This window comes from Rothia sp. HMSC069D01, assembly GCF_001810135.1.
GTDB lineage: Bacteria > Actinomycetota > Actinomycetes > Actinomycetales > Micrococcaceae > Rothia.
The window spans coordinates 171,197-228,867 of sequence record NZ_KV800076.1; the positions used below are offsets into that span (position 1 = coordinate 171,197).

Here is a 57,671-nt window from a genome sequence, read left to right on the forward strand (position 1 = left end):
GTGGCTATTAACCAGAGCGCGCCCAGCAGCGCCCAGAAGAAGGCAGAGGCTCTGCCGTATGACATCAGTGTTTTTGAGATGTTCAGCGTTGGTGTGGGCCCTTCGAGTTCGCATACGGTGGGGCCGATGCGCGCTTCGAACCGTTTTGTGGCGGAGCTGATTGATGAGGGTCTGCTGGACCGTGTGACGGGTGTGCATGTTGATTTGTATGGTTCGTTGGCGGCTACGGGTGCTGGTCACGGTACGATGAGTGCTGCGTTGAAGGGCCTGTGTGGTTTTGTTCCGGAGACTATCAATATCGCTGATTCTGAGGCGATGATTGAGCGCAATAGCGTGGATGGTACTTTGCCGCTTGCTGGTTACCCGTCCTCTGCGTACGGTGTGACTGCGCCCGGTGGTGAGGAGCAGAAGGTGTACGGCCCGGTGGTGAATTACCGTGAGCTGGATATGACTCTGCGTCCGTTGACGGTTCTTCCGCGCCATACGAACGGTATGAAGATTGCGGCGTTTGCCGGTGAGCAGCTGCTGTTGGAGCGTACCTACTATTCCATTGGTGGCGGTTTCATTGTTGAGGGTGATGAGGAGGCGACCGGTGGCGCGTCGCTGATGAACCCTCCGTATCCTTTTGGTTCGGCGGCTGAGCTGCTGGAGATGGCGAATGAGGCTGGGTTGTCGATTGCGCAGTTGAAGATGGCGAATGAGTGTTCGCTGCGTTCTGAGCAGGAGGTCCGCGATGGCATCTTGCATATCTACCGCGTGATGAAGGAGTGCATCGGTTCTTCGTTGGCACGTGTGGGTTATTTGCCGGGCCCGCTGAAGGTGCGTTGCCGTGCGGGCGCGTGGCATCGCGATTTGATGGTGGAGGATCCTTCGAAGTCTCCTGAGTTCGCTATTGACTGGGTGAATCTGATTGCTTTGGCGGTCAATGAGGAGAACGCTTTTGGTGGTCGCGTGGTGACTGCCCCGACGAATGGTGCTGCGGGTATTATTCCGGCGGTGTTGCATTATGCGATGAACTACACGCAGGGTATTCGCCATTGCGGTCAGGCTGCTCGTGATCAGGCGGTTGTTGATTTCTTCTTGGCGTCTTCTGCTGTGGGTGTGCTGTATAAGAAGCGCGCGTCGATTTCTGGTGCTGAGGTTGGTTGCCAGGGTGAGGTGGGTAGTGCTTCCTCAATGGCTGCAGCCGGTTTGGCACAGGTGATGGGTGGTACTCCTGAGCAGGTTGAGAATGCTGCTGAGATTGCGATGGAGCACAACCTGGGTCTGACCTGTGACCCGGTGGGTGGTTTGGTACAGATTCCGTGTATTGAGCGTAATGCGATGGCGGCGTCGAATGCTGTGACGGCTGCTCGTATGGCGTTGCGTGGTGATGGTACGCACCGTGTGTCGTTGGATCAGGTGATTGAGACGATGCGTCAGACCGGTTTGGATATGTCTCACCGTTATAAGGAGACGTCTATGGGTGGTTTGGCTGTGAATGTGGTGGAATGCTAGGTGCAGGCTGTGGCAGGTTTGCACTCCTGATGAGGGTGTGGTAGACAGAAGGGATTTCTTCCTGTATCGTTAGTATTTACGCTTTCCCTAACCTTTGTGCCTTCATATAGCGGTGGGCACGGGCTGAAGGTGACGTTTTTCCGTCCGACTCTATAGCTTCGAGCACCGTTCTATTCGGGGGCTGAGGTTGTCGTGTCGCCGGTAATGTCGCCGGGAGGCTGATTGCTAACAGACATGTCTGTGGAAGGATCCCCATTTTGGTCGCTTCGAGCACCTCTAACCATGACGCCGCTAACGGCGCAGAGAACGTCTCGCGCCGAATTTCATTCGCGAAGATTAACGAACCGCTGAAGGTTCCCAACCTGCTTGCTATCCAGACTGATAGCTTCGACCGCCTCGTGGGTAACGAGCGCTGGGCGGAGCGTCTGGAAAAGGCGCAGGCTGCTGGTGACACTTCTGTCCCCGCTCAGTCCGGTCTGGCTGAGATTTTTGAAGAAATCTCCCCGATCCGTGACTTCCAGGAGACTATGCAGCTCTCCTTCTCTGAGCCTGAGTTTGCTGACCCCAAGTACTCTGTTGAGGAGTGCAAGGACCGCGACGCAACCTACTCGGCTCCGCTGTACATTAAGGCTGAATTCATGAACCTCGCTACCGGCGAGGTCAAGCAGCAGACCCTGTTCATGGGTGACTTCCCCCTGATGACCGAGGCCGGTACCTTCGTTATTAACGGTACTGAGCGTGTGGTCGTTTCTCAGCTGGTGCGTTCCCCCGGTGCTTACTTCGAGAAGGCTCCGGACCGTACCTCCGATAAGGACATTTACTCTGCCCGCGTGATTCCTTCCCGCGGCGCATGGTTCGAGCTTGAGATTGATAAGCGCGACCAGGTTGGCGTGCGTCTGGACCGCAAGCGTAAGCAGTCCGTGACTGTTCTGCTGAAGGCTCTGGGCTGGACCGAGTCCAAGATTCTGGCTGAGTTCGGTCAGTACGACTCCATCCGCGCAACCCTGGAGAAGGACTCCGTCAAGGACCGCGACGAGGCTCTGCTGGACATCTACCGCAAGCTGCGTCCGGGCGAACCCCCGACGGTTGAAGCTGCCCAGGCTCTGCTGGACAACATGTACTTCACCCCGCGCCGCTACGACCTGGCGAAGGTTGGCCGTTACAAGCTGAACCGTAAGCTCGGTGTGGACGTTCCCATGGATTCCCCCGAGGCTTCCGTTCTGAGCCAGGACGACATCGCTCAGATGATTCGTTACCTCTGCGCTCTGCACGCAGGCGAGACCAGCATCCCCGGCGTCCGTGACGGCGAGGAGATCTCCCTCAAGATTGATATCGACGACATCGACCACTTCGGTAACCGTCGTATCCGCACCGTGGGCGAGCTGATTGAGAACCAGATCCGTACCGGTCTGTCCCGTATGGAGCGCGTGGTTCGCGAGCGCATGACCACCCAGGACGTGGACGCTATCACCCCGCAGTCCCTGGTGAACATTCGCCCCGTCGTGGCGGCTATCAAGGAGTTCTTCGGTACTTCTCAGCTGTCGCAGTTCATGGACCAGAACAACCCGCTGGCAGGTCTGACCCACAAGCGTCGTCTGTCCGCACTGGGCCCGGGCGGTCTGTCCCGTGACCGTGCAGGCATGGAAGTTCGAGACGTCCACCCCTCGCACTACGGTCGTATGTGCCCCATTGAAACCCCTGAAGGCCCGAACATTGGTCTGATTGGTTCGCTGGCAACCTACGGTCGTATCAACTCCTTCGGTTTCATTGAGACCCCCTACCGCGTGGTGACTGACGGCCGCGTGACCGATGAGGTCCGCTACCTGACCGCTGACGACGAGAAGTCTGTTGTTATCGCACAGGCAAACGCACCGCTGAACGCTGACCGCACCTTCGCTGAGAACGAAGTTCTCTGCCGTGCGGGCGATGGTTCTGGCGAAGCTGTTCTGGTTGCTCCCGGCGCCGTTCAGTACATGGACGTCTCCCCGCGCCAGATGGTGTCTGTTGCTACCGCTCTGATTCCTTACCTGGAGCACGACGACGCTAACCGAGCACTGATGGGTGCTAACATGCAGCGTCAGGCTGTGCCCCTGCTGGAGTCTGAGGCTCCCGTGGTTGGTACCGGTATGGAGAAGTACGCAGCACTGGACTCCGGTGACTCCGTGCTCGCGAAGAAGCCCGGTGTGGTTTCCTCCGTGGACGCTAAGACCGTTATCGTCCGTAACGACGACGGCTCTGTCTCCACCTACCCGATCATGAAGTTCTCCCGCTCGAACCCGGGTAACTGCTACAACCAGCGCGTTGTGGTGAAGGAAGGCCAGCGCGTCGAGTACCGCGACGTTATTGCTGATGGCCCCTCCACCGACGGCGGCGAGCTGGCACTGGGTAAGAACCTGCTCGTGGCGTACATGCCGTGGGAAGGCCTGAACTACGAGGATGCGATCATCCTCTCCCAGCGCATGGTTTCTGAGGACGTGCTGACTTCGATTCACATTGAGGAGCACGAGATTGACGCCCGCGACACCAAGCTGGGCCCCGAGGAGATTACCCGCGACATTCCGAACGTGTCCGAGGATGTTCTCTCGGCTCTGGACGAGCGCGGCATCATCCACATCGGTGCTGAGGTTGAGGCTGGCGACATCCTCGTCGGTAAGGTTACCCCCAAGGGCGAGACCGAGCTGACCCCCGAGGAGCGCCTGCTGCGCGCAATCTTCGGTGAGAAGTCTCGCGAGGTTCGCGACACCTCCCTGAAGGTTCCTCACGGCGAGTCCGGTACCGTCATCGGTATCCGTATCTTCGACCGCGAGAACAACGATGAGGACGATCTGCCCCCGGGCGTGAACCAGCTGGTCCGCGTGTACGTGGCTCAGAAGCGTAAGATTACCGACGGCGACAAGCTCGCAGGCCGCCACGGTAACAAGGGTGTTATTTCCAAGATCCTGCCGATCGAGGATATGCCCTTCCTGGAAGACGGTACCCCCGTGGACGTTATCCTGAACCCGCTGGGTGTGCCCGGTCGTATGAACATTGGTCAGGTTCTGGAAGTCCACACCGGTTGGCTGGCTAAGCAGGGTTGGAAGATTGAGGGCGAGCCCGAATGGCTCAAGCACATGCCGAACTTCCCGAAGGAATCCGGCCCGACCCGCCTGGCAACCCCGGTGTTCGACGGTGCCCACGAGGACGAACTGTTCGACCTCATGGATCACTCGAACCCGAACCGCGATGGCGACCGTCTGATCAACCGTTCCGGTAAGGCACGTCTGATTGACGGCCGTTCCGGTGAGCCGTTCCCGGACCCGATTTCGGTTGGTTACCAGTACATCCTGAAGCTGCACCACCTGGTGGATGACAAGATTCACGCTCGTTCCACCGGTCCGTACTCGATGATTACCCAGCAGCCCCTGGGTGGTAAGGCGCAGTTCGGTGGTCAGCGCTTCGGTGAGATGGAAGTGTGGGCGCTGGAGGCATACGGCGCCGCATACACCCTGCAGGAAATCCTGACCGTCAAGTCCGATGACGTGGCGGGCCGTGTGAAGGTTTACGAGGCTATCGTGAAGGGCGAGAACATCCCTGAGCCGGGTATCCCCGAATCCTTCAAGGTTCTTATCAAGGAAATGCAGTCTCTGTGCCTGAACGTCGAGGTGCTCTCCACCGACGGCAAGATTATTGAGATGAGCGACTCGGAGGAAGAAGGCTTCCGGGCAGCAGAAGATATGGGCGTGAGCCTGACCCACGACGAGCCTAGCTCCGTCGACGAGGCATAAGCACCGCCTCCTTCTAGGGTGGGGAACCCCGCATGCGCTCGCGTGCGTTGTGGGGTTCCCGCCCGCTAACCCAAGTCTTCAGAAACTTACAGAAAGAGATTAGGACCGATATGTCCAACGAATCTTCGCTTGGTTTGATGCGAATTGGCCTCGCCACCGCCGACGACATCCGTCGTTGGTCCTTTGGTGAGGTTAAGAAGCCCGAGACCATCAACTACCGTACCCTGAAGCCCGAGAAGGACGGCCTCTTCGACGAGCGTATCTTCGGCCCCACCAAGGACTGGGAGTGCTACTGCGGTAAGTACAAGCGCGTGCGCTTCAAGGGCATTGTGTGTGAGCGCTGTGGTGTTGAGGTGACCCGCTCTAAGGTACGTCGTGAGCGTATGGGTCACATTGAGCTGGCTGCTCCTGTTACCCACATTTGGTACTTCAAGGGTGTTCCTTCCCGCCTGGGTTACCTGCTGGATCTGGCTCCGAAGGACCTGGAGAAGGTCATTTACTTCGCTGCGTACATGATCACTAAGGTTGACGAGGAAGCTCGTCACGAGGATCTGCCGATGCTGCAGGCTGCTCACGACCGTGAGAAGCAGGAGCTTGAGGCTGCTCTGAACGCTGACGTGAACGCTATCAGCCGTGAGGTTGAGGCGGAGCTGGCTCGTATTGAGGCTGAGGGCGGCAAGGCTGCTGAGAAGCGTAAGCTGCGCGATAACGCTGAGCGTCAGCTCGCGTCGGTGCGTAAGCGCTACGAGCGTGAGGCTGAGCACCTGGATCGTGTGTGGGATCGCTTCAAGAACCTGAAGGTCGCTGACCTTGAGGGCGATGAGGCTCTGTACCGTTCCATGATTGATAAGTACGGCCTGTACTTTGAGGGCGCTATGGGCGCAGAGGCTATTAAGAAGCGTCTGGAGTCCTTCGACCTGGAGGCTGAGTCTGAGGCTCTGAAGGAGATTATTCAGACCGGTAAGGGTCAGAAGAAGACCCGCGCTCTGAAGCGTCTGAAGGTTGTTAACGCCTTCCTGACCACTAACAACTCCCCGCTGGGTATGGTCCTGGATGTTGTTCCGGTTATTCCGCCGGAACTGCGCCCGATGGTTCAGCTGGATGGTGGCCGTTTCGCGACCTCCGACCTGAACGACCTGTACCGTCGTGTGATCAACCGTAACAACCGTTTGAAGCGTCTGCTGGAGCTGGGTGCTCCCGAGATTATCGTGAACAACGAGAAGCGTATGCTGCAGGAAGCTGTGGACTCGCTCTTCGATAACGGTCGTCGCGGTCGCCCGGTGACCGGCCCCGGTAACCGCCCCCTGAAGTCTCTGTCTGACATGCTGAAGGGTAAGCAGGGTCGTTTCCGTCAGAACCTGCTCGGTAAGCGTGTTGACTACTCGGGTCGTTCCGTGATTGTGGTTGGTCCTCAGCTGCAGATGCACCAGTGTGGTCTGCCCAAGCAGATGGCGCTGGAGCTGTTCAAGCCCTTCGTTATGAAGCGTCTGGTGGAGCTGAGCCACGCTCAGAACATTAAGAGCGCTAAGCGTATGGTTGAGCGTTTCCGCCCGCAGGTTTGGGACGTGCTGGAAGAGGTTATTGCTGAGCACCCGGTTCTGCTGAACCGTGCACCTACTCTGCATCGCCTCGGTATTCAGGCGTTTGAGCCGAAGCTGGTTGAGGGTAAGGCTATTCAGCTGCACCCGCTGGTTTGCTCCGCGTTCAACGCTGACTTCGATGGTGACCAGATGGCAGTTCATCTGCCGCTGTCTCCTGAGGCTCAGGCTGAGGCTCGTATCCTCATGCTGTCCTCGAACAACATCCTGAAGCCGTCGGATGGCCGCCCTGTGGCTGTTCCTTCGCAGGATATGATTATTGGTCTGTACCACCTGACTACTCCTCGCGATGGTCAGAAGAACGAGGGTCATGCATTCTCCTCGGTGTCTGAGGCTCTGATGGCGATGGATCGTCATGAGATTGAGCTGTACACCAAGGTGAAGATTCGCCTTGATGGTGACCAGTTTGTTGCTCCCGAGGATTGGGAAGCACCGGAGGGTTACCAGCCCGGCGATTCTGTGCTGCTGGACTGCACTGTTGGTCAGGTTCTGTTCAACCAGGCTCTGCCGAAGGATTACCCCTGGTTCTCTGGCGTGGCAGATAAGAAGGGTCTGGGTAGCCTGATTAATGATCTGGCTGAGCGTTACCCGATGGATGTTGTGGCTCGTGCCCTGGATAACCTGAAGAACTCCGGTTTCTACTGGGCTTCTCGTTCGGGCGTGACCGTGGCTGTTTCCGATATTGCTACTCCTTCTGAGAAGCCGGCAATTATGGAGCGCTACGAGAAGCAGGCTGCTGCAATTGAGGACGACTTCGAGATTGGTACCATCGATGACGAAGAGCGTCGTCAGGAGCTGATTAAGGTTTGGACCGAGGCTACCGACGTGGTTGCAGAGGCTATGCGTGAGAACTTGAGCTCTCACGGTGGTCTGAACACCATTTACCGTATGGTGACCTCCGGTGCACGTGGTAACTGGATGCAGGTCCGTCAGATTGCGGGTATCCGTGGTCTGGTGTCGAACCCGAAGGGTGAGATTATGCCTCGCCCGATTAAGTCCTCGTACCGTGAGGGCCTGTCGGTTCTGGAGTACTTCATCGCGACCCACGGTGCACGTAAGGGTCTGGCTGATACCGCGCTGCGTACCGCTAACTCGGGTTACCTGACTCGTCGTCTGGTGGACGTTTCGCAGGACGTTATCGTTCGCGAGCACGACTGTGGCACTCGCCGCGGTTTGGTTCTGCCTCTGATTGATGAGGATGGCGGTCTGCACCAGGATGTTGAGACTTCAATTCACGGTCGTACCCTTGCGGTTGACGTGAAGGATGAGGCTGGCAACGTTCTGGCTGCTGCTGGCTCCGATGTCTCTGATGAGCTCATCGAGAAGCTCTTCAAGGCAGGCGTGAAGGATGTTCGCGTCCGTTCGGTTCTGACCTGTGAGTCCGCTATTGGTGTGTGTGCACTGTGCTACGGTCGTTCGATGGCTTCGAACGTGCTGGTGGACATTGGTGAGGCTGTTGGTATTATTGCGGCTCAGTCGATTGGTGAGCCCGGTACCCAGCTGACCATGCGTACCTTCCACACCGGTGGTGTGGCTTCGGCTGACGATATTACTCAGGGTCTGCCCCGTATTCAGGAGCTGTTCGAGGCTCGTACCCCCAAGGGTGTTGCCCCGATTTCTGAGGTGTCTGGTCGCGTGACCATTGAGGATACCGAGAAGTCCTACAAGATTGTGGTGACCCCGGACGATGGTTCCGAGCCCCAGTCCTACACTGTTCTGCGTCGTGCAGCTTCTAAGCTGCAGAACGGCGATCACGTTCAGGTTGGCGATCAGCTGGCTACCGGTTCTGTTGATCCGAAGGAGGTTCTGCGTATTCGTGGTCCTCGTGAGGCTCAGAAGCACCTGGTGAGCGAGGTTCAGGGCGTGTACAAGTCGCAGGGTGTGGAAATCCACGACAAGCACGTTGAGGTTATTGTTCGCCAGATGCTACGTCGCGTGACCGTGATTGAGTCCGGTGATACCGATCTGCTGCCTGGTGAGCTGGTTGATAACATTGCTTTCCAGACTGCTAACCGCAAGGCACTGGTTGAGGGCAAGAAGCCCGCAGCTGGCCGTCCGGAAATGATGGGTATTACCAAGGCTTCGCTGGCTACCGAGTCCTGGCTGTCGGCGGCCTCCTTCCAGGAGACCACCCGTGTCCTGACTCAGGCTGCTATGGAGGCGAAGACTGACCCGCTGCTCGGCCTGAAGGAGAACGTGATCATCGGTAAGCTGGTTCCCGCCGGTACCGGTCTGGCACGTTACAACGATATTGAGGTTGAGCCCAGCCCCCAGGCTACTGCTGAGCGTATGCAGGCTCTGGACACTTTCGGTGGTTACCAGAGCGCGTTCCAGATGGATAACGAGGTGTACACTTACGGCAACGGCGGCTTTATGGCTGTTTCGCTGGATGAGTACGGTCGTGGTCTGGACTAAGGCTTCTGCCATGAGGGGCAGGTTGGGGGTTTAGGCTCCCGGCCTGGTCCTTGATAAAGAACGCGGATACTCGAGTTTGTCTCGGGTATCCGCGTTCTGTGTTTAACGAATAGGTGGGGGAGGGTGGCATTCTTTTAAGCGGTACTTTAATATTCTTTATCCTTCAGGGGAAGGTTGTATATTTTTTGCCTAGTGGACGAATCTATTTATAAAAAATCATTAGAGTGCATTATTTTTTCAAACTGGGAAAATTTCTTGACTGGGCAAGAAATTAGATGGCGGTCAAATATTCTAAATCTCCCTAGAAACCGCACTAGGACTGCAATATATAGAATATTCACTCGTTTTTCTTTGGGGTATACATGGAATAAATGTTCTTTATTTGAACAGTGCTAATTCAACTGGAAAGCCTTTTGACTAGGTTCTATTCTTGAAGGCATGCATATCACTCCAATCACTTCCGGACGGGTGACTACTGGTGGCACCCAACTGTCTTCCGGAACGGCACAGCCTCACGAATCTGAACAGAATCCCTCCTCGACTGCTGGGGAGCAAAAGCGCTCCTCTGTTTTTTCGCGCTTTAAGGCGCCTGTGCATTCTCTTGCTCGTATTGGTGCAGCGTGCCTTATTGCGGCATCCGCAATTCTTCCCGCTGGCCAGATTGCGACGGCAGCTCCTGCCTCTCAGCGCTCCATTGCTACCCCCTACCTGGTTGGTGCAGGTGCGGCGGATATTACCGGTGAGCCCGGTGAGGTCGGCTTCATGGGTTACGGTGAGACCTCTCAGAAGGGTAGCGGTGTGCATACTCGCCAGTACGCACGCGCTTTCATTGCTGTGGATCGAGCCTCGGGTAAGCGCAACCTCATTGTTGTACTCGATACGTTGACCAGTTGGCAGTCTTTGCGTGATGAGCTGGTGAAGCGTATCCGCGCTGAGTTTGGTTCTGTGTACGATGAATCGAACATTATGATTACTGCAACCCACACTCACGCAACTCCTGGCGGTATCACGCACCAGAGCCTGTACAACATTACAACTCTGGGTTTCCATCAGGACACGTTTAATGCACAGGTAGATGGGTCACTGAAGGCGATTCGCCAGGCGACGAAGGACCTTGCGCCCGGTAACCTGACGATTTCTTCTTCAAAGCTGACTGGTGTCGGTGTTAACCGTTCTCGCGAGGCGTTCAACCTGGACTCTCCTGAGATTCGCTCTAAGCTGCCCGGCGGTACCGATCCGACCAATATGACTCTGCGTCTGGAGCGCAACGGTAAGACTCGTGCGGTGTTGAACTGGTATGCGATTCATCCGACGTCTTTGACCTCGAAGAATACTCTGATTTCGAGTGATAACAAGGGTTATGCGGAGTATCTGCTGGAGACTCAGGATCATGGTGTTGATCGCAATGTTCCCGGTAGCGGTGATGGTTTCGTTGCGGCGTTTGCAAATGCTAATGCTGGTGATGTTTCCCCGAATACTTGGTTGAGGCCTGGTCAGGGTCCCACTAATGACCAGTTCAAGAATGTGAAGATTCAGGGTGAGAAGCAGGCTAATGCTGTGCGTTCTCAGCTCAAGAGCGCGGGTACTCCGGTGGGTAAGGGTCTGGATTCGCGTATTTCGTACTTCAATTTCTCGGGTATGAACGTGGATGCCAAGTACACCGGTAGCGGCCATAATGAGCGCACCTGCCAGGGCTTCCTGGGTACTTCGTTTGGTGCCGGCTCCACTGAGGATGGCGGCGGTGGCTGGGATGCCTATAAGGAAGGCTCTGGTCGCCCCTCTATTCTGGGTACTTTGGTGTTCACTCCGAGCGCCGCGCAGGCGCGTTGCCAGCAGCCGAAGGGTATTCTCTTCTCTGCAAAAAATGGAACGATCATTCAGGAAAAGTATCCGGTGCAGATTATGCGCTTCGGTGACTACTACCTGCTGGGTATGCCCGGTGAGTTCACCGGTGCGGTAGGTGTGCAATACCGCCAGGATGCTGCCAAGCTTTTCGGTGTTCCCGAATCGCATATTATTCTGCAGGGCTACACCAACGCCTACGACCACTACGTGACGACTCCTGAGGAGTATGACTCTCAGCAGTATGAAGGTGGTGCGACCCTCTTCGGTCGTTACACCTCCAGTGCGTTCCGTCAGACCATTAATGTTGTTGGAACTTCGCTGAAGAACGGCACTCCGCTGGGTATTGGCGACCGTCCGAATGATCGTCGCCCGGTAGCCAGCCTGCAGGGTAAGGTCGTCTACGATACCCCCATGTTTGGTATGCGTTACGGCCAGGTCACTCAGCAGCCTCAGGACGCTATTGCCGGCCGCGAAGAGGTAACGGCTCGTTTTGCTGGTGCTCACCCCAATAACAACATGCATCACGATGGTAGCTACTTCGTGATTGAGCGTCGTGTGGGTAATACCTGGAGGTACTACACCGGGGATAACAACCCGGATACTTTCTTTGAATGGAAGCGCATTGGTGTTTCGGCGTCTCAGGTGACGGTTCGCTGGAAGGTGCCGGCTAATACTCCTAAGGGGCAGTACCGCATCCGCTACTACGGCAATGCTAAGAAGAATTCGAAGACTATCACCCCGTTTGAGGGTCAGACTCGAGTCTTCCAGGTGGCGTAGTCTCTTCCAGGTGGCCTAGCCCAGTAGCTACTGTGGCAGACCAATAACTGAATATTCTCTTGCGGGATTGCGGGAGGCGGGTGCAGCTATGCGTTCGCCTCCCGTATCTGTTGATGCCGCCAAGAATCGTCGAGAGGGTTCTTGTCGGTCTTCTGCTTTAAGTTTTTAAATTGCGGCAAGGAGGCAAAAGAAACAGAGGAGGCCGAGGAAGCAGTGAGGGAGCGGTAAATCCCAAAGATGTAATTAAGTGAGGTAAATCATCAGTTTTTACCCTTAGATGGGGGCTTAAAAGCAAAGAATCCCTGCTCTGGCGCTAGATTAAGCGGGATTTAACCTGTATAGTCTTATCCGAAGTACTTGAGCTCGGTGCACAAGGATCCACCCCCGGTGGGTTTGCGCGGGATTATCCCGAGGGCACGGGCATGATGAATCAATGGCAGTATGGATACCGTCCTTTGGCGTTGCTTTTTGCTGACGCCTAAATGCCATTTTTAAGCGTGCCCAAAAACTTTTTCACCTCTGACGGTGAGGAATTTTAGCCCTGAGAACTCGCCGAGATGTCGAGGAACCTATAGAAACCAACCGGATATGCATCCGAGCGTTTCTGATAACCGAGAGCACCCATCCAACGTGATGGGGGCCAGTAAGTTTATACGGGATTTTCTAACGAAGAACCCGATCAAGCAACGGAGAAAACGTGCCTACTATTCAGCAGCTGGTCCGCAAGGGCCGGACTCCCAAGGTCGTTAAGACCAAGGCGCCCGCACTGAAGGGCAACCCCATGAAGCGTGGCGTGTGCACCCGTGTGTACACCACCACCCCGAAGAAGCCGAACTCGGCACTGCGTAAGGTCGCTCGTGTCAAGCTCAACGGCGGCGTCGAGGTTACCGCATACATCCCCGGTGAGGGTCACAACCTGCAGGAGCACTCGATTGTGCTCGTTCGCGGTGGTCGTGTGAAGGACCTCCCCGGTGTTCGCTACAAGATCGTTCGTGGCGCTCTGGATACCCAGGGTGTTAAGGGTCGCGGCCAGGCTCGCTCCCGCTACGGCGCTAAGAAGGAGAAGAAGTAATGCCTCGTAAGGGTCCCGCTCCCAAGCGTCCCCTCGTAAACGATCCTGTTTACGGTTCTGCTCTGGTCACTCAGCTGATCAACAAGGTTCTGCTGGATGGCAAGAAGTCCGTCGCAGAGCGCATCGTCTACGGTGCCCTCGAGGGCGTCGAGAAGAAGACCGGTTCTGACCCGGTCGCAACCCTGAAGAAGGCAATGGACAACATCAAGCCTTCTCTCGAGGTTCGCTCCCGCCGCGTTGGCGGTGCAACCTACCAGGTTCCGGTTGAGGTTCGCCCCGGCCGTTCCACCGCTCTGGCTCTCCGCTGGCTCGTTGGCTTCTCCAAGCAGCGCCGCGAGAAGACCATGACTGAGCGTCTGATGAACGAGATCCTGGATGCATCCAATGGTCTCGGTGCCGCTGTGAAGCGTCGCGAGGACACTCACAAGATGGCCGAGTCCAACAAGGCCTTCGCACACTACCGCTGGTAATTCTCCGTTTAGAGCCTGCCGAGTCGATTCGAGTCGGCAGGCTTTCGGAGTATCTCATTTAGGGAGAATAACGTGGCACTTGACGTGTTCACCGACCTTAACAAGGTCCGCAACATCGGTATTATGGCGCACATCGACGCCGGTAAGACCACCACCACTGAGCGCATTCTGTTCTACACCGGTATTAACCACAAGATCGGTGAGACCCACGACGGCGCTTCCACCATGGACTGGATGGCTCAGGAGCAGGAGCGAGGTATTACCATTACCTCCGCAGCAACCACCTGCTTCTGGAAGGACAACCAGATCAACATCATCGACACCCCCGGTCACGTTGACTTCACCGTTGAGGTTGAGCGCTCCCTGCGCGTCCTCGATGGCGCAGTTGCTGTGTTCGACGGCAAGGAAGGTGTTGAGCCCCAGTCTGAGACCGTTTGGCGTCAGGCTGACAAGTACGACGTCCCCCGTATCTGCTTCGTCAACAAGATGGACAAGATGGGTGCGGACTTCTACTTCACCGTTCAGACCATCATCGACCGCCTGGGCGCTCGCCCGCTGGTTGTTCAGCTCCCCATCGGTGCTGAGAGCGACTTCATCGGTGTCGTTGACCTGCTCGAAATGAAGGCATACGTATGGCCCGGCGACGCCAAGGGTGACGTGTCCATGGGTGCCTCCTACGAGGTTCAGGACATTCCTGCTGACCTGGTTGAGAAGGCTGAGCAGTACCGCGCTGAGCTGGTTGAGGCTGTTGCTGAGGCCAACGAAGAGCTCATGGAGAAGTACCTCGAAGAGGGCGAGCTGACCATCCCCGAGATCAAGTCGGGTATCCGTCAGCTGGTTATCTCCGGCGAGGCATTCCCCGTTCTCTGTGGTTCTGCATTCAAGAACCGCGGTGTTCAGCCCATGCTGGACGCTGTGATCGAGTACCTGCCCTCCCCGCTGGACGTTCCGGACGTTGTCGGCTCCAACCCCTCCAACGAGGAAGAGAAGCTGACCCGTAAGGCATCCGCAGACGAGCCCTTCGCAGCACTGGCGTTCAAGGTTGCAGCTCACCCGTTCTACGGTCAGCTGACCTACACCCGTGTGTACTCCGGTACCGCAGCTCAGGGCCAGCAGGTTCTGAACTCCACCAAGGGTAAGAAGGAGCGTATCGGTAAGCTCTTCCAGATGCACTCCAACAAGGAGAACCCTGTTGAGGAGATTACCGCAGGTCACATTTACGCAGCAATCGGTCTGAAGGACACCACCACTGGTGACACCCTGTGCGACCCCGCACACCCGATTGTCCTCGAGTCGATGACCTTCCCCGATCCCGTGATCTTCGTGGCTATTGAGCCCAAGACCAAGGGTGACCAGGAGAAGATGTCCACCGCTATCCAGAAGCTTTCCGCTGAGGACCCCACCTTCACCGTTTCGCTGAACGAAGAAACCGGTCAGACCGAAATTGGTGGTATGGGTGAGCTGCACCTGGACATCATCGTTGACCGTATGAAGCGTGAGTTCAAGGTTGAGGCTAACGTTGGTAAGCCTCAGGTTGCTTACCGCGAGACCATCAAGAAGGCAGTCGAGAAGGTCGACTACACCCACAAGAAGCAGACCGGTGGTTCCGGTCAGTTCGCAAAGGTGCAGGTCTCCTTCGAGCCCCTGCCCCTGGATGGCGAAGAGCTGTACCTGTTCGAGGACAAGGTCACCGGTGGCCGCGTTCCTCGCGAGTACATCCCCTCGGTCGACGCTGGTATCCAGGACGCTATGAAGTTCGGTGTCCTCGCTGGCTACCCGATGGTGGGTGTGAAGGCAACCCTGATCGATGGCGCATACCACGACGTCGACTCCTCCGAAATGGCGTTCAAGATCGCTGGTTCGATGGTCTTCAAGGAAGGCGCTAAGCGCGCTAACCCGGTCCTGCTCGAGCCGCTGATGGACGTTGAGGTTCGTACCCCCGAGGAGTACATGGGCGACGTTATCGGCGACCTGAACTCCCGCCGTGGCCAGGTTCGTTCCATGGAGGACGCATCCGGCGTTAAGATCATCAAGGCTATCGTGCCCCTGACCGAAATGTTCGGTTACATTGGCGACCTGCGTGGTAAGACCCAGGGTCGTGCAGTGTTCTCGATGGCATTCGACAGCTACGGCGAGGTTCCCAAGAACGTCGCTGACGAGATCATCCAGAAGAGCCGCGGCGAGTAATTTCCGCGTCTCACCCGTGGGCCACGGGCCAAAAACTTGTGGCCCACGCCAAAATTTTCAATTAAATCCATTATTGAGAGCATGAACAGTTTCATCTCTGCGGCGTAATCCGCTATTGTAGACGCTAGACCGTTTTATAACGGGATGCGCCGGAGCGAAGATCCGCGTGCATGTTTTCAATCGTTCTAGGAGGAACACTCTTGGCTAAGGCTAAGTTCGAGCGCTCCAAGCCTCACGTTAACGTCGGTACCATTGGTCACGTTGACCACGGTAAGACCACCCTGACCGCAGCAATCTCCAAGGTTCTGGCTGACAAGTACCCGGACCTGAACGAGAAGCGCGACTTCGGTATGATCGACTCCGCTCCCGAGGAGCGCCAGCGCGGTATTACCATTAACATTGCTCACATCGAGTACCAGACCGAGAAGCGCCACTACGCACACGTTGACGCTCCCGGCCACGCTGACTACGTCAAGAACATGATTACCGGTGCGGCTCAGATGGACGGCGCAATCCTCGTGGTTGCAGCTACCGACGGCCCCATGGCACAGACCCGCGAGCACGTTCTGCTCGCTCGCCAGGTTGGCGTCCCCACCCTGCTGGTTGCACTGAACAAGGCAGACATGGTTGACGACGAAGAGCTCCTCGACCTCGTCGAGATGGAGGTCCGTGACCTCCTCTCCTCGCAGGAGTTCGACGGCGACAACGCTCCCGTTGTTCGCGTTTCCGCACTGAAGGCTCTCGAAGGCGACCCCGAGTGGGTTGCTAAGGTCGAGGAGCTCATGGACGCAGTCGACACCTACATTCCGGACCCCGTGCGTGAGAAGGACAAGCCCTTCCTCATGCCCATCGAGGACGTCTTCACCATCACCGGTCGTGGCACCGTTGTTACCGGTCGTGCAGAGCGCGGTACCCTGAAGATCAACTCCGAGGTCGAGATCGTCGGTATCCGCCCGATTCAGAAGACCACCGTTACCGGTATCGAGATGTTCCACAAGCAGCTCGACGAAGCATGGGCAGGCGAGAACTGTGGTCTGCTGCTGCGTGGTCTGAAGCGTGACGATGTTGAGCGTGGTCAGGTTGTCGTGGAGCCGGGCTCCATCACCCCCCACACCGAGTTCGAGGCAAACGTCTACATCCTCTCCAAGGATGAGGGTGGCCGTCACAACCCCTTCTACTCCAACTACCGTCCTCAGTTCTACTTCCGTACCACTGACGTGACCGGCGTTATCACCCTCCCCGAGGGCACCGAGATGGTTATGCCCGGTGACAACACCGAGATGACCGTTACCCTGATCCAGCCCATCGCAATGGAAGAGGGCCTCGGCTTCGCTATCCGTGAGGGTGGCCGCACCGTTGGTTCGGGTCGCGTTACCAAGATCATCAAGTAATTGCCGTAAGTTTACGACAATTCGCTAAAGATTTGCCGGAGGGGAAACTCTCCACCAGGTAGCGATACTCAAGGACCCCCGCATCTGCGGGGGTCCTTTTGTTATGCCCTTTTGTGGGTTGCTGAAGGCAGCAAAGAGGCAGGTATATCCCTCTCTGCTGGGAGAACCTCGTAACCACGTCCTGGGCGCTATAGACGCCCTTCAACAAGCTCTCAGCGCTATTGTGCGGCAGAAACCCACGCTAAAAGATAGGGGAGAAGATCGGATCCTCAGCGGTGAGGAGCCAATGGTGAGGAATCCTCAGAGCGGTAGCAGTATCGCACACCCGTGCCTCAGACCTGTAGCAGGGCATAGGGGAACAGATGCGCTGTCATTGGCTTACCGTTCTTGAACGCCCACACACACTTTCAAGGAGCTGGCAAAAGGACGCGAGATAGACGTTGCAGATGCGAATAGGGTTTGCGGCCAAAGAAAAACGGTTCCCAGCCCGAAGGCTGGGAACCGCAATTCGAATGACTGCCCCTCGGAAGGGACATAGGTAATCCTACTACAGAATGCCGTAGGAATAGAAGCTATACGTGCTGATAGCTAGATGTTTTCCTCGTGGCGAGGCTCGTAGCCTTGCTGAGGAGCCGGGGGCTGCTGCATCTGGACATTGCTCTGAGGGTACATAACCGGCTGATTCTGAGGCGGCGGGAAGTCCTCAAGCTGCTCAGAACCCTGGTGCGGAGCTGCTGCATCCTCCTTGTTCTGTCGAACCAACAGACGCCAGATAACGCCGGCAATGAGCAGAATAGAGATAATCAGCAGAGTCAGCGGGTTCAGACCGTTGAGCAAAATTGCCAGGTCGAGGGTGACTAGCGCAGTTGCGATATAGGTCCAGACTCGGTCGAGCAGCAGAGCGCTCAGGAGAGTCAGGGCAATGCCGAGTACCAGCACCACGATATCCGGACCGTCAGCGGGAACTGCCCACGTTACCAGGGTGAGGAATACCTGCAGGCCCAAAGCCCAGTACAGAGGAGAATCCGATACCTGCGTATCTACAGGCCTCTTTGCGATGAAGTTCTTGAGGACCTTGGCGGCCACAACAGCCAGCATAATCAGGAGAGCAACCTCAAGAATGACGCTCAGAGGATTGGACTTCGAGTAATCAATGACCAGACGGGCAATGAAGAGGCTGAACGCCGTGGTGCAGACGATCGGCAGGTTCTTCGCCTTGGTGACAGACACGAAGGACAGAGCGCCTAGACCCCAGAGAAGTGCGTTGAGCTCCACCTGCCTGGGCTCAAAAACCAGCCCAACGAAAGTGTAGAATCCCAGCGTCGCCAGAGCGGGAATCATCAGCAGCGTATTGACCGGTGCATAGATACCCTGGCTCAGGGGACGACGAGACAGGAAACGCGCGTAGGGGGCACCCAGCGGGCCGTGCATCGGCAAATCAACCATCGTATTACCAACCGGGACAGCGATGCGCGGACGAACATTAGCGTTCACACCGAAGACCTCAACCGGGAGCGTGACCTTCAGGACGAACAGGATGATGACGGCAATCAGAGCGTAGTAGCCCAGAAGAGTCATTTCCATTGTGCTTTCCCTCGTGTTGAAGAGATTCCACAGAGCACCGATGCAGAAAGTCGTGATGCTGATGGAGGCACCAATCTGCATGCGGGAGACCCTGAAGATAAGGGCAAGCACCCATACAGCGATGAAGATAGCAGGAGTTGCTACCGCGAACAGAAGATTATCAAAATCGCCAATGAAACGGCCTGCGCTCAGGACAGAACCAAGGGTGAAGAAAATTGCTGCCGCGTATGCTTCGTAGTTTCGCTTGGAGTACGCATAGAGTAGCACGCTGCACAGCGCCTGAACCGCCAGCAGTGCAAGTACGAGGAAGTCTACGAGCGATTCCTTCATATTGCCGGTGATTGCGAGCAGAATGACCGACCAGCAGATGGGGAATCGCGCAACGGTGAGTAGCTCCGAACGAATCGAAGAGCCAACCGGCATAAAGAAACCAAGCGCACCATAAACGACGGTTAGGAGCGCCGGCAGTGCTACAGCAATGTACTCCTTCTGCAAGTCGTACAGCAGGTAGTGTCGCGAGCCAATCGTCGCGATAAGCAGAGTCGCGTAGAACGCGATACGGACAAACATGACAAGCGTGGAGCGGAAGGAACCAACATCCGAAAGTCGTAGCGCGCGGGCCAGAATAAGAGCGCTCAGGACGCTCAAGAAGAGGACGGCACCCGAGAAGAGCGGGAAACCAACCCAGAATCGGCCATGTGCTCCGCCATCAGCATGGTTAGCTACGTACCCAACGAAGAGAGCAAAAACGCCCAAGAAGAGGTAGACCGACATCTCTACAAGACGGTAGCTTGCGTTCTGTACTGCAACGCCCTGAGAGAGGACAAAAGTCAGCAGCGCAATAGCGGCGCAGACCAACGCAAACATCAAAAGCGACTCAGAAGTCTGCATCTCAGGAATGAGAGCGAGGAAGAGCTGAATCATACCAATGGCATAACCGATGTTGCTCAGTACCGCTCCAGCGGTACGTGCCTCGGGGGCCTTAACGCTGAGTAGGTAAATGACTACTGCTGCCGCGAAGAACAGATAGAACGTTCCCTGGTTGCCGGGGGAAGCATACATGCCAATGACCGGGATGAGCGCTACAAAACTCATGAGCACCAGAGGCTGAATTGCCTTGCGGTACAGCAAGAAGCTCACGATGCAGAGGACACCGATAACCCAGGGAGCGGGGAAGATACCTTGATTACCTTCTGCGTAGGGAAGGAAAGTGCTCCAGCGCGTTGCGTAGGTAACGCTATCAGCGACGTGAGCAGTATAGAAGGCATCAAGGAGAGCAAAGAAGGAGAAGAATACGCCGACGCATGCGTCAATTGCAGGCAACCACTCTATCTTGCGAGTGGGTTGGTGAAGAGATTCCTTCGCCCAGGGGATAGCCGGGGTGCTTTGCACCTGCTCGAGCTGTTCATCAGTAGCAGGAGCGGAACCAGCAATAGTCTTCTGCAGACGAGGAATAAATACGTAGGCAGAAATCAGGTTAACAACCAGAACAGAGACGAAGAAGATGCTGGGGAACCACGGGCCGTGATCCGAGTCCATGATGAAGGAGAGAATGGACGCAATCGGGTAGATGCGTGCCTGGGCGTAGTAATCCGCCGTGCCGTTCAGCCAGGTGAACAGAATGGCGTGCACAGACATAACCGCAAAGGCAATACCTGCGTCCGTGTAGCTCAAATCGTTGGTGAAGAAGAAAATAGCGACGGCAGTAGCCGGAACAAAAATACGCGAGGAATCAACAAGACCTTCGCGGATACCCTTCGGGGCAGCATTCGGGGCAAAGTGCAAGATCAAACCCAGAACAGTGGCAACGGCAGTCAGAGAAACGAAATACCAAACGAAAGGCAGAGCCGCCACCTTCGTAGCTGCCAACGAGTCCGAAACGATGAACGAAATCAGCAGGTACGCCATCACACGGTTACGCATGAGGGCGCAGGCTCCAATAATGGCTGCAGTGCCAACCAGAGACGTGAGGAGCCAAATGTAGCGTCCTTCAGTCCAAATCTTGAGGACATAGATAGCAACGCCGGTCAGAGGAATAAACGCAAGACCCGTTGCTGCAAAAGAGTAGGAGGCAATACGCAGGCGCTCTACGAAACGGTAGGTGAGCAGACCGGCTCCGTAGAAGACAATTGCTCCAAGCGCCATTGCGAGTACACGGAAGATAGCCGTTTCATCCTGAGAAGAAGTCACCGAGGTGACAAAAAGGCCCGCAGCACCAATGAGCAGGAGCGAACCAATGTACAGAACAATATTGAGGAAGATATCCTCATTGACTCGGCGTCGCTGCGCAGGAGGCTGAGGATACGGACCCGACAGGGATGGGGGAACGTACAAGCCGAGACCTTGCGGCTGAACATGCTGAGGGCTCTGAGACGAAGAGTGAGAGCTAGAGGATGCCTGATGAGGTTGTGTCGGCTGAGACATGGTTTCTCCTTAGGCTGTAGTGATACTTCTACGATACGAGAGTCTTTAGATCTAAAAGCTTTATTAAGAGCAATAAAGCGCATGGAACTTACTGAAAGTAGATTGAAAGCTCCCTGAGAGTTACATCGCGGGAGTATCCTCAGGTTGACAGAGATAGTTAAGTGTTCTTAAGCACTTAACTCGTGTTTGTATTGCGCAAGCGCTCTATCTCTGAGAGAATTGACGACGTTGTCAAAGCGTCTACCTGCACTAAAGGTAGGCCCACGTATGACCCGGTCCGAAGGATGACGGGATGAGTCTGTCTAGAAAATAGGCGACACGCCCGAGTTCGGGGGTCGGTACTCAGGCGGGGTGAGGAACCCGGCAAAGCCGGATTCAGTTCGTTCTGAGTGGCGCACGTGATGAATATATCGCGTTCCTTAAGCGCTATAACAAAGGGGCAAAAGCTCCGATACAGGGAATACATCAAGAAAGAGAGTCCGACAGATGGCGGGACAGAAAATCCGCATCCGTCTGAAGTCCTATGACCACGAGGTCATCGATTCTTCGGCACGGAAAATCGTCGAAACGGTAAAGGGCGCAGGCGCAACTGTAGTTGGCCCCGTGCCGCTGCCGACCGAGAAGAACGTTTACTGTGTTATCCGTTCTCCCCACAAGTACAAGGACAGCCGCGAGCACTTCGAGATGCGTACGCACAAGCGTCTGATCGACGTTGTTGATCCGACCCCCAAGGCTGTTGATGCCCTCATGCGTCTCGACCTGCCGGCAGACGTAAACATCGAGATCAAGCTGTAGAGGATCGCATCTAATGACTAACAAATTCGAGCGCCAGGTGAAGGGCCTGCTGGGCACCAAGCTCGGCATGACCCAGGTCTGGGACGAGGACGGCAAGTTTGTGCCCGTCACCGTCGTCAAGGCTGATTCTAACGTTGTTACCCAGATCCGTAACCAGGAAACTGACGGCTACGAAGCTGTTCAGATTGGTTTCGGTGCAATCGACTCTCGCAAGGTTACCAAGCCCCTGGCTGGTCACTTCGAGAAGGCCGGTGTTACCCCCCGTCGCCACATCGTCGAGCTGCGTACCGCAGATGCTTCTGAGTATTCCCTCGGTCAGGAACTGACCGTTGAGCTCTTCGAAGCAGGCCAGAAGGTCGACGTCGTTGGTAAGACCAAGGGTAAGGGCTTCGCAGGTGTTATGAAGCGTCACGGCTTCAAGGGTGTTGGCGCGTCTCACGGTCAGCACAAGAACCACCGTAAGCCCGGTTCCATCGGTGGCGCATCCTACCCCGCACGCGTGTTCAAGGGTATGCGCATGGCTGGCCGTATGGGCGCAGCACGTCACACTACCTTGAACCTGACTATCCAGGGTGTGGACGCAGAGAACAATGTCCTGCTGATCAAGGGTGCAATCCCCGGTCCCAAGGGCGGCGTTGTTCTGGTTCGTACCGCTGTGAAGGGAGCCTAATACATCATGGCTGTTAAGACCCTTAAGGTAGACCTGCCCGCAGAGATTTTCGACGCGCAGGCATCCGTGCCCCTGCTGCACCAGGTTGTCGTTGCACAGCTCGCTGCTGCACGCCAGGGCACCCACAAGACCAAGAACCGCGGCGAGGTTTCCGGCGCAGGCCGTAAGCCCTTCAAGCAGAAGGGCACCGGTAACGCACGTCAGGGCTCCATCCGCGCACCGCACATGACCGGCGGTGGCGTTGTTCACGGTCCGACCCCGCGTAACTACGCACAGCGCACCCCCAAGAAGATGATTGCCGCTGCACTGCGCGGTGCTCTCTCCGATCGCGCTCGTCACGACCGCGTCCACGTTGTCGAGAACTTCATCTCCGGTGAAACCCCCTCGACCAAGGCTGCAAAGGCTGCATTCGCAGCTATCACCGAGCGCAAGAACATCCTTCTTGTGATTGCTCGTGCAGAGGACGTTGTGGCTCTGTCCGCACGTAACCTGGAGAACGTCCACGTTCTGTACGCAGACCAGCTCAACACCTACGATGTGCTGGTTTCGGACGACGTGGTCTTCACCAAGGCAGCATTCGACGCATTCGTTGCTGCAGCTCAGAAGAAGGAGGGCGCTAAGTAATGAGCGTTTCCACCAAGTCTGTATACGACGTGATCATTGCTCCCGTCGTTTCCGAGAAGAGCTACGGTCAGCTCGACGAAGGTAAGTACACCTTCGAGGTCGCAACCGATTCCAACAAGCTGGAAATCAAGCAGGCCATCGAGAAGATCTTTGACGTCAAGGTTGCTTCCGTCAACACCATCAACCGTCAGGGCAAGCGCAAGCGCACCCGTTTCGGTTGGGGCGCTCGCAAGAACACCAAGCGTGCGATTGTGACCCTCAAGGAAGGCACCATCGACATCTTCGGCGGTCCGCAGGCATAAGCCCCGCGGAGACCACTTTAACGAAGGAAGAAATATCTAAATGGGTATTCGTAAGTACAAGCCGACGACCCCGGGTCGCCGCGGTTCGAGCGTTGCTGATTTCTCCGAGATCACCCGCTCCACCCCGGAAAAGTCCCTGCTTCGTCCGCTTCACAAGACCGGCGGCCGTAACAACACCGGCCGCATCACCACCCGTCACAAGGGTGGCGGCCACAAGCGCCAGTACCGTCTGATCGACTTCCGTCGTCACGACAAGGACGGCGTTAACGCACGCGTTGCGCACATCGAGTACGATCCCAACCGTACCGCTCGCATCGCGCTGCTGCACTACTTCGATGGTTCCAAGCGCTACATCATCGCTCCGAACAAGCTCGCTCAGGGCGACATCGTCGAGTCCGGCCCCGCAGCTGACATCAAGCCCGGTAACAACCTGCCCCTGCGCAACATCCCCGTTGGTACCGTGATTCACTGTGTCGAGCTCCGCCCCGGTGGCGGCGCAAAGCTGGCTCGTTCCGCAGGTGCTTCTGTACAGCTGGTTGCTAAGGAAGGCAAGTACGGTCAGCTCCGTCTGCCCTCCGGCGAAATCCGCAACGTGGATGTTCGCTGCCGCGCAACCGTTGGTGAAGTTGGCAACGCTGAGCAGTCCAACATCAACTGGGGTAAGGCAGGCCGTAACCGCTGGAAGGGCATCCGCCCGACCGTCCGTGGTGTGGTCATGAACCCGGTTGACCACCCGCACGGTGGTGGTGAAGGTAAGACCTCCGGTGGTCGTCACCCGGTTAACCCCAACGGTAAGCCCGAGGGTCGTACCCGCCGTCCCAACAAGGAAAGCGACAAGCTCATCGTTCGTCGCCGTCGTACTGGCAAGAAGCGCTAAGGAGCCTGAAACATGCCTCGTAGTTTGAAGAAGGGCCCTTTCGTTGATCAGCACCTCTACCTGAAGGTTGCAGCTCAGAACGAGAAGGGCACCAAGAACGTAATCAAGACTTGGTCGCGTCGCTCGATGATTATCCCCGACATGCTCGGTCACACCATCGCAGTGTACGACGGTCGCAAGCACGTGCCGGTGTTCATCACCGAGTCGATGGTTGGTCACAAGCTCGGTGAGTTTGCTCCGACCCGCACTTTCCGCAGCCACGTGAAGGACGACCGTAAGGGTAAGCGTCGCTAATCGGTTCATACCGATAAGCTAACGTTTCCCTTTCGGCAATAGACGAAAGAGAGATAGGCAATGGAAGCCAAGGCATCAGCGCGTTTCGTTCGCGTTACGCCTATGAAGGCCCGCCGTGTCGTCAACCTGATCCGTGGTAAGCAGGCGGAAGAGGCTCTGGCGATTCTGAAGTTCGCCCCCCAGGCAGCTTCGGAACCGGTATACAAGATCGTTGCTTCGGCAGTAGCTAACGCTCGTCAGAAGGCAACCCAGCAGGGTCTGCCCTTCCGCGAGGAAGAGCTGTTCATCAGCGAAGCATTCGTGAACGAGGGCCCGACCATGAAGCGCATTCAGCCCCGCGCTCAGGGTCGCGCATACCGAATCAACAAGCGCACCAGCCACATCACCGTGGTAGTTGCTACCCCGGAGAAGGAGGAGGACCGCTAAATGGGTCAGAAAATTCACCCGAACGGTTTCCGACTGGGCATCACCACTGACCACGTCTCCAAGTGGTTCGCTGATTCCAACAAGCCCGGCGAGCGTTACGCTGACTTCGTCCGCGAGGACGTAAAGATCCGCGAGCTGCTGGCAAAGAACCTGGATCGCGCAGGCGTTGCAAAGGTCGAGATTGAGCGTACCCGTGACCGCGTGCGTGTGGACATCCACACCGCTCGTCCTGGTATCGTGATTGGCCGCCGTGGCGCAGAAGCAGACCGCATCCGCGGCGAGCTCGAGAAGCTCACCAACAAGCAGATTCAGCTGAACATCCTCGAGGTTGCTAACCCCGACCTCTCCGCTCAGCTGGTTGCACAGAGCATCGCAGAGCAGCTCGCATCGCGTGTTGCATTCCGACGTGCAATGAAGAAGGCAATCCAGTCCGCACAGCGTGCAGGCGCAAAGGGTATCCGTATCCAGTGCTCCGGCCGTCTGGGTGGCGCTGAAATGTCCCGTTCCGAGTTCTACCGCGAAGGCCGTGTGCCCCTGCACACCCTGCGTGCGAACATCGACTACGGCTTCTTCGAGGCTAAGACCACCTTCGGTCGCATCGGCGTGAAGGTCTGGATCTACAAGGGCGACCTGACCGACAAGGAGCTGGCAGCTCAGCAGGCAGCAAACAACCGCCGTGGCAACCGCCGCGATGGTGACCGCCGCCGCCAGGGCAACCGTGGTCCTCGTCGCGAGCGCCGCAACGAGAACGCTTCGGCAAAGGTCGAGGCCAAGACTGCAGAGAACGGTGAGGCATAAATGCTTATTCCCCGTCGAGTAAAGTACCGCAAGCAGCACCACCCCAAGCGTAGTGGTCTCGCAAAGGGCGGCACCGAGGTTAGCTTCGGTGAGTGGGGCATTCAGGCCCTGTCGCCCGCATACGTGACCAACCGCCAGATTGAGGCTGCACGTATCGCAATGACCCGTCACATCAAGCGTGGCGGTAAGGTCTGGATCAACATTTATCCCGACCGTCCGCTGACCAAGAAGCCTGCTGAAACCCGTATGGGTTCCGGTAAGGGTTCGCCCGAGTGGTGGGTCGCAAATGTCAAGCCGGGTCGAGTCATGTTTGAACTCTCCGGTGTGTCCGAAGAAGTGGCTCGCGAGGCAATGCGCCTGGCAATCCACAAGCTCCCGATGAAGGCACGTGTTGTGCGTCGCCGCGAAGGTGGTGAATAAGCGAGATGGCAGTAGGATCCAAGGACCTGAGCATCGATAAGCTCGCAGAGCTCTCCAACGAAGAGCTGGCTGCAAAGCTGAGCGAAGCGAAGAAGGAACTCTTCAACATCCGCTTCCAGGAAGTCACCGGTCAGGCTAACGCAGGTCGTCGCCGCACTATCAAGCGCGACATCGCACGTATCTACACCGTGCTGCGTGAGCGCGAGCTCGGTATTCGTCCCGCAACTGAAGGTGAGTCCAAGTGAGTGAAGTAAAGAACGAAGAGCGCGGCTACCGCAAGACCCGCCGCGGCTACGTTGTCTCCGACAAGATGGACAAGACCGTTGTCGTCGAGGTCGAGGACCACGTGAAGCACGCACTGTACGGCAAGGTCGTTCGCCGTAGCTCCAAGATCAAGGCACACGACGAGCAGAACACTGCTGGTATCGGTGACCTCGTTCTGATTGCAGAGACCCGTCCGCTGTCCGCTTCCAAGCGCTGGCGTATCGTGGAGATCATCGAGAAGGCTAAGTAAGCCCTCTAATGACTCTCTGCTAGAGCAATAAAAGGAGCCCTCTCCTACTTAGGTAGGAGAGGGCTCCTTTGCGTTTAACCTTTATTCGGGAGAACTCAGCGGGAAGTTCTGTGAGCTACAGAATCAACGATAGAAGTCATGAAATGCCGAATAAATATTTGTCATAAAACTTTTGAAGATGTCATACAGAAAAGTGGTTACTTTTACCGGACAACGCTATCAAAGAGCCACGTAGCTTGAGCTGGAGGAAGAAATCCCCTTGTGGAGCGTGTATGCGGGGCTTTAGGGAGGATAGCGACGGTGGCTAAAAGAGTCGTGAGAAGCGTGGGCGCTGATAATAGCTGCTTGAAAATAACCTAACGAGGCACTTATTATCAACTTTATAGTTGCTTAGTCTAGCCTTGCTTCATCCATAGGGGCTTAGCTACGCATCTTCCGGAGGTTGCACGACCTTTGGAGAAGTACCACTACACATCATCGAGGATCAGCATGACTTCTTCACCCAAGCCCTCACGTAAGCTGCTCGCCATTGCTGGCGCACTTTCCGTTGTCGCAGGTTCTTTCGCTGCGGTTCCCGCTACCTTTGCGGCAAACGTCTCCGCTTCCGTCCCCGGAGGAAACTCCCAGACCTCTGCTGAGGAATGCCGCCACATTGCAGTGAGCGCTACCCAGTACCAGGGCCTGCCCGGCCAGTACCAGCTGGCATACTCGGCAGCAACCTCCTCCCTCTACACCTCCTTCTCCTCCGGCCGCCCGCCGGTACTGACCGGTGGTGTCGGCACCTGGAACGTTGGATCCACCCCGAGCCTCTCCACTGTCTACCAGTTCCCGACCACCGACTTCACCGCACGTGGCGCTACCGCACCGACCGGTAAGCAGATCGAATCTCCCTACGGTATTGCCTACGACGAAGCAACCGGATACGTATGGGTGACCCAGACCCGCGTCAACAAGGTATCTGTCTTCGATCCCGCGACCAACAAGATTATCTGGAGCAGCGCAGAAGGCGAGGTCAACCACCCGCGCGAGGTACGCATCGATCCCTCCAGCGGCAAGGTCTTTGTATCTGGCTCCGGCGGCATTAGCGTCTTCGACACCACCCAGCACGCCCTGGTCAAGAAGATTGAATTCACCGACGCCAAGGGCGAATCTGACATCGCAATGAACATGCACGTGGACTCCGCTGATGGCAAGCTCTACGTACCCTCCTTGAGTGCCGGCACCGTGAAGGTAATCGACACCAAGAGCTACGAGGTTGAGAAGACTATTCAGCTGCACAAGGACAATGCTGAAGCCGACCTGAACGCCTCTGACGTCACCATCGACAAGTCTCTGAAGGAAATCTACGTCAGCTCCCAGGGTGACCGTAAGGGCACTAACTCTGGTATCACCGTCTACGACCTGGAAACCGGCGCCTACAAGAAGACCATTCCTTTCGGCTCTCAGGCTCTCGCCCTTGCCTCCGACGAAGCCCGTGACCTGCTGTACGTGACCGATTACGGTACCGGCAACGTCGGCGTTGTTGACGCACGCACCGGCACCGTTGTGTCTCAGGTGTCCACCGGCGCAACTAGCGGTGCGAATGATGTTCTGGTCACTGCAGACGGTAGCGTATACGCTGTAGCACGTAGCGTCGAAGGCGCTTCCGCTATCGAAACCGACTACACCATCGATAAGACCACCGGTGAATACCGCACCTCTAGCACCGAGCCTAAGGGCAAGGACAACGCAGATTCCCCGATTACCCCCGGCGTCATGGTGAAGATCAACACCACCGTTGAAACTGCCGCGAAGCCGGCAGTGCAGACTGCTTCTGAAGAGCTGGTGAAGACCTATGCCGACGGCGCTAAGCTCTACGCAGTGAAGGACTGGACCACCGGTGAAACCCTGAAGCTGCGTGGTGAAGGTTTCAAGACTCAGGACGGTTCGAAGGGCTCCGTGCTCGCCGTTAAGCTGAACAAGGGTCGTATCTCCGCGAAGGAAGAGCCGAAGTTCAACGGCGTTGAGGGCAACAGCGCAGGTGTTTGGGCGTACATCCAGGCAGATGAAAACGGTAACTTCACCGCTGAACTGCCGTACCCGACCACCGAGAACTCCAACCTGACGGAAAATCTGAAGAGCGGCGATAAGGTATCGGTCTTCCTGCTCTCCGGCTCCATTGTTGAAGGTGACACTCCTCGCGGTGGTGAAGCGCTCTCCGCAACTGTTGCAGAGAAGAAGGCAGACACCGCTGAGACCTGCGCACCGGCAGAAACCACCCAGGTCGCTGCTACTCCTTCTGGCGTGACTACCACTTACCCTGCCGGCACTAAGCTGAGCCTGCCGGATAGCGAACAGCCCACTCCGGCTCCGAGTGAGTCTGCTAAGCTTGAGCCGACCACTCCGGCTCCGAGCGAGTCTGCTAAGCCTGAGCCGACTACTCCGGCTCCGAGCGAGTCTGCTAAGCCCGAGCCGAGCACCCCGGCACCCTCCGAAAGCGCAAATTCCAATGAGGTTGTGCACGAGTACAAGGACGGCGCTAAGGTCTACTTCCCCAAGACTTGGGACGGCCAGAAGCTGACCTTCCACGGTGAAGGCTTCAAGACTCTGGACGGTAAGGGCTCCGTTATCGCCGTCAAGCTGAACAAGGGCGCTATTTCTGCGAAGGTAGAGCCTAAGCTCGAAGGCGTTGAAGGCAATAGCGCAGGCATCTGGGCATACATCAAGGCGGACGAAAACGGTAACTTCACCGCAACCATCGACCGCCCCACCGTGGCAAACTCTAACCTGACTGAAGAACTGAAGACCGGCGATAGCGTTGCTATCTACCTGCTCTCCGGTTCCCTGACCGAGAACGATAACGTGCGCGGTGGTGTGGCTGCAGAATACACCTTCAGCGTTGACAACCAGGCACCTGCACCGAAGGCATCCGAATCGGCTAATGCACCTGTAACTAACCCCTCTGAGGCGCCTTCCGCACCGGCAGACTCCAAGGAACAGGTAAAGGAAAACGCTAAGGATCAGTCCAAGGCTCCCGCGGATTCTTTGAAGTCTGATGCTCAGAAGAAGGACAGCACTGCACCGAAGACCTCCGGCTCTTCGTCGCAGAACGTCACCTCTTCCAACAACGGCTCCACCGCTTCGAGCTCCTCGAAGTCTTCGCTGGCTAACACCGGTGCTTCGGGCGTCGTCGTTGCTGCAGGAATTGGTGTTCTTGCACTGGTTGTTGGCGCAACTGTGCTGGTAGCACGTCGCCGCAAGGCATAGTCCGTACCCCACGGCAGCCCACGATACTACCGCACGGTAGTAGCTAAAGAGGCAGAGCGGGATCTACTAGATATTCAAGAACCCGATTGACTCTCTGAAACTGCCGATACACATTGAAAGGGGCGGTACCCATCGAAGCGATGGGTACCGCCCCTTTCAGTTTGCATATATGCCTGTTATATAGGCGGAAGGTCTAGACCAGGGTTAGAAGTAGCAGCTGGGGATGGGGAAGGGAATGAATGAGAGAAAAGGGGAGGCGCCCCCTCTGCACTCGCTCGCCCATATTTGACGAGTTAACAGCCCCAAAGAATGAAATGTAGGGTTCTAGCGCCTCAGATATAAAGAAAACCCGCACCGAAGTGCGGGTTTAGTGTCAAAGCGAGGTTCGGTCCCTAGACAAACGGATTAGCGAGGAAAAAGGGACCCAAGAAATCTGTCCGATAAGGACCGAACCTCTTATTTGACGCATGCGTCTCTTCTATTATGGTACATCTCGCTGATTTTCGCACCTTGAAGCGTGTTTATTACCAAAAAACTTGATTTTTGAAAAAACAACCCTTAATTTCTAAATTTTTAAGCAGATTTTTTCGGAACGCTGTTTTGAGGGGCTCAGAAGTGACGAAATATTACGAAATCCATGGCTCTAGACGCCTCAGGACAAGCTTATAAACTCTATAATCTGTCAATATCTCTAGATAGATGTCTTTTGTGCTGATTATATGCAGACTGCAAAGTTTTCGTTGAGTAAATCCACCTCACTCAGATCCCGGGGGAGAGCAATGAGTATTGCCGATATGGGGTATCTTGGCCACGAACGGCGCAGCGCATGGACTACGCCAGAAAAGCCTCAAAGTGGAGGGTGAAGCGTAAGATATATAACAGAAAGCTCCGGATGCTAAGCCCGCAAAATATGAGGTGAGCTAGCCTCCAACCTACACAACTCTGGAGATATCTATGGTTCCCTCAGCCTCAGGAGAAGAACAGAAGAGCACCCTGGGCGCCAACCATTTTTCTGTGGATCGTTCTGCGGGGCTCGCTGGGCAGTATCAAGTGGCATACAACCCCGAAGAGAACGTTCTTTTCGTAAGCGGAAGCTTTAATCACACGAAGACCCACGGTACTCTCTGCGCAACAATCGCACGCATAAACGCAGATACCCTGCAGATTGAGAAGACGGCTGTTCTGCCTGCTATCCCGGAAAATAACCCCGGGTTAGAGAACCTCTTCCAAATCCAGGCTGCCTACGGTCTAGCAGCAGACAACGAGCGGGAGCTTCTCTGGACCGGAGGAACCCGCACAAACTCGGTATCCGCATACTCCCAAAAAGATCTAGCGCTCGTATGGGATTCTCTCGCTCTAGGAGTGGAGATGCTAATTCCGCGTGAGCTATACGTTGCACCCAGCGGTTCCGTACTCGTGACCGGAATGGGTGGTTACCAGGTAATCGCTGCACCTAACGCAGAAGGAGAACGCGCGGTTAGCTCTCTTCAAGGGGACGGTCCCGCTATGCTACTAGGGCCCGTAGCTGATGAAGCTCGTAGCCGCCTGTACATCCCGAATACTATGCGAGATGAAATCTGGGTTGTGGACATGAATACCTGGGAGCTTGCACGCAAGCTGCCCGTAATTGGCGGGGAAGACGCCAATACTCCAGTCGGTGTTCACGGTGTGGAGATTGTTTCGACGCGCGGTGAACTATATGTCTCTGCGCAAGGGCGCGAGGGTAAGAATGGCGGTCTGTATGTTCTGAGCTTTGAGGGTGAGCACCTCGCTTATCTTCCGTTCGGAAAGATGCCCACCGATATCTTGCTCGATGCAGAACGTCACCTGCTCTATGTTGCTGATTTCGGTGGCAAGGGGGAGGCGGCAGTTGCTGGTGGCGGAACTGTTACCGTCATTAATACGCTCAATCGAGCCATTATTGACACCGTGCAGGTGGCTCCCACCCGCATTAACCACCAGGTCCTGTTGAAGGACGGGAGTGTTATTGCTGTCGATAAAGCAGGAGACTACCCCGCAGCTGAGGTTCCCTACGTGCTGGATGCAAACTCTGGCGAATACTACGAGGCTGCAGAAGAGACTCGACCGGGAGAACCTCCTCGCCCTATCGTTCGTGACGGTATCGCGAAAGTATATATGCCCTAGCTGATGAGTGAAGAGCGACTGAGAGCAGCTGATATATCAACGTAGTGCGTGCCGCGCTCTAGCCGCGCTCTAGCACTGTGCGTATGTCTGAGAGGTGGGGAGTAGGACCGGGGTGGTCTCTTGCCAGTACTGCGGCAAGTCTGTCGTGGAGGGACATTAAAGCGTAGTAAAATATTAATATCTATCTTCTTTGTTTGACACATTGTTTGATAGATTTCTCGAGGCCCCTTCAGTTTCTTATGCGTCAGGAACTACACGAAGGGGCCTCCTGCTTTAAGTGTCAAATAAGGGGCCTTCTCAATCGATGGTGATGTGGGGTATGGGGTTTTTGCTCTCTAAGCCCGGCTATCCCCAGAGATAGGGTGGAAGAGACTGAAATCATAGTCGGCAAACTCTTGCGCTACATACCTGCTTCCTGTACAGTGTTAAGACTGTGTGGCTGTATCCAAATAGCCGCACAACCACGGGCTTCTCGTGCCAGTGCATAATGCCGCTATTTACGGGTGGGATACGCCCGCTTCACGCGGGTCCAAATGCTTCTGGCATGGGTTTGCCCCAGGCGTTTCCGCTAACCCCTTCCATAGAGTTGGGGCCCGGGGCGTCAACCAATCCCGTAAAAATGTTCCGCAAGGCTGGCTCGCGCCTAAAGCGAGTCGGAACCGGCGAGACGACAGGAGAAATATGATTCAGCAGGAGTCGCGACTGAAGGTCGCCGACAACACTGGTGCGAAGGAAATCCTGACCATCCGTGTTCTCGGTGGTTCCTCGCGTCGCTACGCAGGCATTGGCGACATCATTGTCGCAACCGTCAAGGATGCAATCCCCGGCGGTACCGTAAAGAAGGGTGACGTTGTCAAGGCAGTCGTCGTCCGCACCAAGAAGGAAACCCGTCGTCCCGACGGCTCCTACATCAAGTTCGACGAGAACTCCGCAGTGATCCTGAAGAACACTGATGGTGATCCCCGTGGTACCCGTATCTTCGGCCCCGTGGGTCGTGAGCTTCGCGACAAGAAGTTCATGAAGATCGTTTCGCTGGCTCCGGAGGTGCTCTAATTCATGGCTAAGATCAAGTCCGGCGACCTGGTTCAGGTTATTTCCGGTGCAGATAAGGGCAAGCAGGGCAAGGTTCTGAAGGTTCTCCCCAAGGAAAACCGCGTGATTGTTGAGGGCGTCAAGGTCGTCACCAAGCACACCAAGGCTAACCCCCTGACCGGCGCAGCAGGCGGCATTCAGAAGGTTGAGGCACCGATCCACGTTTCTAACGTTGCGATTGTTGACCCCGAGACCAAGAAGCCGACCCGTGTTGGTTTCCGCCTCGAGACTGTAGAGCGTGACGGCAAGGAGCGCACCGTTCGCGTGCGCGTTGCTAAGCGTTCGGGTAAGGACATCTAATGACCGAAACCAAGATCACCCCCCGCTTCAAGACCAAGTACGCTGAGGTCGTCGTTCCCGCTCTGCAGGAAGAGTTCAAGTACGAGAACGTCATGCAGACCCCGAAGATCGTTAAGGTCGTCGTAAACATGGGTGTTGGCGAGGCAGCTCGCGACGCAAAGCTCATGGACGGCGCAATCCGCGATCTCACCGCAATCACCGGTCAGAAGCCGATTGTTACCCGCGCTAAGAAGTCCATCGCACAGTTCAAGCTGCGCGAAGGTATGCCCATCGGCGCACACGTCACCCTGCGTGGCGACCGCATGTGGGAATTCCTGGACCGCCTCGTCACCCTGGCACTGCCCCGAATCCGCGACTTCCGCGGCCTCTCGGACCGCCAGTTCGACGGTAATGGTAACTACACCTTCGGTCTGACCGAGCAGTCCATGTTCCACGAAATCGATCAGGACTCGATCGACCGCGTGCGTGGTATGGACATCACCGTGGTGACCTCCGCGAAGACCGACGAAGAAGGCCGTGCAATCTTGAAGGCACTGGGCTTCCCGTTCAAGACCAACTAACGACTACGTTGTAGGTCCAGACCCCGTTACCGCGGGGTAGGGAAACCACAACGAGGAAGGGCTAAAGCCCACAATGACTATGACTGATCCGGTCGCAGATATGCTGACCCGTTTGCGTAACGCAAACTCCGCATACCACGACACCGTATCCATGCCCTACTCCAAGCTGAAGGCTCGCATTGCTGAGATCCTGAAGGCTGAGGGCTACATCGCCGACGTGAAGGTTGAGGATGCAAAGGTCGGCAAGACCCTGACCCTCGTCCTCAAGTACGGTCCGTCCCGCGAGCGTTCCATCGCTGGCGTGCGTCGTATTTCCAAGCCGGGCCTGCGTACCTACGCAAAGTCCACCAACCTGCCCCAGGTTCTGGGTGGCCTCGGCATCGCAATCCTGTCCACCTCTTCGGGTCTGCTCACTGACAAGCAGGCTGCGAAGAAGGGCGTGGGCGGCGAAGTCATCGCTTACATCTGGTAGTCGGTTAGAAGAGAAAGGAAGAGAATAATGTCACGTATTGGACGTCTCCCCATCTCGGTTCCCGCCGGCGTTGAGGTTAAGGTCGATGGCAACCTGGTTACCGTTAAGGGCCCGAAGGGCGAGCTCTCCCACAAGGTAGCTTCCCCCATCACCGTGGCTCTGAACGAAAACGAGATCGTTGTATCTCGTCCGAACGACGAGCGCCTGTCTCGCTCGCTGCACGGTCTGACTCGTACCCTGATTCAGAACCTGATTATCGGCGTTACCTCCGGCTACGAAAAGAAGCTGGAAATCGTTGGTACCGGTTACCGTGTGACCCCGAAGGGTAACGACCTGGAGTTCGCTCTGGGCTACTCCCACCCGATCAACATCACCGCTCCCGAGGGTATTACCTTCGCAGTGGAGGGTGCTAACAAGCTGACCGTGTCGGGTATCGACAAGCAGCTCGTTGGTCAGGTTGCAGCAAACATTCGTGGTCTGCGTAAGCCCGATCCCTACAAGGGTAAGGGTGTTCGCTACGCAGGTGAGCACATCCGCCGCAAGGTCGGAAAGGCTGGTAAGTAAACATGGCTATCAAGTCGAAGGCAGCGCAGCGTGCACGTCGTCACGCTCGCATCCGCAAGTACGTTTCGGGTACCGCTGCGCGTCCGCGCCTGTGCGTCACCCGTTCGACCCGTCACATGTTCGTTCAGGTTATCGACGATGTCAAGGGCGTAACCCTGGCATCCGCTTCCACCATGGAAGCAGAGCTGCGTGCAGCTGACCTGGACAAGACCGCTAAGGCAAAGCGCGTTGGTGAGCTCGTAGCAGAGCGCGCCAAGGCAGCTGGTGTTGAGGCAGTCGTGTTCGACCGCGGTGGTAACAAGTACCACGGCCGTGTTGCAGCCGTTGCTGACGGTGCACGCGAGGGAGGTCTTGCACTCTAATGAGCGAGCAGAACGTAAAGGAAACTCAGGTGAGCGAAGCAGTAGTAGCTGAAACCGCTGAGACCTCCAACCAGCGCGAGGAGCGCCGCAACAACCGCGGCGAGCGTCGTGGCCGTGGTGAGCGCCGTAACAACCGCGCTCGCGAGGAGGAGAAGGACAAGTACATCGAGCGCGTTGTGACCATCAACCGCGTTTCCAAGGTCGTCAAGGGTGGTCGTCGCTTCAGCTTCACCGCACTGGTCGTCGTTGGTGACGGTAACGGCCTGGTCGGCGTTGGCTACGGTAAGGCTAAGGAAGTTCCCGCAGCAATCTCCAAGGGTGTCGAGGAAGCAAAGAAGAACTTCTTCCGCGTTCCCCGCATCGAAGGCCGCACCATCCCGCACCGTGTGCAGGGTGAGGCAGCTGCAGGCGTTGTGATGCTCCGCCCGGCAACCGCTGGTACCGGTGTTATCGCAGGTGGCCCCGTGCGTGCAGTACTCGAGTGCGCAGGCATTCACGACGTGCTGTCCAAGTCGCTCGGTTCCTCCAACCAGATCAACATCGTTCACGCAACTGTTGCAGCACTCAAGGAGCTCGAGGAGCCCCTGGCAGTGGCAGCCCGCCGTGGCCTGCCCACCGATGAGGTTATCCCCAGCTACCTGCGCAACACCAAGTCTGAAAAGGCAGGTGCGTAGTAATGGCCAAGCGTATTCAGCCCAGCGACGCAAAGCTGGAAATCACCCAGGTCAAGTCCTATGTTGGTCAGAAGCAGAACATGCGCGACACCCTGCGTTCCCTGGGCCTCAAGCGCCCCGGCAACAAGGTAGTCCGCACTGCTGACCCCGTCACCGTTGGCATGGTTAACACCGTTGCTCACCTGGTGAAGGTTGAGGAGGTCAAGTAAAGATGGCAGAAGCTATCAAGATTCACGATCTGCGCCCGGCACCGGGTGCCCACAAGGCAAAGACCCGCGTTGGCCGCGGTGAAGGCTCCAAGGGTAAGACCGCAGGTCGCGGTACCAAGGGTACCAAGGCACGTTACCAGGTTCGTGCAGGCTTCGAAGGCGGCCAGCTGCCGCTGCACATGCGCCTGCCGAAGCTGCGCGGCTTCAAGAACCCCTTCCGCACCGAGTACCAGGTTGTTAACCTGGACCGCATCCAGGAACTGTTCCCCAACGGTGGCGACGTCACCGTCGAGGCACTGGTTGCTAAGGGTGCCGTTCGCAAGAACGAGCTCGTGAAGGTTCTGGGCAACGGCGAAATCTCCGTCAAGGTGAACGTTGTTGTTGACAAGGCATCGGCTTCCGCTATTGAGAAGATCGAGGCCGCTGGCGGTTCTGTAACCGTTAAGTAGTCTTCAAGACGAGAAAGCCCCCGTCCGTACACTGTACGGCGGGGGCTTTTTGCTGCTCGGAAAGACTCACAACGGGATATATTCCTGTATTCGTATATTTGAACGCTTGGTGTGCGCCACATTTGGCGTTCAAAAATCACGCTAAGAGAATATAAAAGCTACATAATCTGCTAGGGAGTTATCGTTACCCGCTCCAAACACGATAGACTGGAAGATGTGTTTACTGCGCCCTAAAACTCTTTGAGAGGGATGGGCGCCCCATAGACTTACAGGAGGACATGTGCTGAGCGCATTCGGGCGAGTCGTCAAGACCGCCGATTTGCGGCGTAAGCTGCTGTTTACCCTGGCAATGATTGTGCTGTACCGCGTGGGCACTTTCATCCCCGCGCCAGGCGTTTCCTACGGAAATGTACAGCAGTGTCTGAACGCCAATGTTACAAGCGGTGGCGTCTACGATATCGTCAACCTCTTCAGTGGTGGCGCACTGCTGCAGCTTTCGATCTTTGCCCTCGGCGTGATGCCGTACATTACCGCGTCCATTATCATCCAGCTGCTACGCGTGGTCATCCCGCGATTCCAGGAGCTGCACGATGAGGGCGCGCAGGGTCAGGCAAAGCTCACCCAGTACACCCGCTACCTGACCATCGCTCTTGCTCTGCTGAATGCAACCACCATCGTCTCGATGGCACGCTCTGGCGTTCTGCTGGGTAACTGCCCGGGCATCATCCCCCAGGACGACGTACTGCACATCCTGCTGATTATCGTCACCCTGTGTGCAGGTACCACCGTCATCATGTGGATGGGTGAGCAGATTACCGAGCGTGGCGTCGGCAACGGTATGTCCCTGCTGATCTTCACCTCCATCGCTTCCTCCTTCCCGAGCGCTCTGGGCTCCATCCAGCGCACCCACGGTTGGGGTATCTTCGCGGCTGTCTGCGGTATTGGCCTGCTGGTCATGCTTGCCGTGGTCTACGTGGAACAGTCCGTTCGCCGTATCCCCGTGCAGTATGCAAAGCGCATGATTGGTCGACGCACCATTGGCGGCACCAGCACCTACATCCCGCTGAAGGTCAACATGGCCGGCGTGATCCCGCTGATCTTCGCGTCCTCCCTGCTGACCCTGCCCGGCCTGATTGCCCAGTTCAACACCCCCACCGACGGCTCCACCCCGCCGGACTGGGTCAACTGGATTAACGCATACCTGGTGCGCGGCGATCACCCGCTGTACATTGCTCTCTACTTCTTCATGATTATTGGCTTCGCGTACTTCTACGTGGCGGTCACCTTCGACCCGGTAGAAGTAGCGGACAATATGAAGAAGTACGGTGGCTTCATTCCCGGCATCCGTGCGGGTAAGCCCACCGCGCGTTACCTCAGCTACGTACTCAACCGAATTACGTTGCCTGGCGCACTTTACCTGGGTGTAATTTCCATGATTCCCCTGGTAGCGCTTATCCTATTCAACGCAAACCAGAATTTCCCGTTCGGCGGCGCCTCGCTGCTGATCGTGGTGGGTGTTGGTCTTGATACTCTCAAGCAGATCAACGCTCAGCTCCAACAACGAAACTACGAAGGACTGCTCCGATGAACCGTCTGCTCATCGTCGGCCCTCCCGGTGCAGGTAAGGGCACCCAGGCCGTCAAGATCGCTGAAGCGCTGAAGATTCCCGCGATTTCCACCGGTGATATCTTCCGTAAGAACATCAAGGAAGAGACCGAGCTGGGCAAGGAAGCGAAGTCGTACATCGACTCCGGCAACCTGGTTCCCGACTCTGTCACCAACAACATGGTGCGCGCACGTCTGGAGGAAAGCGACGTCGTCAACGGCTTCCTGCTCGACGGCTACCCCCGCAACACCTCCCAGGTGCACGAGCTAGACTCCATCCTCGAAGCCAAGGGTGAGAAGATCGATCGAGTTCTCCTGCTGGTTGCAGACAACGACGAACTCGTTGAGCGTCTGCTCAACCGCGCAGCAGAGCAGGGTCGTACCGATGACAACGAAGAGGTCATTCGTCACCGCCTGAAGGTCTACGAAGAAGAGACCGCACCGCTGATCGCAATCTACCGCGAACGCGGCATCGTCAAGGAAGTTAACGGCCTCGGCGAGATTGCTGAAGTCACCGAGCGCATCCTCGACGCTCTGAAGTAATCTTCTGCTGTACCCCCGCAATTTGAGGTGCATGATGCATCACAAAGACTTGCGGGGGTACAGTGCTGTCTGTAGAGTTCTAAGCTTGGGCGCACCGCCCCTATACCTAAGGAGCCAGAATGGCACGAGTCGAAATTAAAACCAATGCACAGCTTCAGCAGATGGCTCGTGCAGGAGTCATCACCAGCCGCGCGCTCGATGCGGCAGTGGCGGCAGCTCGCCCCGGCGCAACCACCGCAGAGGTGAACGCCGCTTTTGAACGCACCATGCTGGAACTGGGTGGCACCTCCAACTTCTACGGCTACTACGACTACCCGGCAACCGTATGCACCTCCGTCAACCATGAGGTCGTTCACGGCATCCCCGGCGACTACGTGCTCAAGGACGGCGACATCCTTTCTATCGACGGTGGCGCATACGTTATCGACCCCGCAACCAACCGCCAGTGGCACGGCGACTCGGCACGTACTGTGCTGGTCGGTGACAATGTGAGCGAAGCACGCGCAGAGCTCTCCGCCGTCACTCGCGAGGCAATGTGGCACGGCATCGCCGCTCTGGCAACCGCAAAGAAGGTCGGCGAAATCGGCCTTGCCATCGAAGCATATGTGACCGAAGAATACGGCGATAAGTACGGCATTATTGAAGACTACGTGGGCCACGGCATCGGTTCCCAGATGCATATGGCACCGGACGTACTGAACTACGCAGTGCGTGACATGGGGCCGAAGATCAAGCCCGGCATGGCTTTCGCTATTGAGCCGATGCTTGTGACTGGTTCCATCGAGACCAAGGTGCTCTCCGACGACTGGACCGTTGTAACCGTTGACGGCTCCGATGCCTGCCAGTGGGAGCACTCCGTTGCTGTGCATAGCGAAGGTATCTGGGTCCTGACTGCAGAAGACGGTGGTGCAAGCGAACTTGCTCGCTTTGGCGTAACCCCGGTTCCGATCCCCGCCTAAGTCCCACCACTAGGGGAGGGGTATCCACCTTTAGCTGCCCCACCTCCACCCGAAGAAACCGGCGAATCCGGTCCGGTGCGTGATAGCGCATCCGAAAGCATCCACATCACAAGGAAGAAGCTCCATGAGCGAAACTCTCAATAGCGGCGAGGCAACCGCACCCGCTGCGACCAAGGTGCCGGTTGAAATCTCGAACGTTCGCCCCGCACCCGGCCAGATTGCCCTGAAAGCACCGCGCCGTGCGAAGCCGCCCAAGCATATCGCTGACTTCGACATGGCTGGCCGCCGTGAATTTCTGAAGGAACTTGGCTACCAGTCGTTCCGTGCATCCCAGCTGTCCAAGCACTATTTTGAGCGTCTGGTCACTGACCCCGCTGAGATGACTGACCTGCCGGCTAAGGACCGCGAGCAGATGGTTGCACAGGCGATGCCTCAGCTTCTGACCCCGGTCCGTACCCTCGAGGCTGACGGTGGCGACACCCTGAAGGTTGTGCACCGCCTCTTTGATGGTGCGCTCATTGAGTCTGTCATCATGCGTTATGACAACCGCGTGACCATGTGCATCTCTTCGCAGGCTGGCTGCGGTATGAACTGCCCCTTCTGTGCGACCGGTCAGCAGGGTTTGACTCGCAACCTGTCCACCGCGGAAATTGTGGAGCAGGTCGTTGCCGGTGCCCGCTACCTGAAGCAGATGAAGGGCCTGGAAGAAGCAGAAGGCGGTTCTGAGGATACTCGTCCGCTGCGTGTTTCCAATATTGTCTTCATGGGTATGGGCGAGGCGCTTGCTAACTACAAGGCAACCATGGGTGCTGTGCACCGCCTGATTGACCCTTCGCCCGAGGGCCTCGGTATTTCTGCTCGCGGTCTGACCATGTCGACCGTGGGCCTGGTGCCGGGTATTCGTAAGTTTGAGCTGGAGAAGCTGCCCATTACTTTGGCGCTGTCTCTGCACGCTCCGGATGATGAGCTACGTGATGAGCTCATCCCGATTAACCAGCGTTGGAAGGTCGACGAGACTCTGGACGCTGCATACGACTACTACCGTACGACCGGCCGCCGCGTTTCCATTGAGTATGCACTGATTCGAGATATTAACGATCAGGGCTGGCGTGCGGATCTGCTCGGTAAGAAGCTGGCTCAGCGCGGCCGTGGCTGGGTGCACGTGAACCCGATTCCGCTGAACCCGACCCCGGGTTCGAAGTGGACGGCATCCCGTAAGGGCGTTGAGCAGAACTTTGTGGAGCGTCTGCGTGCACATGGTATTCCGACGACTATTCGTGATACTCGAGGCTCAGATATTGATGGTGCATGCGGTCAGCTTGCCGCTAAGGAAGACTAAGTAGCTGAGCTTTGACCGATAAGCGGTGCCCCTTTCCTGCGGATGGAAATCCTCAAGGCTTTCTGGAGCGTGGGGGAGGGGCTTCTTCCTTTTAAACCTTAAGTGCCTGATGTCATAAAAATCACGGTTGTTTTTCCAGGGTCTTTGCCGTAGAGTTAACAGTTGGTTGTTTGTGCCAGTGTTAAGTGCGCCTTAAAACGCCCCAGCACCTCACCGCGGTGAGCTCACAAACAGAAGATACATTTGCCCGCCGCACCTGCGACGGGCACCGACGTTAGCGGAGGATATGGCTAAGAAAGACGGCGTCATCGAGATTGAAGGCTCTGTGGTTGAAGCTCTGCCCAACGCGATGTTCCGTGTTGAGCTGGATAACGGCCACAAGGTTCTCGCACACATCTCGGGCAAGATGCGTCAGCACTACATTCGCATCCTGCCTGAGGACCGAGTAGTAGTGGAACTGAGCCCCTACGACCTTTCCCGAGGTCGTATCGTCTACCGTTACAAGTAAACCCGAGATAAACGTCGCCTCTGGCGGCGTTTAAATCGTGTTCAAAGGGATAACGCAGTTCCCCAACGTAAGTGAGGGAACCTCTTATCTCGCCAGTAATCAAGTTGCAATCAAAAGGAATGCGATGAAGGTCAAGCCGAGCGTTAAGCCGATCTGCGATAAGTGCAAGGTGATCCGCCGTCACGGTGTGGTCATGGTGATCTGCGAAAACCCGCGCCACAAGCAGCGCCAGGGCTAATCCCTAGCAGCTGACTTCATAGCCGCCCTATAAGAGGGTGGAATTGTCATAGGCACCGCTCCGAAGCAACGCCCCAAGAGGCGCCTTCGGATACCTCCGGACTCAGAGGCCGGGGACCGAGCCAGAATAACTCGGGCAGTGATGCTATAGACCTCTGGAAAACAACAAGGAGAAGCCAGTATGGCACGTCTCGCTGGAGTTGATATTCCCCGCGAAAAGCGCGTGGAAGTTGCTCTCACTTACATCTACGGCGTGGGCAAGACCCGTGCACACGAAACCCTCGCTGCTACCGGCGTCAACCCTGACACCCGCGTCAAGGACCTGACCGACCAGGAGCTCGTGGCACTTCGTGACTTCATCGAAGGCAACTACAAGGTTGAAGGTGATCTTCGCCGCGAGGTTGCAGCTGACATCCGCCGTAAGGTTGAAATCGGTTCCTACCAGGGCCTGCGCCACCGCCGCGGCCTGCCGGTTCACGGTCAGCGCACCAAGACTAACGCACGTACCCGCAAGGGTCCGAAGCGTACCGTCGCAGGTAAGAAGAAGTAAGCAACGTTGCTCTGTTGGATATCTCTATCCGACCAACGTATTAGAAAACCTTTGTAGGAGAATCAAAAATGCCTCCCAAGACTCGCGCTGCGGCAGCTCGTAAGACCAACCGCCGCAAGGTTAGCAAGAACATCGTTGCTGGTCAGGCTCACATCAAGTCGACCTTCAACAACACCATCGTCTCCATCACCGATCCCACCGGTGCAGTGATCTCCTGGTCCTCCGCTGGCGACATGGGCTTCAAGGGCTCCCGTAAGTCCACCCCCTACGCCGCACAGCTGGCTGCTGAGGCTGCTGCAAACCGCGCCAAGGAGCACGGCGTCCGCAAGGTTGACGTGTTCGTCAAGGGCCCCGGTTCCGGTCGCGAAACCGCAATCCGCTCCCTGCAGGCTGCAGGCCTCGAGGTCGGTTCGATCCAGGACGTTACCCCCGTTGCACACAACGGTTGCCGTCCCCCGAAGCGCCGCCGCGTCTAATTAGGTCTCGACCTAATCCCTCGACGGGTACACTCCGCACGGAGCTGTACCCGGAGAGTACAGACACCCGTCTGCTTCCTAAGATATGTTTTCCCCAACCTGTGGGCTCATATAGCGGAGCTCACCGAAAGGAAACAAAGTGCTTATTGCACAGCGCCCCACTCTGACTGAAGAGGTCGTAGCGCCCAACCGCTCGCGCTTCACTATCGAGCCTCTGGAGCCCGGTTTCGGCTACACCATGGGTAACTCCCTCCGCCGTACTCTGCTGTCCTCCATCCCCGGCGCCGCTGTTACCAGCGTCCGCATTGATGGCGTACTGCACGAGTTCAGCACCGTTCCCGGCGTGACCGAGGACGTCACTGAGATCATCTTGAACATCAAGAAGCTCTCCATCTCTTCTGAGAACGACGAGCCCGTCGTGGCCTACCTGCGCAAGCAGGGCGAAGGTGAACTGACCGCAGGCGACATCGAGGTTCCCGCTGGCGTGGAGATCCACAACCCGGAACTGCACCTAGCAACCCTGAACGCCTCGGCAAACTTCAACGCTGAGCTGGTTATCGAGCGCGGTCGCGGCTACGTGACTGCAGCTCAGAACAAGGTCGGCGATGGCGAGATTGGCCGTATCCCGGTTGACTCCATCTACTCCCCGGTTCTGAAGGTTACCTTCAGCGTGAACGCGACCCGTGTTGAGCAGCGCACCGACTTCGACAGCCTGACCCTGGACGTCGAAACCAAGGAAGCCATCGCACCGCGTGACGCCGTTGCTTCTGCTGGCAGCACCCTGGTCGAGCTCTTCGGCCTGGCACGTGAGCTGAACATTGCAGCTGAGGGTATCGAAGTTGGCCCGTCGCCCGCCGACGAGTCCATGGCCGCTGATCTGGCACTGCCGATCGAGGACCTGAACATGTCCGTCCGCTCCTACAACTGCCTCAAGCGCGAGGGCATCCACACCGTGGGTGAGCTCGTGACCCGCAGTGAAGCTGACCTGATGGACATCCGTAACTTCGGTGCTAAGTCCATTGACGAGGTCAAGGCAAAGCTCATTGAGCTCGGCCTGGCTCTGAAGGACTCCCCTCCCGGTTTCGAGCCTGCTGCACGCCCGCTTGATGACGAAGACGGTTCCGGCGAATAATTTCGACCGAATAGTTCACCCGGTTCCACCGGGATCAGTCAAACTTGATTCCCTAAGAGGCTCCGCTGCTGGGGCGTTAGGGAACGCAACTATGGAGATTTAACTATGCCTACTCCCACTAAGGGTCCCCGCCTCGGCGGTTCCCCGACCCACGAGCGCCACATGCTCAACAACCTGTCGGCGCAGCTGTTCCAGCACAAGCGCATCACCACCACCCTGACCAAGGCAAAGCGCCTGCGTCCGGTGGCAGAGCGCTTCATCACCTTCGGTAAGAAGGGCGACCTGGCTGCTCGCCGTCGCGTGCTGCGTTCCATCACCGACAAGTCCGTCGTGCACGAGCTCTTCACCGTTATTGCTCCGGCAATGGCAGAGCGCCCCGGTGGTTACACCCGCATCATCAAGATCGGTAACCGCAAGGGTGACAACGCTCCCATGGCAGTCATCGAGCTCGTCATGGAGCCCGTTGCAACCCAGGGTGCAGTTGCTGAGGCAACCAAGGTTGCTGAGAAGGCAGCTGAGGCTCCCAAGGCTGAAGCAGCTGAGGGCCTGCCCGCAGGTTCCCACGCACCCCTGGAGTCCGGCGAGGCTCCCGAGGGCTTCGAGGTTAAGGGTAACGCCGATTCCATGAAGTACCACGTGCCCGGTTCCCGCTGGTACACCAGCACCAAGGCTGAAATCTGGTTCGACTCCGCTGAGTCGGCAGAGGCTGCAGGTTACGCCCCCGCAGGTGGCGCAGCAGCACAGAAGGTTTCCGAGTAATACGGATCTCAGCTGATTTAGGCTAAACCTAAAATATGTCAATCCGCCGTCCACTATTGTGGGCGGCGGATTGGTGTATCTGCATACTTAAAAGGACACGGTTCTTTGCGCATTCGCTATCCAAGAGCCGGCCCGTAGTCTTCAATCGTCCTTTACCGCTGAAAGGCACACCAATGCATAACGCTACTTCTTTAGAGAATTACGAAGAGCAGCCCTTCACCGCTACGCACCGCGTGCGAATTGATTGTGCTTACGACGGTTCTCTTTTCAGCGGGTGGGCAGCCCAGCCGAACCTGGTCACCGTGCAGGGAGTTATCGAGAACGCCCTCGAGCTGATTCTGCGGGCGCCTCACCGTGTGGTGGTTGCGGGTCGAACGGATGCGGGAGTCCACGCAGAAGCCCAAACCTTGCACTGCGATCTGAGTGATGAGGACTGGACTCGCCTGCAGGGGCGAACGGGGGAAGATGACCCGACGGCTGCCCTGGGGCGCCGCCTCACCGGGGCTCTGCAACGCTGCCTTTACGATGCGGAAGAACAACTCAACCTTCCGAAGAACGTTCGCGGCATTTTGCAGGGCGCTATTCAGATTCATCGCGTGAGCGAAGTGCCGTTCGATTTTGATGCGCGCTTCTCAGCTACCGGCCGCCGCTATGTTTACCGCATCGCAGATGGTGCAGCGGACGGTCTTAACCCCCTTCACCGTACCTACACCTGGGCGGTACCCGAGCACCTGGATTGTGCTGATCTGAACGAATCGGCACAGCAGCTACTCGGCCTGCGCGATTTCCTCTCCTTCTGCAAGCCGCGCGAAGGGGCGACTACGATTCGCGAACTGCGGGAACTCAGCTTTACCCGCACTGAAAACGGGCTGATTGAGGTGCGCGTGGTGGCTGACGCCTTCTGCCATCACATGGTGCGTTCGCTCGTGGGTGCGCTGGTGCTCTACGGTACGGGTAAGCGAGACGCCGCCTGGCTGCGTGAACGGATTGAGAACCCGGGACGCGAGGCTTCGCTGACTTTGGCACCTCCGCATGCGCTCGCCCTGGCTGAGATTTACTACCCTGCATCGGAGCTCTACGGTGTGCAGGCGGAGCGTGCTCGAGCAAAGCGCGAAGACCACGAGGCACAGAGTGCTTAACGCCCTGTGTATATTGAGCGCCGTCACACGCCGGAAGTGATGAGGGGCTCAACGGAGGAGCGCAATCGTCGAGGGTGAATTACACGGATGGAATTTAAAAATGTGTTTAAGACAAAAAAGCCCTATTTTTAAGGCTTTGGCGGTGGATTAAGCACTCGACGTCCTGTATAGTCTTGATATGTTGTGCGTGTTCTACCCGAGCGCGCTCTAAATCGCTGTCTAGTTGCAGGACGTTAAGGCGGTATAGAGTACGGGCAGAACGGGCGGCAGCTCGGTCCTCACCCGGGTGTTCGTCATGCACGTAAGTAAAAGGCGCGATACCCAACTAAGCGCCGTATGTACATTTCGAGACAAAGGCCAATATTTTGCGCACTTATACTCCCAAGCCCGGCGAAGTCGAGCGCCAGTGGCACGTCATTGACGCCACCGACGTTGTTCTCGGCCGCCTCGCAAGCCAGACCGCTATCCTGCTGCGCGGTAAGCACAAGCCGACTTTTGCTCCCCACGTTGACACCGGTGACTTCGTTATCATCGTGAACGCTGAGAAGGTCGCCCTGACCGGTGCAAAGCTCGAGCAGAAGCGTGCATACCGCCACTCGGGTTACCCCGGCGGTCTGAAGTCCGTGAACTACGCAGAGCTGCTTGAGACCAACCCCGTTCGCGCGGTTGAGAAGGCTGTTAAGGGCATGCTGCCCAAGAACAAGCTTGCTGCACAGCAGCTCAAGAAGCTGAAGGTCTACGCTGGTCCCGAGCACCCGCACGCGGCACAGCAGCCCAAGACCTACGAATTCAACCAGGTCGCCCAGTAATTCGGGCCTACGAAGAAACAATAGGAGAAATCGTGGCTCAGAACGAAGAGCAGATCGTAGTCGAGGAAGAGCTGACCAGCTACACCTCGGAGTCCGCTGCCCCCGCAGCGGCTAAGGCAGCACGTCCGGCACTGACCGTTGCAGGCGCAGCAGTTGGTCGCCGTAAGGAAGCAGTGGCACGCGTTCGCGTTGTGCCCGGTTCCGGCAACTGGACCATCAACGGTCGTAGCCTGGAAGACTACTTCCCCAACAAGCTGCACCAGCAGGATGTCAACCAGCCCTTCAAGCTCCTGGAGCTCGAGGGTGCATACGACGTCATCGCACGCATCAACGGTGGTGGCCCCTCCGGCCAGGCAGGTGCTCTGCGCCTGGGTATCGCTCGTGCACTGAACGAGATCGACCGCGAGAACAACCGCCCCGCACTGAAGAAGGCTGGCTACCTGACCCGTGACGCACGCGTCATCGAGCGTAAGAAGGCTGGTCTTAAGAAGGCACGCAAGGCTTCGCAGTTCTCCAAGCGTTAATCGCTGGTTTTACGAAGCGTTACGCCCCGGCTCTCCCGTTGGGAGAGCGGGGCGTTCTGCGTATCTGCCGGTCTTAAACGTTATGGGTGCTTATAACTGTTACGTTTGTTCATTGAAGAGCACCCCGGTAGAGTTAAAGAGTCAAAGCAGACAGGAAGAAAAGAGTACTCATGGCAGAGCAGAATCCCTCCACCAAGCCCGAAGAAAAGGCAGTGGAGGCTCCTCAGGCTGAAGCCCCCCAGCACACCGCTGAAGGCGCACACGCACACACCGGTTCTGAGAAGAAACAGGCCATCAAGGAAGCCCTGAAGCCCCAGGCACGCCGTACCTCCGTCGTTGAAGACTACTCGGCAGAGCTGGACGAAATGGCTTCCCTCACCCGCGCCCTCGGCAAGGACAAGAAGGACGACGAAACCTCTCAGGCATGGAAGAAGGGTTACCCCTACGACACCAAACTCAGCCGTAAGGCATACGAGAAGGAAAAGCGTGCCCTGCAGATTGAGTTGCTGAAGCTGCAGCTCTGGGCTAAGTCCACCGGTCAGAAGATCCTCATCATCTTCGAAGGCCGTGACGCAGCAGGTAAGGGTGGCTCCATTAAGCGCTTCACCGAGCACCTGAACCCCCGTGGCGCTCGCGTTGTCGCACTGGAGAAGCCGACCGATATCGAGCAGACCCAGTGGTACTTCCAGCGTTACATCAAGCACCTGCCCTCCGGCGGCGAAATCGTCCTGATGGACCGCTCCTGGTACAACCGTGCCGGCGTTGAGCGCGTTATGGGCTACTGCACCCAGGCACAGTACTTCGAGTTCATGCGCGAAGTTCCGGACCTGGAGCGCATGCTGGTGAACTCCGGTATCCACATCATCAAGTTCTGGTTCTCCGTCACCCGCGAAGAGCAGCTCGCACGCTTCACCTCCCGCCGTACCGACCCGGTTCGTCAGTGGAAGCTTTCCCCCACCGACCTGGCGTCCCTGGACAAGTGGGACGACTACACCGCGGCAAAGGAAGCAATGTTCTTCTACACCCACACCGGTGACGCTCCCTGGACCGTCATCAAGTCCAACGACAAGAAGCGAGCACGTCTGGAAGCAATGCGTTACGTGCTCACCCAGTTCGACTACCCCTCCAAGGATGAGGCAGTTGTGGGCGAGCTCGATTCGCTGATTGTCCGCTCCGCATCACACGTCTTCGAGGACGAGTCCGGTGACTCCCCCGACGGCTTCCCCGTCGTCAAGTAAGCATGGATAAATAGGGGAGAATAAAAACTCAACCCTACGGCGATAGAGCCGCCAAATAGCTTGCATTATGAAGGTGCCTGTCTCTCTTTTCCCAACCCCGGGAACGGAGAGCAGGCACCTTTGCGCGTCTGCAGAAATATTAGCTATGAAGCAGATATGTAGCCGCTGAAAATCACTTTCTGATTATGAAGAATTTACGGTGTATGCGCCTAAGCAGAGTTACGCACAACGTAAAATAAAAGGGTGACTGAACGACTTTTTGGAACCGACGGCGTACGCGGTCTGGCAAACGATGTAATTACTCCCGCCCTGGCTATGGAGCTCGCGCAGGCGGCTTCTATTGTTCTGGGCTTTGACACGGTAGAAGAGGGTGTACGCCCCCGTGCCGTGATTGCAAATGACTCCCGATCCTCTGCAGACTTTATTGTCTCTGCGATGAAGGCTGGCTTCGCTAGCGCAGGTGTTGACGTGCTGGACGCCGGCATTGTCCCCACCCCCGCAGCAGCTTACCTGGTGGCACACACCGGCGCTGACTTCGGCGTGATGATTTCTGCATCGCACAACCCCGCAGCGGACAACGGCATTAAGTTCCTGGCCCGAGGCGGCCAGAAGCTGGAAGACTCCGTTGAGGACGCTATTGAGCGCGTCTACCGCGAGAAGTCCTTCCGCTACCCGACCGGTGGCGCTGTGGGTACCGTCAAGCCCCTGGAGAACGGTACCGAGGCTTACGTGAAGCACCTGGTCTCCACCCTGCCCGAAGGCAAGCCCCTCGCAGGCAAGAAGATTGTTCTGGACTGCGCAAACGGTGCGGCATACGCAGCATCTCCCGCAGCTTTCGAAGCGTTGGGTGCAGAGGTTATCGCACTGGCTGTAGAGCCCAACGGCACCAACATCAACGACGGCGTGGGCTCCACCCACCCCGAGAAGCTGCAGGCAGCAGTCGTTGAGCACGGCGCGGACCTCGGCATCGCCCACGACGGCGACTCCGACCGTTGCCAGGCAGTTGACGAAAAGGGCAACCTGGTAGACGGCGACCAGATCATGGCTATCCTTGCTGTTGCTGCTAAGCGCGAAGGCAAGCTCGCAAAGGACACCCTCGTCGCAACCGTGATGAGCAGCCTGGGCCTGGAGCTGTACCTGCGCGAGCACGGCATTACCCTCGGCCGCACCGCTGTGGGCGACCGCTACGTCCTCGAGTCTATGCGCGAGCACGGCTACAACCTCGGTGGCGAGCAGTCCGGCCACGTTATCATGAGCGACTACGCAACCACCGGTGACGGCGTTCTGACCGGCATCCAGCTGGCTGCAGAGGTGGCTCGTAGCGGTCAGACCCTCTCGGAGCTGGCATCCCGCATGCAGCCCACCCCGCAGCGCCTGATCAACGTCAAGGGCGTTGACCGTGCGGCGGTCAAGACCAACGAGGCGCTCGCCACCGCCGTGAGCGAGGCTGAAGGCGTACTGGGTGAGAGCGGCCGCGTGCTGCTGCGTGCATCCGGCACCGAGCCTCTGGTTCGCGTGATGGTTGAAGCTGCAACCCAGGAACAGGCCGATGAGGTTGCTCAGCAGCTGGCTGACGTCGTGGCTAAGGAACTGGCACTCTAAACGTATTCTCTTCCGGCGCGAAGACCGGAATGGAGGATAGAGAAAGGGCTGGGAAGGTAACACCTTCCCAGCCCTTCTTCGTTATCTTGGGCGGGGGAGGGGGGACGAGGATACGGAAAACCCCCGTATCCACAGGGGATACGGGGGTCTAAAAAATTAGTGGTAGAGAGCAGAGAAATTACTTCTTTGCCAGAGCGTCGCGGATCTCCTTCAGGAGGTCAAGCTCGGTCTCTTCCTTTTCAATAGCCTCGTCTTCAGCCTTCTTCTTAGCCAGCGCGAGTTCAGTCAGCTTCTGAGTGGGCACAACAACTGCGAAGTAGACAGCAGCTGCAATCAGGATGAAGTTGACAATAGCGGTTAGGAACACGCCAACCTTGATCTGGCCGAAGACCAGGAACTCGTCGAAGTTGGGGGAGCCAACCAGCATGGAGATAGCCGGCATCAGGACGGCCTGGACAAGCGAGGTCACCACAGCGGTGAAGGCGGTACCCATAATCAGACCAACTGCGAGGTCGATGACGTTACCGCGGATTACAAAATCTTTAAAACCCTTAAGCATGAGATATAGAATAGCGCCTTTTCACCTCAGAAAATGCCATATTCTGAGAAAATTTTCATTGTAAAGCATGTGTTTTTCTTCACAGTGGTCCTATGGCGCCCGATACTTAAAGTCTAGCTCACATGAACCTGAGCAAAAATCTCTAAAACCTGCGAAAAACCGCGGATTTACGGGGTGTGTATGCGAAAAAATATGCATCTACTGTGCCTATTTATCTCCGGTACGGAAGCTTGAAAGACGATACACATCACCACTTGGCGCACCGACCAAAGCCGAAAGATTAGCCTCGACCCTAGCTCGCACTTGCATAATCGGGTGCCGCACCCGTACCGATAAACTCCTCAAAAGTCTTCGCGCCCGAAGACACATACTCCTGAGCAATCTGCACACCCACATAGCGGTAATGCCACGGCTCAAAACGATAACCGGTCACCGATTGACGACCATCAGGGAAGCGCAAAATATATCCGTAACGCGGAGCGTTCTTCGCCAACCACTGACCAGCCAGCGTATCGCGATAACACTCCTCCAAACGGCAACCCTCAGGAGAAGCAAAATCAATCGCCAAGCCCGTCTGATGCTCCGAATAGCCGGGACGAGCCGATAACTGGTCCGCCACCTGTTGACCGTTCACCGAAACCCAATACTGATAGGTCTGCTGCTGCACCGCATACGAACGATACGCGCTAGAAACAAGCAGAGTCACGCCATCAGTAGCAGCCGCATCAATCATCGTATCCGCTGCCTTAGCCGCCTCAGCGCGCAATTGATGACCGTAGAACTCCACCAGGTCATTCGGCTCCCAATCCTGCTGCGCAAAGGGACGCATCTTATTCACGAGGCAACGCAAAGAATCCGGCTGAGACTCAACACTCGGCTGAGCAAGCGCCAACGGGGAAGAAGACACGCTCGCAGAAGCCGAAGCACTTGCAGAAGCACTGGTAGCAGAAGCAACAGGGGAGGGCGCGGCAGAAGATGCCGACGCAGCGGAAGAGGCGCTAGAAGAAGCCGCCGAAGCCGCCGCAGACTCAGAAGCACTCGCAGCAGAAGATGAAGAAGACGCACCCTGACCCTGCGAACCGCAAGCTGCCAATAGCGCCGTGCCACCAACTCCCAAAGCGGCACCCAAAAGAGTACGGCGATTCACCGCAGAACTATCAAAAGACTCCTGAGCGGTAGACGTACGGTGCAGGGACTTCACAATAACTCCTCATCATGGCGTAGGTGCATACAAAAGCACCGGAAGCCTAAACCCACCCCGTGAGGGAGTGGAGCCTCCGGCGCCTTCTACTAGAATGCACCACAAACGCGCTACACAGGCAACTAAAAGCCACACACGAACAATAAAAACCTAAAGAACATCTAGTTCTTACGCAGAAGAACCTGCTCCACGGTATGCTCGGGGCCCTTCTGCAGAATCAAATGCGCACGAGCACGAGTCGGCAAAACATTCTGCAACAGATTCGGCTCATTCACGCTCTTCCAAATGCCGGTCGCAACCTCAACCGCCTGCTCATCGCTCAGCTCCGCATAACGCTTGAAATACGACTCCGGATTCGCAAAAGCCGAAGAACGCAGAGTCAAGAAACGATTCACATACCAGCGCTCAATATCCTCAGTGCGGGCATCCACATAAATAGAGAAATCAAAGAAATCGCTGAGGGTCAGATCGGAGGTTTCGGGGCCCTCCGCGTGCGAAGGAGCCAGGACATTCAGACCCTCGAGGATAAGGACATCCGGTGCCGTGACCTCAATAAGCTCATCGGGGATGATGTCGTAGTACAGATGCGAATACTTCGGCGCCACCACACGCTCAGCACCGGACTTCACCTGCGACACAAAATTCAACAGGGTGCGGCGATCATAAGACTCCGGGAAACCCTTACGGTGCATAATGCCGCGACGCTGAAGCTCCGCGTTCGGGTACAAGAAACCATCCGTCGTCACCAGCTGGACGTTTGGAGTGGAGGGCCAGCGGCTCAAAAGCGCTTGTAGGATGCGTGCCGTGGTTGATTTTCCCACGGCGACCGAGCCCGCCACGCCGATAATAAACGGTACCCTGCGCTGGGACAGATGCAGAAAATCATTCGTCATGTGGTTTAGGGAAGACGCCGCGGTGACGTAGAGGTTCAGAAGACGTGAAATAGGCAGATAGATACGCCGAACCTCCTCGAGGTCAACTGTTTCGCCCAGGCCGCGCAGGGACTCAATCTCCTCTGCGCTGAGGGGAACGGAAATCTCATCGGCCAGGTGCGACCAGCGAGAGCGGTCGAGACGCATAAAGCGGTCATCGCCGGAAAAATACGGTGCGGAGCTCATTTATACAAGTGTACGAACTTTACGTCCACGGGGAAAATACAATCGGATAAAACCCGGCAAAAGAGAAGCGTAAAGAAATAAGGGAGGACGCAGCAAAAGAGAATAAAAGATGCGTTAGAAAAATGGCTCCCAGCGTGACGAATAACAGATTTTCACCCTGCGCGGATAACCTGGACCATGAGATAAACTTATAGCATGTGTGGAATCGTAGGATATGTAGGTCTGGGCTTTGACCCGGACGGTAACAAGTTTGACCACAACGCATACGACGTGGTCCTCGAAGGTCTGCGCCGCCAGGAATACCGCGGCTACGACTCTGCCGGCGTGGCACTGGTGTGCCCCGACGGTATCGAATTCCGTAAGAAGGCAGGCAAGCTCCTGAACCTCGAGAACGAGGTTAAGGAACACCCCCTGCCGGAATCCCAGATTGGTATCGGTCACACCCGTTGGGCAACCCACGGTGGACCCACCGACGTCAACGCTCACCCCCACGTTGTTGACAACGGCCGCCTCGCCGTCGTCCACAACGGTATTATCGAAAACTTTGCAGAACTGCGTGCTGAGCTACTCGCCGAGGGCGTGGAGTTCACTTCTCAGACTGACACTGAGGTAGCCGCCGCAACTATCGCAAGCATCTACAACAAGCTCGGTACCGGTGACCTCACCGAGGCCGTGCGTATCGCCTCCAACCGCCTCGAGGGTGCCTTCACCATCCTGGCTATCCACGCCGACCACCCGGACCGTGTTGTGGCAACCCGCCGCAACTCTCCGCTGGTGATTGGCCTGGGCCGCAACGAGAACTTCCTCGGTTCGGACGTCTCCGCGTTCATCGACTACACCAAGGAAGCCGTGGAGATGGGTCAGGACCAGATCGTGACCATCACCGCAACCGACTACTCGATTATCGACTTCGAGGGCAATCCTGCAGAGGGTAAGCCCTTCCACATCGAGTGGGACGCAGCCGCAGCCGAAAAGGGCGGCTACAACTCCTTCATGGAGAAGGAAATCCACGAGCAGCCGACCGCCGTTGAGCAGACCCTCATGGGCCGCCTCGACGAGAACGGGAACCTGACCCTCGACGAGCTGAACATCGACGACTCGGTGCTGCGCTCGATTGACAAGATCATCGTGGTTGCTTGCGGTACCGCCGCATACGCGGGCCAGGTGGCACGCTACGCCATCGAACACTGGTGCCGTATCCCCACCGAGGTTGAGCTCGCCCACGAGTTCCGCTACCGCGACCCGATCGTGAACGAGAAGACCCTGATTGTGGCCCTCTCGCAGTCTGGCGAAACCATGGACACCCTGATGGCCGTGCGCCACGCACGCGAACAGGGCGCAAAGGTTATCTCCATCTGCAACACCCACGGTTCGACCCTGCCCCGCGAATCCGACGCCGCGCTGTACACCCACGCCGGCCCCGAAATCGCAGTGGCCTCGACCAAGGCGTTCCTGGCACAGATTACCGCAGCATACCTGCTCGGCCTGTACCTGGCACAGCTGCGCGGCAACAAGTACAAGGACGAGATTGCTTCGATCCTCTCTGAGCTGCAGCAGATGCCCGAGAAGATTCAGAAGGTCATCGACAACGACGCACCGGTTAAGGAACTGGGCGTGGAGATGAAGGATGCCTCCTCCGTCATCTTCCTCGGCCGCCACGTGGGCTTCCCCGTTGCTATGGAGGGTGCACTCAAGCTCAAGGAGATCACCTACATCCACGCTGAAGGCTTCGCCGCTGGCGAGCTCAAGCACGGCCCGATCGCTCTGATCGACGAGGGGCAGCCCGTGATTATTGTGGTTCCCTCCGCAAGCGGACGCGACTCCCTGCACGGCAAGGTCGTCTCCAACATCCAGGAGGTGCGCGCTCGTGGCGCCTTCACCATCGTCATCGCCGAGGAAGGCGACGAGGCAGTCAAGCCCTACGCAGACCGCCTCATCACCGTCCCGGCATGCCCCTCGCTGCTGCAGCCGCTGCTGGCCACCGTGCCCCTGCAGATTTTCGCCTGCGCACTGGCTGAAGCTAAGGGCCTGGACGTTGACCAGCCGCGTAACCTCGCAAAGTCAGTGACCGTGGAGTAATCCTCTGGAGTAATCCTCGGAAATCGCCTCAGCGATAACGACAAGGGCGGTGGTTGAGTTCTTAGAGAACTTGACCACCGCCCTTGTCGTTTAACCTGGTGGTTATTCGTGGATGACCCAACAAAAATAGACGCTGTGAAACAGATATCAACTATGCGTCATATTTGCCGCTATCCCATCTAAAAGAAACGAATCTCGCTAGACTTAAAACAAGAGAAACCGCAAACAGGACGCGGCACCACCCCTAGCGCAGAAGGTGAAGCTCATGATCATGGGAATCGGCGTAGATACCGTCAACATCGAACGATTCGAACGAATTGTCACCGAAACACCAGCCTTCGTCCGCCGCGTCTTCACCCCCAACGAACGCACCCGGAACGTACGCTCCCAAGCCGTACGATTTGCCGCCAAAGAAGCCGTCGCAAAAGTACTCGGAGCACCCGCCGGACTCAACTGGCAAGACTGCGAAGTAGCCACCGCCGAAAGCGGCCAGCCCTACCTCATCATTCAGGGCACCATCGCCCGCCGAGCCAAAGAACTCGGCATCAACCGTATCCACCTGTCGCTGACCCACGACGAACCCATGGCCATCGCCATTGCAACCGCCGAATACCTCAGCGACGCAGAACTGGCACACCTGCAAAAGTTCAACCCCGAAAGCTACCGACTCAGCGTCATCGCCGGCGACGATACTATCGACGAAAACTAACGCCACCGACGATTAACGCAGAGCCACATCAACACCACACCCGGTGACCCCTAAGGCCCGCACGGTGCCACCCAAGGAGGACAGCAATGAAGCTCATCTACACTGCTTCCCAGGTACGCGAAGCAGAAAAGCCCTACATCGAAGCCGCCGACTACGACGGCTACCTCATGCAACGCGCCGCAGACGCCGTCGCAGCCGAAGCACAGGAGCTACTCCACGGCAAAGACACAGCAAAAATCCTGCTACTCATCGGCCCGGGCAACAACGGTGCAGACACCATCTACGCCGGCGCCCGCCTCAGCGCCAATGGACACCGCGTTGATGCAGTCATCTTCGACTCCAGCGAAAAGAACCTCGAACTCATCGCCCGCGAAGGCGGCGAAGGCACCCGCGTGCTCGACCCCGAACATACCCTCGAACAGCTTGCAGGCTACGACCTGACCATTGACGGCATCCTGGGTACCGGCTCCAGCGGCGCCGTACGCGGTAGCGCCGGTGAATACCTTGGCGTACTCCGCGCCGCGCAGCTCGACGGTAAGCTCGGCGCAGTCCTCGCCGTCGACACCCCCTCCGGAGTCGACAACAACCGCGGAACCGTGCACGAACCCTCCCTGCGTGCCGACCGCACCGTCACCTTCATCGGTCACAAGCTGCCGGCAGGCACCAGCCACAGCGTCCACTCCGGAGACATCAAACTCTACGACCTGGGCGTGCCCGAAGCCCTCGACGCCCACAAGCCCGCCCTGCGTGTTCTCGACCGCGAAGACTACCGCGAACTCATCGAAATCCCCGACGAGCACTCCCACAAGTACACTCGCGGCGTACTCGGCATGCTCACTGGAAGCCTCGAATACCCCGGCGCAGCCCTCATGAGTGTGCGTGCTGCCCTCAACACCGGCGTTGGTATGGTTCGCTTCGGTGCCAACTCCCACGAGCTACGCCAGCTCATGATTGCCCACAACCCCGAAACCGTCTACTTCAGTGGCGCCCCCGCCCTGCAGAGGGTCACCGTCTGGGCCGGCGGCTCCGGATCCAGCCACGACTCGCTGGACAAGAACCGCTACCTGCTCCACTCGCCCGAACCCGCCATCCTCGACGCGGGCGCCTGCGACCTGGCGGCAGAATACCTGGCAACCGGTAAGCACCTCGGCTCCCACAAAATCCTCACCCCGCACGCCGCAGAGCTCGAACGCTTCCTGCGTATCGTGCACGAGCTCGCCCCCGAAACTTGGAAGAAGCACCTGGGCGACGCCATCGTACCCAGCCGCAAGGATATCGACGCAGAACCCTTCCGCTGGGTGCGCGCCGCCTCCGAACTTTCCGGCGCCACTGTCATGCTCAAGGGCGGCTACACGCTCATTGCGGCACCCAACGGCGCCACCTACAGCGTTGCCGGAGGAAGCCCCTGGCTCGCCACCGCAGGCAGCGGCGACACCCTCACCGGCATCTACGGCGCCCTGCTTGCCCAAACCGTAGCCGCCTTCGACGCCCGCGGAGAAGCCCTAGAAGGCTGCACCTTCGCCTCCATCGGCGCGCTCGCAGTCTACCTGCACGGTGAAGCAGCACGTGCCAGCGCCACCGGAAGCGTCAAGGATGCTCTGCCCGGCCCGGCACCCGCAACCCGCGTCGCGGAGATGCTCCCCGAAGTCATTGCGCGACTCATCGCCGAATAGGGCAGAGGCGCCCAGTACGCCGCCTCCAGCCTAACGCCCTCCAGAGATTCTAGAGCGTCTCTCAATGAACCAGGCAGAAGGCACAAAGGAAGGGG

General features: G+C 57.1%; 52 protein-coding genes. 48 read left to right on the forward strand and 4 right to left on the reverse strand.

Translation table 11 applies throughout. The annotated features are described in order from the left end of the window. The 8 genes from HMPREF2710_RS00780 to tuf all read left to right on the forward strand — a co-directional run bounded on the left by HMPREF2710_RS00780 (position 1) and on the right by tuf (position 17,016). Positions 1–1,497, forward strand: coding sequence for an L-serine ammonia-lyase (locus HMPREF2710_RS00780; protein WP_070506930.1), 1,497 nt, complete (start codon positions 1–3; stop codon positions 1,495–1,497). A gap of 257 nt (positions 1,498–1,754) precedes the next feature. After that, entirely contained in the window at positions 1,755–5,261 is a 3,507-nt protein-coding gene (rpoB, locus tag HMPREF2710_RS00785; protein WP_005504932.1) for a DNA-directed RNA polymerase subunit beta, read from the forward strand. Positions 5,262–5,371: 110 nt separating this feature from the next. Beyond that, complete coding sequence (locus HMPREF2710_RS00790; protein ID WP_070599017.1) at positions 5,372–9,274, forward strand: DNA-directed RNA polymerase subunit beta'; 3,903 nt, start codon at positions 5,372–5,374, stop codon at positions 9,272–9,274. Between the two features lie 591 nt (positions 9,275–9,865). Beyond that, positions 9,866–11,896 carry a neutral/alkaline ceramidase gene (locus HMPREF2710_RS00795; RefSeq protein WP_070599020.1) on the forward strand — a complete coding sequence of 677 codons (2,031 nt, stop codon included), beginning with the start codon at positions 9,866–9,868 and terminating at the stop codon, positions 11,894–11,896. Positions 11,897–12,593: 697 nt separating this feature from the next. Then, the gene (gene rpsL, locus HMPREF2710_RS00800; RefSeq protein ID WP_005504939.1) at positions 12,594–12,968 is read left to right on the forward strand and encodes a 30S ribosomal protein S12; all 375 of its coding nucleotides are present in this window, start codon (positions 12,594–12,596) and stop codon (positions 12,966–12,968) included. After that, positions 12,968–13,438: a 30S ribosomal protein S7 gene (rpsG, locus tag HMPREF2710_RS00805; RefSeq protein ID WP_005504941.1), complete on the forward strand. Its 471-nt coding sequence runs from the start codon at positions 12,968–12,970 to the stop codon at positions 13,436–13,438. The genes rpsL and rpsG overlap by 1 nt, the downstream gene beginning before the upstream one ends. Before the next feature lie 72 nt (positions 13,439–13,510). Further along, entirely contained in the window at positions 13,511–15,625 is a 2,115-nt protein-coding gene (gene fusA, locus HMPREF2710_RS00810; RefSeq protein ID WP_049349249.1) for an elongation factor G, read from the forward strand. Positions 15,626–15,825: 200 nt separating this feature from the next. After that, positions 15,826–17,016, forward strand: coding sequence for an elongation factor Tu (gene tuf, locus HMPREF2710_RS00815; RefSeq protein ID WP_005508397.1), 1,191 nt, complete (start codon positions 15,826–15,828; stop codon positions 17,014–17,016). 588 nt (positions 17,017–17,604) lie between these two features. Here tuf and HMPREF2710_RS00820 read toward each other — a convergent pair. Next, positions 17,605–21,024, reverse strand: a complete 3,420-nt coding sequence (locus HMPREF2710_RS00820) for a Fe2+/Zn2+ uptake regulation protein (RefSeq protein WP_070599023.1) — start codon at positions 21,022–21,024, stop codon at positions 17,605–17,607. A gap of 486 nt (positions 21,025–21,510) precedes the next feature. On the opposite strand from HMPREF2710_RS00820, the gene rpsJ reads away from it, so the two are divergent. From rpsJ to glmM, 37 genes are all read left to right on the forward strand, one after another. After that, positions 21,511–21,819 carry a 30S ribosomal protein S10 gene (gene rpsJ, locus HMPREF2710_RS00825; RefSeq protein ID WP_004005287.1) on the forward strand — a complete coding sequence of 103 codons (309 nt, stop codon included), beginning with the start codon at positions 21,511–21,513 and terminating at the stop codon, positions 21,817–21,819. Between the two features lie 13 nt (positions 21,820–21,832). After that, positions 21,833–22,489 carry a 50S ribosomal protein L3 gene (gene rplC, locus HMPREF2710_RS00830; protein WP_005504955.1) on the forward strand — a complete coding sequence of 219 codons (657 nt, stop codon included), beginning with the start codon at positions 21,833–21,835 and terminating at the stop codon, positions 22,487–22,489. A gap of 6 nt (positions 22,490–22,495) precedes the next feature. Next, positions 22,496–23,113, forward strand: a complete 618-nt coding sequence (gene rplD, locus HMPREF2710_RS00835) for a 50S ribosomal protein L4 (protein WP_005504957.1) — start codon at positions 22,496–22,498, stop codon at positions 23,111–23,113. Continuing rightward, entirely contained in the window at positions 23,113–23,415 is a 303-nt protein-coding gene (gene rplW / locus HMPREF2710_RS00840) for a 50S ribosomal protein L23 (RefSeq protein ID WP_005504959.1), read from the forward strand. Before rplD ends, rplW begins: the two co-directional genes overlap by 1 nt. Positions 23,416–23,455: 40 nt before the next feature. Next, positions 23,456–24,292: a 50S ribosomal protein L2 gene (rplB, locus tag HMPREF2710_RS00845; protein ID WP_005504961.1), complete on the forward strand. Its 837-nt coding sequence runs from the start codon at positions 23,456–23,458 to the stop codon at positions 24,290–24,292. A 12-nt stretch (positions 24,293–24,304) separates the two neighbouring features. After that, positions 24,305–24,586, forward strand: coding sequence for a 30S ribosomal protein S19 (rpsS, locus tag HMPREF2710_RS00850; protein ID WP_004005282.1), 282 nt, complete (start codon positions 24,305–24,307; stop codon positions 24,584–24,586). Positions 24,587–24,646: 60 nt separating this feature from the next. Continuing rightward, positions 24,647–25,012 carry a 50S ribosomal protein L22 gene (rplV, locus tag HMPREF2710_RS00855; RefSeq protein ID WP_005504964.1) on the forward strand — a complete coding sequence of 122 codons (366 nt, stop codon included), beginning with the start codon at positions 24,647–24,649 and terminating at the stop codon, positions 25,010–25,012. Next, positions 25,013–25,810 carry a 30S ribosomal protein S3 gene (gene rpsC, locus HMPREF2710_RS00860; RefSeq protein WP_005504966.1) on the forward strand — a complete coding sequence of 266 codons (798 nt, stop codon included), beginning with the start codon at positions 25,013–25,015 and terminating at the stop codon, positions 25,808–25,810. Further along, complete coding sequence (rplP, locus tag HMPREF2710_RS00865; protein ID WP_005504968.1) at positions 25,811–26,230, forward strand: 50S ribosomal protein L16; 420 nt, start codon at positions 25,811–25,813, stop codon at positions 26,228–26,230. 5 nt (positions 26,231–26,235) lie between these two features. Continuing rightward, positions 26,236–26,475 (forward strand): 50S ribosomal protein L29, encoded by a 240-nt coding sequence (gene rpmC, locus HMPREF2710_RS00870; protein ID WP_005504969.1) that lies wholly within the window; start codon positions 26,236–26,238, stop codon positions 26,473–26,475. Next, positions 26,472–26,744 (forward strand): 30S ribosomal protein S17, encoded by a 273-nt coding sequence (gene rpsQ / locus HMPREF2710_RS00875; RefSeq protein ID WP_012903053.1) that lies wholly within the window; start codon positions 26,472–26,474, stop codon positions 26,742–26,744. Before rpmC ends, rpsQ begins: the two co-directional genes overlap by 4 nt. 489 nt (positions 26,745–27,233) lie before the next feature. Beyond that, positions 27,234–29,990, forward strand: a complete 2,757-nt coding sequence (locus HMPREF2710_RS00880; protein ID WP_070599025.1) for a Vgb family protein — start codon at positions 27,234–27,236, stop codon at positions 29,988–29,990. Between the two features lie 1,368 nt (positions 29,991–31,358). Next, positions 31,359–32,135, forward strand: coding sequence for a YncE family protein (locus HMPREF2710_RS00885; protein ID WP_246824507.1), 777 nt, complete (start codon positions 31,359–31,361; stop codon positions 32,133–32,135). A 681-nt stretch (positions 32,136–32,816) separates the two neighbouring features. Continuing rightward, entirely contained in the window at positions 32,817–33,188 is a 372-nt protein-coding gene (rplN, locus tag HMPREF2710_RS00890; RefSeq protein ID WP_005504986.1) for a 50S ribosomal protein L14, read from the forward strand. A 3-nt stretch (positions 33,189–33,191) separates the two neighbouring features. Next, complete coding sequence (rplX, locus tag HMPREF2710_RS00895; protein ID WP_005504988.1) at positions 33,192–33,527, forward strand: 50S ribosomal protein L24; 336 nt, start codon at positions 33,192–33,194, stop codon at positions 33,525–33,527. After that, positions 33,527–34,087, forward strand: coding sequence for a 50S ribosomal protein L5 (gene rplE / locus HMPREF2710_RS00900; protein WP_005505001.1), 561 nt, complete (start codon positions 33,527–33,529; stop codon positions 34,085–34,087). Before rplX ends, rplE begins: the two co-directional genes overlap by 1 nt. 73 nt (positions 34,088–34,160) lie before the next feature. After that, positions 34,161–34,559 (forward strand): 30S ribosomal protein S8, encoded by a 399-nt coding sequence (gene rpsH, locus HMPREF2710_RS00905; protein ID WP_005505003.1) that lies wholly within the window; start codon positions 34,161–34,163, stop codon positions 34,557–34,559. A 27-nt stretch (positions 34,560–34,586) separates the two neighbouring features. Further along, entirely contained in the window at positions 34,587–35,123 is a 537-nt protein-coding gene (rplF, locus tag HMPREF2710_RS00910) for a 50S ribosomal protein L6 (protein ID WP_005505004.1), read from the forward strand. A gap of 2 nt (positions 35,124–35,125) precedes the next feature. Continuing rightward, positions 35,126–35,485, forward strand: coding sequence for a 50S ribosomal protein L18 (gene rplR / locus HMPREF2710_RS00915; protein ID WP_005505006.1), 360 nt, complete (start codon positions 35,126–35,128; stop codon positions 35,483–35,485). A 29-nt stretch (positions 35,486–35,514) separates the two neighbouring features. Further along, entirely contained in the window at positions 35,515–36,159 is a 645-nt protein-coding gene (rpsE, locus tag HMPREF2710_RS00920; RefSeq protein WP_171840195.1) for a 30S ribosomal protein S5, read from the forward strand. A 2-nt stretch (positions 36,160–36,161) separates the two neighbouring features. Continuing rightward, positions 36,162–36,368: a 50S ribosomal protein L30 gene (gene rpmD / locus HMPREF2710_RS00925; RefSeq protein WP_004005265.1), complete on the forward strand. Its 207-nt coding sequence runs from the start codon at positions 36,162–36,164 to the stop codon at positions 36,366–36,368. A 2-nt stretch (positions 36,369–36,370) separates the two neighbouring features. After that, a complete protein-coding gene (rplO, locus tag HMPREF2710_RS00930; RefSeq protein ID WP_005505008.1) occupies positions 36,371–36,817 on the forward strand; it encodes a 50S ribosomal protein L15 in 447 nt (148 codons plus the stop codon). A gap of 280 nt (positions 36,818–37,097) precedes the next feature. Then, positions 37,098–38,405 (forward strand): preprotein translocase subunit SecY, encoded by a 1,308-nt coding sequence (gene secY / locus HMPREF2710_RS00935; RefSeq protein WP_012903060.1) that lies wholly within the window; start codon positions 37,098–37,100, stop codon positions 38,403–38,405. After that, a complete protein-coding gene (locus HMPREF2710_RS00940; RefSeq protein WP_005505015.1) occupies positions 38,402–38,965 on the forward strand; it encodes an adenylate kinase in 564 nt (187 codons plus the stop codon). The genes secY and HMPREF2710_RS00940 overlap by 4 nt, the downstream gene beginning before the upstream one ends. A gap of 119 nt (positions 38,966–39,084) precedes the next feature. Then, a complete protein-coding gene (gene map / locus HMPREF2710_RS00945) occupies positions 39,085–39,924 on the forward strand; it encodes a type I methionyl aminopeptidase (protein WP_049341779.1) in 840 nt (279 codons plus the stop codon). 124 nt (positions 39,925–40,048) lie between these two features. Further along, positions 40,049–41,263, forward strand: a complete 1,215-nt coding sequence (rlmN, locus tag HMPREF2710_RS00950) for a dual-specificity RNA methyltransferase RlmN (protein ID WP_044150213.1) — start codon at positions 40,049–40,051, stop codon at positions 41,261–41,263. A gap of 286 nt (positions 41,264–41,549) precedes the next feature. Further along, a complete protein-coding gene (gene infA, locus HMPREF2710_RS00955; protein ID WP_005505018.1) occupies positions 41,550–41,771 on the forward strand; it encodes a translation initiation factor IF-1 in 222 nt (73 codons plus the stop codon). 124 nt (positions 41,772–41,895) lie between these two features. Next, entirely contained in the window at positions 41,896–42,009 is a 114-nt protein-coding gene (gene rpmJ / locus HMPREF2710_RS00960) for a 50S ribosomal protein L36 (protein ID WP_004005257.1), read from the forward strand. 180 nt (positions 42,010–42,189) lie between these two features. Further along, on the forward strand, positions 42,190–42,558 hold the full coding sequence (rpsM, locus tag HMPREF2710_RS00965) for a 30S ribosomal protein S13 (protein ID WP_005505026.1): 369 nt from the start codon (positions 42,190–42,192) through the stop codon (positions 42,556–42,558). A gap of 68 nt (positions 42,559–42,626) precedes the next feature. Further along, the gene (gene rpsK, locus HMPREF2710_RS00970) at positions 42,627–43,034 is read left to right on the forward strand and encodes a 30S ribosomal protein S11 (RefSeq protein ID WP_005505028.1); all 408 of its coding nucleotides are present in this window, start codon (positions 42,627–42,629) and stop codon (positions 43,032–43,034) included. Between the two features lie 139 nt (positions 43,035–43,173). After that, a complete protein-coding gene (locus tag HMPREF2710_RS00975; RefSeq protein ID WP_005505031.1) occupies positions 43,174–44,166 on the forward strand; it encodes a DNA-directed RNA polymerase subunit alpha in 993 nt (330 codons plus the stop codon). Between the two features lie 105 nt (positions 44,167–44,271). After that, positions 44,272–44,925: a 50S ribosomal protein L17 gene (gene rplQ, locus HMPREF2710_RS00980; protein ID WP_012903064.1), complete on the forward strand. Its 654-nt coding sequence runs from the start codon at positions 44,272–44,274 to the stop codon at positions 44,923–44,925. Between the two features lie 173 nt (positions 44,926–45,098). Next, positions 45,099–46,064, forward strand: a complete 966-nt coding sequence (gene truA / locus HMPREF2710_RS00985; protein WP_049341781.1) for a tRNA pseudouridine(38-40) synthase TruA — start codon at positions 45,099–45,101, stop codon at positions 46,062–46,064. Positions 46,065–46,429: 365 nt separating this feature from the next. Then, positions 46,430–46,873, forward strand: a complete 444-nt coding sequence (gene rplM / locus HMPREF2710_RS00990) for a 50S ribosomal protein L13 (RefSeq protein WP_005505035.1) — start codon at positions 46,430–46,432, stop codon at positions 46,871–46,873. Positions 46,874–46,905: 32 nt separating this feature from the next. Continuing rightward, entirely contained in the window at positions 46,906–47,397 is a 492-nt protein-coding gene (rpsI, locus tag HMPREF2710_RS00995; protein ID WP_005505036.1) for a 30S ribosomal protein S9, read from the forward strand. A 170-nt stretch (positions 47,398–47,567) separates the two neighbouring features. Then, positions 47,568–48,635, forward strand: a complete 1,068-nt coding sequence (ppk2, locus tag HMPREF2710_RS01000) for a polyphosphate kinase 2 (RefSeq protein WP_012903067.1) — start codon at positions 47,568–47,570, stop codon at positions 48,633–48,635. A gap of 243 nt (positions 48,636–48,878) precedes the next feature. Then, on the forward strand, positions 48,879–50,237 hold the full coding sequence (glmM, locus tag HMPREF2710_RS01005; protein WP_070599032.1) for a phosphoglucosamine mutase: 1,359 nt from the start codon (positions 48,879–48,881) through the stop codon (positions 50,235–50,237). A gap of 178 nt (positions 50,238–50,415) precedes the next feature. Here glmM and mscL read toward each other — a convergent pair whose 3' ends face one another. From mscL to coaA, 3 genes are all read right to left on the reverse strand, one after another. Continuing rightward, positions 50,416–50,796, reverse strand: a complete 381-nt coding sequence (gene mscL, locus HMPREF2710_RS01010) for a large conductance mechanosensitive channel protein MscL (RefSeq protein WP_070599035.1) — start codon at positions 50,794–50,796, stop codon at positions 50,416–50,418. Between the two features lie 292 nt (positions 50,797–51,088). Continuing rightward, entirely contained in the window at positions 51,089–51,997 is a 909-nt protein-coding gene (locus HMPREF2710_RS01015; protein WP_044150218.1) for a M15 family metallopeptidase, read from the reverse strand. Positions 51,998–52,158: 161 nt separating this feature from the next. Further along, complete coding sequence (gene coaA / locus HMPREF2710_RS01020) at positions 52,159–53,115, reverse strand: type I pantothenate kinase (RefSeq protein WP_070599038.1); 957 nt, start codon at positions 53,113–53,115, stop codon at positions 52,159–52,161. A 195-nt stretch (positions 53,116–53,310) separates the two neighbouring features. Between coaA and glmS the strand changes: the two genes are divergently transcribed. The 3 genes from glmS (at position 53,311) to HMPREF2710_RS01035 (ending at position 57,576) form a co-directional block, all read left to right on the forward strand. Continuing rightward, the gene (glmS, locus tag HMPREF2710_RS01025; protein WP_070599040.1) at positions 53,311–55,194 is read left to right on the forward strand and encodes a glutamine--fructose-6-phosphate transaminase (isomerizing); all 1,884 of its coding nucleotides are present in this window, start codon (positions 53,311–53,313) and stop codon (positions 55,192–55,194) included. A 265-nt stretch (positions 55,195–55,459) separates the two neighbouring features. Then, complete coding sequence (locus HMPREF2710_RS01030; RefSeq protein ID WP_049356365.1) at positions 55,460–55,903, forward strand: holo-ACP synthase; 444 nt, start codon at positions 55,460–55,462, stop codon at positions 55,901–55,903. An 86-nt stretch (positions 55,904–55,989) separates the two neighbouring features. Next, positions 55,990–57,576 carry a bifunctional ADP-dependent NAD(P)H-hydrate dehydratase/NAD(P)H-hydrate epimerase gene (locus tag HMPREF2710_RS01035; RefSeq protein ID WP_070599043.1) on the forward strand — a complete coding sequence of 529 codons (1,587 nt, stop codon included), beginning with the start codon at positions 55,990–55,992 and terminating at the stop codon, positions 57,574–57,576. Positions 57,577–57,671 lie beyond the last annotated feature (95 nt).

Coding starts and splice junctions, on each gene's coding strand:
- rplO (WP_005505008.1), top strand. CDS start 36,371: ATGGCAGAAGCTATCAAGATTCACGATCTGCGCCCGGCACCGGGTGCC.
- rplX (WP_005504988.1), top strand. CDS start 33,192: ATGGCTAAGATCAAGTCCGGCGACCTGGTTCAGGTTATTTCCGGTGCA.
- rplE (WP_005505001.1), top strand. CDS start 33,527: ATGACCGAAACCAAGATCACCCCCCGCTTCAAGACCAAGTACGCTGAG.
- rplD (WP_005504957.1), top strand. CDS start 22,496: ATGGCTGTTAAGACCCTTAAGGTAGACCTGCCCGCAGAGATTTTCGAC.
- infA (WP_005505018.1), top strand. CDS start 41,550: ATGGCTAAGAAAGACGGCGTCATCGAGATTGAAGGCTCTGTGGTTGAA.
- rpmD (WP_004005265.1), top strand. CDS start 36,162: ATGGCCAAGCGTATTCAGCCCAGCGACGCAAAGCTGGAAATCACCCAG.
- HMPREF2710_RS00820 (WP_070599023.1), bottom strand. CDS start 21,024: ATGTCTCAGCCGACACAACCTCATCAGGCATCCTCTAGCTCTCACTCT.
- rplR (WP_005505006.1), top strand. CDS start 35,126: ATGGCTATCAAGTCGAAGGCAGCGCAGCGTGCACGTCGTCACGCTCGC.
- HMPREF2710_RS00885 (WP_246824507.1), top strand. CDS start 31,359: ATGCTAATTCCGCGTGAGCTATACGTTGCACCCAGCGGTTCCGTACTC.
- rplQ (WP_012903064.1), top strand. CDS start 44,272: ATGCCTACTCCCACTAAGGGTCCCCGCCTCGGCGGTTCCCCGACCCAC.
- rpsK (WP_005505028.1), top strand. CDS start 42,627: ATGCCTCCCAAGACTCGCGCTGCGGCAGCTCGTAAGACCAACCGCCGC.
- HMPREF2710_RS00940 (WP_005505015.1), top strand. CDS start 38,402: ATGAACCGTCTGCTCATCGTCGGCCCTCCCGGTGCAGGTAAGGGCACC.
- rplP (WP_005504968.1), top strand. CDS start 25,811: ATGCTTATTCCCCGTCGAGTAAAGTACCGCAAGCAGCACCACCCCAAG.
- glmS (WP_070599040.1), top strand. CDS start 53,311: ATGTGTGGAATCGTAGGATATGTAGGTCTGGGCTTTGACCCGGACGGT.
- HMPREF2710_RS00880 (WP_070599025.1), top strand. CDS start 27,234: ATGACTTCTTCACCCAAGCCCTCACGTAAGCTGCTCGCCATTGCTGGC.
- rpsC (WP_005504966.1), top strand. CDS start 25,013: ATGGGTCAGAAAATTCACCCGAACGGTTTCCGACTGGGCATCACCACT.
- HMPREF2710_RS00790 (WP_070599017.1), top strand. CDS start 5,372: ATGTCCAACGAATCTTCGCTTGGTTTGATGCGAATTGGCCTCGCCACC.
- HMPREF2710_RS01035 (WP_070599043.1), top strand. CDS start 55,990: ATGAAGCTCATCTACACTGCTTCCCAGGTACGCGAAGCAGAAAAGCCC.
- rpsS (WP_004005282.1), top strand. CDS start 24,305: ATGCCTCGTAGTTTGAAGAAGGGCCCTTTCGTTGATCAGCACCTCTAC.
- ppk2 (WP_012903067.1), top strand. CDS start 47,568: ATGGCAGAGCAGAATCCCTCCACCAAGCCCGAAGAAAAGGCAGTGGAG.
- truA (WP_049341781.1), top strand. CDS start 45,099: ATGCATAACGCTACTTCTTTAGAGAATTACGAAGAGCAGCCCTTCACC.
- rpsH (WP_005505003.1), top strand. CDS start 34,161: ATGACTATGACTGATCCGGTCGCAGATATGCTGACCCGTTTGCGTAAC.
- coaA (WP_070599038.1), bottom strand. CDS start 53,115: ATGAGCTCCGCACCGTATTTTTCCGGCGATGACCGCTTTATGCGTCTC.
- rplW (WP_005504959.1), top strand. CDS start 23,113: ATGAGCGTTTCCACCAAGTCTGTATACGACGTGATCATTGCTCCCGTC.
- rplB (WP_005504961.1), top strand. CDS start 23,456: ATGGGTATTCGTAAGTACAAGCCGACGACCCCGGGTCGCCGCGGTTCG.
- rplF (WP_005505004.1), top strand. CDS start 34,587: ATGTCACGTATTGGACGTCTCCCCATCTCGGTTCCCGCCGGCGTTGAG.
- rpmJ (WP_004005257.1), top strand. CDS start 41,896: ATGAAGGTCAAGCCGAGCGTTAAGCCGATCTGCGATAAGTGCAAGGTG.
- rlmN (WP_044150213.1), top strand. CDS start 40,049: ATGAGCGAAACTCTCAATAGCGGCGAGGCAACCGCACCCGCTGCGACC.
- map (WP_049341779.1), top strand. CDS start 39,085: ATGGCACGAGTCGAAATTAAAACCAATGCACAGCTTCAGCAGATGGCT.
- rplV (WP_005504964.1), top strand. CDS start 24,647: ATGGAAGCCAAGGCATCAGCGCGTTTCGTTCGCGTTACGCCTATGAAG.
- rpsG (WP_005504941.1), top strand. CDS start 12,968: ATGCCTCGTAAGGGTCCCGCTCCCAAGCGTCCCCTCGTAAACGATCCT.
- rplC (WP_005504955.1), top strand. CDS start 21,833: ATGACTAACAAATTCGAGCGCCAGGTGAAGGGCCTGCTGGGCACCAAG.
- mscL (WP_070599035.1), bottom strand. CDS start 50,796: ATGCTTAAGGGTTTTAAAGATTTTGTAATCCGCGGTAACGTCATCGAC.
- HMPREF2710_RS01030 (WP_049356365.1), top strand. CDS start 55,460: ATGATCATGGGAATCGGCGTAGATACCGTCAACATCGAACGATTCGAA.
- rpsJ (WP_004005287.1), top strand. CDS start 21,511: ATGGCGGGACAGAAAATCCGCATCCGTCTGAAGTCCTATGACCACGAG.
- rpsM (WP_005505026.1), top strand. CDS start 42,190: ATGGCACGTCTCGCTGGAGTTGATATTCCCCGCGAAAAGCGCGTGGAA.
- rpmC (WP_005504969.1), top strand. CDS start 26,236: ATGGCAGTAGGATCCAAGGACCTGAGCATCGATAAGCTCGCAGAGCTC.
- rplN (WP_005504986.1), top strand. CDS start 32,817: ATGATTCAGCAGGAGTCGCGACTGAAGGTCGCCGACAACACTGGTGCG.